This is a genomic window from Hyalangium ruber, assembly GCF_034259325.1.
GTDB lineage: Bacteria > Myxococcota > Myxococcia > Myxococcales > Myxococcaceae > Hyalangium_A > Hyalangium_A rubrum.
The window spans coordinates 115,344-173,014 of record NZ_JAXIVS010000013.1; the positions used below are offsets into that span (position 1 = coordinate 115,344).

The following is a 57,671-nucleotide window of genomic DNA, read 5'->3' on the forward strand; positions in this document are numbered from 1 at the left end:
GTGACGAAGTCCTCCCGGAACATGCCTCGCCGCCGCAGCGACTCGGGCCCGAGCAACTTCTGCATCAGGGGCGCTAGGGGGCCCAGCACCCAGTCCGTGGCGGGGACGCTCATGCCGTACTTGCGCCGCCAGACGATCTCGTCGGGCAGCTTGCCCTGCAGCGCCAGCTTGAGGATGTACTTCTCACAGGCGCCGTGGAGCTTGAGTCGAGGGGGCAGGGCGAAGGACGCCGTGGCCAGGGCGCGATCGAACAGCGGCACGCGCATGTCCAAGGCCCACGCGTTGGCGATGCGTTCGGCGCGCGGGAGGATGTTCTGCGAGCCCTTGAGCGCGATGTCCGCCAGGCGCACGCGGTTGAGGAAGTGGGGGATCTCCGGGCTGCCCAGGTACGGGCGCAGGAGCACGCGGCGCTGGCCGGGTCCGCCCACCTGCGCGCGGAACTCCGGGGTGTAGAGCGCGTCCTCCAGCCCGTAGAAGCGGTGGTAGGAGCGCAGGTAGATCTCCTCTGGCTCCTCCGGAGAGTCCTCGTAGAGGCCACCGTAGACCTCGGCGGCCACCATGGGCTTGGAGGTCCACCCGCCGAAGAGCTGATCTCCGCCCTCGCCATTGAAGACGGCCGAGTAGCCCGCCTGCCGCGCGGCCTGGCCCAACAGGAACTGTGGTCCGGTCACCGCGTCGCCGAAGGGCAGGTCCAGCTTCCAGGCGAGGTCCATGATCGACGCGCCCACGTCCTCGCCGGAGGCCTTCACCCAGGTGAGCGGCATCTCCAGCCGATTCGCCACCTGCTCGGCCTGCTCGCGCTCCACGCTGCGCTCGCCGAAGTCGAGGCTGAAGGCGTGGACCTTGACGCCCGCCTCCCTGAGCCAGACGGCGACGCCCGAGGAGTCGATGCCGCCCGAGAGGTAGAGGGCGACCTCGGGCTCGCCGTTGAGGCGCCGCTCCACCGCCTGCCGGCAGAGGGCGCGCATGCGCCGCACCGCGGTGGGCTGATCCTCGAGCGCCGGATCGATCTGCTCGCGCAGGGTGAAGTAGGGCGCCGAGGAGAACTGGCCCGCCTCGAAGACGCCCATGTGGCCGGGCAGCAGCCGCTTCACCCCGCGCAGGGGCACGCTCTCGCCAGGCACGAAGGAGAAGGTGAGGTACTTGTGGATCGCCGCCGGATCCAGCGTCGGCTCGAAGCCCGGCACGGCGAGCAGTTGCTTCAGCTCGCTGGCGAAGTACAGCACTCCGCCGTGGACCATGTAATAGAGCGAGCGGACGCCGAACGGATCCCGCGCCAGCGTCAGTCGCCGTCGTTCCCCGTCCCACCACGCGCCGGCGAAGGCCCCGTCGAGCTCCTCGAGCGCGGAGCCGCCCGCGGACAGGCGCGAGAGCAGAGCTTCGGTTGGATCGGGCACAGGTGGCGCAAGCGTCCCGGCACAGGCCAGCAGGTGCGGACCCTGGCGGAGGATGGAGGCGGACTTGCCGGGCCGTCCTCCCCACCAGCGGTAACCGAGCCCCACGCCAGGAGCGTGGACGGTGTCGGTGCTGTCGCCGCGATAGTGGATCGCGCCGAGCATGGCGGTGAGGACCTCGGGGGAGGCATCTCCGACGTAGCCGCAGATCCCGCTCATGCATCCACCTGTGTGGCGAGGAGGTCCGCGAAGGTCTCGCGGCGCGTGGTGAGGATGTCCTGGCCCTGCTCCAGCACCACCTCGGCGGGCCGGGGTCGGTTCAGGAAGTGGCTGGACATGGCGTAGCCGTAGGCGCCGACGTCGCGCAGGGCGAGGAGATCTCCGGGCGCGAGCGGCGGCAGGCGGCAGTCGCGGGCGAGGAAGTCCCGGGAGTGGGTGGTGTTGCCGCAGACGTCCGTGGGCAGCTCGAGCGGGGCGCTTCGGGGCGAGAGCGCCTCGACGCGGTGGTGCGGGTAGTAGACGCTCTCCACCACGACGTTGCCCACGGTGGTGTCCACGCCGATGTAGCGCCGCCCGCCGCGCTCCTTCACCGAGATGACCTTGACGAGGAGCGAGCCCGCTTCGGCCACGAGGATCCGCCCTGGCTCGACCACCAGGCGGATGCGCCGGCCCCGGCTCGTGGAGAGCGCTTCCATTCGGCGCGCCACCTCCCGGCCGAGGGTAGGCAGCTCCAGGGGCTCCTGGCCGTCCCGGTAGGGCACGCCGAAGCCGCCGCCCACGTCGAGCTCCTCCAGATCCGGCAGGAGCGCCGAGGCGGCCACCATCCGCTCGAAGCACGCGAGGAAGCGCTCCAGGGAGCGGTTGTTGGTGCCCGCGTACATATGGAGGCCTATGAGCCGGACCCCGGCCGCGCGGGCGATGGCGAGGGCCTCGGGAAGCTCGGCGGGATCGACGCCGATGCGGTTGGGGCGGGAGGGCTCATCCACCAGCAGGCGCAGCCCCACGGCCCCGCCCGGGCTGCGCGCGGCGAAGTCCCGGAGCTGGTCCACCGAGTCGAGGTTGAGCCGGATTCCGCGCGAGAGGATGTAGTCCAGGTCGGCGGCGTCGAGGTTCGTGCCGCTATAAACGATGCGGTGCGCGGGAACGCCCGCGGAGAGGGCGGCGAAGGCATCTCCGGGAGTGTTGGCGTGGATCCCCGCGCCCAGGGAGTGCAGCAGTCGCACCAGGTGGCGGTTCTTGTTGCAGACGATGGCGTAGTGGAAGTCGACCGGTGCGTAGGGAAAGGCCGCGGCGAAGTCCCGATAGGCGGCCCGGACCCGCTCGGCGTCGTAGACGTAGAGCGGGCTGCCGTAACGCTCCACCAGCAGCGCGGCGCGCTCCGCGCTGGGCTCTCGGACGCTCATCACCAGGATCTCCGGATCTCGACGGGGCGGCGGACGCTACCGACGCGGGAGGGGGCCGCGCAAGACACCCGGACTACTTGTGGATCTCGATGCAGTCGAGCTCCGCGTAGTTGACACCCTTGGTGAGCCGGATCGTGTTCGAGCCCGCGTTCAGGTTCACGGCGATGGTCGCCAGGGTCCAGTTGTCCCAGCCCGTCTTGGCGTACGAGAGGGCCGTGCTCGCCCCGCCGTTGACCGACACATAGTGCGAGCTCGTCGCGGTGCTGCCGTTGGCGAAGCGCACCCGCAGCTGGTAGGCGCCGGCCGAGGGCACTGTCACGTTCCGGAACTCGACCCACGAGTCCGAGAAGTCGATGCCACCCACGACGCGCTCGCTCGAGGCACCGCCCACGGCGAAGCGCACCGAGGCCCGATTGAGGGTCGCGTTTTCGGCCTCGTAGCGGTTGAGCTCCACGTAGTCGAGCTCCGCGTAGCTCGTGCCCTTGGAGAACCGGATCGTGTTGTCCCCGGCCTTCAGGGTGACGAAGGTGGTGGCGCTCGTCCACACGTCCCAGCCCGTGTGAGGGTAGGTGATGGCCGTGGCGGCGGCCCCGTTGACCGAGACGTTGTGGGTGCTGGGCGCTCCCATGCCATTGGCGAAGCGCACGGTGAGCGCGTACGCGCCGGCCGACGGCGCCCAGACATTGCGGAACTCCACCCATGAATCCGCGTAGTCGATGTAGCCGACGACCTGGCCATTCGAGGCGCCGCCCACGGCGGTACGGGCGGTGGCGTGGTTGATGACCGCCAGCTCGGCCTCGTAGCGGCTCGCGCCGAGCTTCTCGCCCGAGGGCAGCGCCAGCGCCGTGCTGGTGGTGGCGGGCGTGCCGAAGTTCGGGCTGCCATCGGCGTTCCAGGTGAAGCGCTGCGCGCGGAGGCTGCGTCCGCCCCAACCGCTGCCCGAGGTCTGGTTGGCGTGGTAGACGAGCCAGTCCTGAGTGCCATCCGGCGACGTGACGAAGGTGTTGTGGCCCGGGCCATAGGCGGTGGCGGTCTTCGAGAAGACACAGCCGTTCGACTTCGCCCACGAGGACTGCTGCAGGAGGTTGGCCGTGCTGGAGGCCGCCAACATCCCGAGGCAGTAGTCATCCGTCCAGCTGCCGCTGGCCGAGTAGATGATGAAGATCTTCCCGTTGCGCTGGAGCACCTGCGGCCCCTCGTTGATGTAGGGCGGGCCGCCGAGGCGCTCCCAGGTGCCGAGGGGCGAGGAGATGAGCACCCGCTCCCCGCTGATCGTGTACGGGTTGCTCATGGGCGCGATGTAGAGGTTCTGCTGGATGTTGGTGAAGCCGTCCCAGCCGGACCAGAGGAAGTAGAGCGAGGCGCCCACCTGCAGGACGGTGCCGTCGATGGCCCAGCGATCCGTGGGCGCGGAGATCTTCCCCTTGAGCGTGTAGCTGCCCTGCGGGTCGGTGCCGGTGCTCTCCAGCACGTACATGCGGTGGTTGTCGTTGTTGCCGTCGTCGGCCGCGAAGTAGATGTAGAAGCGGCCATTGAGAAACAGCAACTCCGGCGCCCAGACTCCGCAGCAGAGGGCGCCCGTGTTGGAGGGTCGGGTCCACACGGTGACCCGGTTGCCCGAGGCCAGCCCCGTCAGCGTGCGCGACTTGGTGATCGCGATGGCCGTGTCGGAGTTGATGCTCTGCACCAGGTAGTAATAGCCGTTGTACTGGACGATGGAGGGGTCCTGCCCCGCCGCGACGATGGGGTTGTAGAACGTCTGGGCGGAGGCCACGCTCGCCAGTAGCAGCAAGGCGGTGAGCAGGGGGAACCGCAGGACTGCGAGGATGGGGGAGTGCATCGAGGCCTCCGGGAGGGGGACGGCTGGTATGCACCTGCTGCATGAGCCTTTAAAACGAGAAATTCAAGATAAATCTGTTGAAGGCAGCTCAAGGGCAGAGGATGGCGATTGAGGGGAGCGAGACCCGGGACTAAGTAATCCCACGCCCATGACCGACACTTCCGAAGGCTTCGATCCGGTGCAGTTCCAGCAGCTGGTGGCGCGGGTTCGTCAGGAGCAGAAGAACCCCTCCACGCCCGTGGCTGAGCCTCAGCCGCTCCCGGCCTCAGATCTCCAGCAGATGCCCGCCCCGGGCACGGCGCTCCATGCGGAGTGTCTGCGTTTGGGCGAGGAGGCGCTGCGGAGAGGGGAGGTCGCCTTCATCATCCTGGTAGGGGGCGCGGGCACGCGCTTCGGCGGGGGCGTCAAGGCGCTCGTGCCGATCCTCGAGGAGCGCACCATCATCGACCTGCGGCTGGAGAACATCCGCGAGGTGGGCCAGCGCTACGGGAAGAGCGTGCCGGTGGCGCTGATGACCTCGCCGATGACGCACGAGGCGATCGCGGAGTACGTCACCCAGAACAAGCTGGAGAAGGACGTGCTCCTGTTCGAGCAGCGGATGCTGCCGCGCCTGACTTCGAACTGGGAGCTGTTCCGGGACGCCGAGGGCAAGGTGTCCCTGGCGCCGTCCGGGCACGGAGACTTCTTCCGGGCGCTGAAGGAGAGCGGCACGGGGGCCGAGCTGCACCGGCGCGGCGTGCGCCACGTGTTCTTCTCCAACGTGGACAACATGGGCGCGACGTTGGATCCGCTGATCGTCGGGCTCCACGTCAAGAACGCCAAGGAGATGACGGTGGAGGTCACCCCGCGCGCCAACGCCACGGGCACGCTGGACACGGGCGCGGCGCCGGTTCGTATTGGCGATCACCTCCTGCTCATCGAGCACGTCGACTCGAAGAAGCACGCCTTCATCAACACCAACAACCTGGCCTTCCAGCTGGCGGCCATCCTCGAGAAGGACATCGAGGTGCCCTACCGCGTGGCGCGCAAGAAGGTGGAGGGCCACGAGGTGCTCCAGCTCGAGCAGGTGACGGGCGAGGCCAGCACGCTGGTAGGCAAGGATGGGCGCCCGCTGCTCTCGGTGGCCTTCATCGAGGTGCCGCGCATGGACCCGAAGACCTCGCGCTTCGAGCCGATCAAGGCGCCCGAGGACATGGACTACGTCATCCCCCGGCTCCGGCAGCGGTTCCAGGGGCCCGCGAAGTGACGGCCCCGAGCGCGGAGCTGGAAGCAAAGCTGGCCCGGGTGCGGGAGAGCCTGGAGCGCCACGACCTGGGCGCGGTGCGTCTGCGCGGGGTGGACTGGTTCGCCTGGGCGACGTGCGGTGGCTCGAACGTGGTGCTGCTCACCACGGACGTGGGCGTCGCGGAGGTGCTCATCACCCGCGAGGGTGCGTGGGTGCTCACCGACGCCATCGAGTCGGCGCGGCTGGAGGAAGAAGAGGTCCCCCCCGGCTTGCCCGTGTGGTCCTCCCCATGGGTGGAGCGGACACAGCTGCGCGAGGACTTCGTCGAGGAGCAGCGGGGAGGGCGCCGGGTGGCCTCGGATCGGCCCTCGGGGCAGGAGGTGGCGCTGCCCGCCGAGCTGGTGGAGGCGCGCCACTCGCTGCTGCCCGAGGAGCTGGAGCGCTACCGCGCGCTCGGGCGTGACGCCGCCGAGGCGATGACCGAGGTGATGCTCGCGGCGAAGCCGGAGTGGACGGGCTGGCAGCTCGCGGGCGCCGGGGCCGAGGCACTGTGGGCGCGAGGCATCCATCCCGCGCTGACGCTGGTGGGCGAGGAGCGCCGCTTGCCGCTGCACCGCCACGCCACGGCGAGCCGGGAGCCCCTGGGTGCGCGGGCCATGCTGGTCTTCTGCGCCCGGCGGCACGGGTTGTTCGCCAACCTCACCCGCTTCGTCTACTTCCGACAGCCCAGCCAGGAGGAGCGCCAGTTCGTGGCCGACGTGGCCCGGGTGGAGGCGGCGGCGTTCCGGGCTTCGCGTCCCGGCACGACGCTCGGGGAGGTGTACGCCGCCATGGTCCAGGCCTACGCGGCCTGTGGCCACCCCGGCGCCGAGGTCTACCATCACCAGGGCGGCTCGTGCGGCTACCTCTCGCGGGATGACGTGGCGGTGCCGAGCTCGCAGGTGGTCCTCCAGCCGCGCAACGCCATGGCCTGGAACCCCTCGCTGCCGGGAGCGAAGATCGAGGATACGGTCGTCCTGGGCGACGGCGGTGGACTGGAGAACCTCACGGTGGACCCGCGCTGGCCCACCTTCACGGTGGAGGGCCGCGTCCGGCCGGATCTCCTGGTGCGTTAGGCGCCGAGGGACTCCCAGCCGGAGCGCGTGAGAGAGGCGCCCTTGCACGATGTCGTGACGTACTTCGCTCCACAGCCGGACCCGACCGAGGTGCCAGTCCGGCTCGCCAGCCCGTTCGCCTCCGGGCCGCCGCACCCCCTGGCGCGCCGAGCCGCCGAGGAGCTGCAACTGCGCCTGCGCCGAGGCGAGCTGGCGGGTGGGCTCGACCTCCGCTCCCTCGACGAGCCGGGCCGCGGCAAGATGTTCGGAGTGCTGGTCGTCGCGGCGCCGGATGGCCGCATCGGCTACCTGTGCGGATTCTCGGGCATGCTCGGAGAGAGCTGGTACGCCGATGGGTTCGCGCCGCCGCTCTTCGATCCGGTCGCGCGAGACGCCTTCTGGCCCGCGGGTCAGGCCGAGCTGGACGCGCTCGATGAGCGCCATGCCGAACTGGTCGATGGCGCGGAGCCCGTCGTGCTGCGCGCGAGGCTCGCCGAGCTGACCGCGCGCCAGGCCGAGGCCGCCACCGAGCTGAGCACGCGCCACGAAGCGAACCGTCGCTGCCGGCACGATGCGCGCGGACGCCTGGCCGAAGGGACACGCGGAGAGGACGAGCGCCGAGAGGCCCTGCATGCACTCGGGCAGGAGAGTCGCGCCGACGCCGCGGAACGCCGACGGCTGGAGCTCGCGCACCAGCAGGAACGTGAAGCCCTGGAGTCCGCATTACGAGCGTTCGACACGCGGCGCGCCGAGCTCGAGCACCTGCGCGCCGAACGTTCGAGGCAGCTCTGGCAGCAGATCGCCTACTCCTACGTCATCCCCAACGCGCGGGGCGAGGAGCGGACCCTGGGGGTGATGTTCGCGCCCGAGCCGCCGCCGGGAGGGGCGGGCGACTGCGCCGCGCCGAAACTCCTGGGACAGGCCTATCGCCACCAGCTGAAGCCCCTGGCGCTCGCCGAGTTCTGGTGGGGAGCGCCGCCCCTCACCGGCGGACGCCAGGCGGGCGAGTACTACCCAGCCTGTCGGAGCAAGTGCGGTGCGGTCCTGCCCTACATGCTCGAAGGCCTGTCCGTCGATCTGGCGCCACTCCCCGACACGGCCGCCATCCCGGAGGATGCGCCGCGAGTCCTGTACGAGGACCCGTGGCTGCTCGTCGTGGACAAACCGTGCGGCCTCCTCTCGATCCCCGGCCGCCATGACTCGCTGCGTGACTCGGTGCTCGTCCGTCTCCGGCGGCGGTACCCGGAGGACGCCGAACTGCTCGTCATGCACCCCCTCGAAGTCGACATCTCGGGGCTCCTGCTCGTCGCCAGGGACCCGGAGACCCACGCGGCGCTCCAGCGCCAGTTCGCGCGACAGGAGGCGGACAAGCGCTACGTCGCCTGGCTGGACGGTCTCCTTCCGGGCGACCAAGGCACCGTCGAGCTGCCGCTCCGGGCCGATGTCGAGCACCGTCCCCGGCAGCGGGTCGATCCGCTCCACGGCAAACGCGCCATCACCCAATGGTATGTGGTGCGGCGAACGGACACCCAGACCCGGGTGTCGCTCTTTCCCCGGACCGATCGCCCGCACCAGCTCCGCGTCCATGCCGCTGACCCGCTCGGGCTGGGGGCTCCCATCGTGGGGGACCGACTGTATGGCCATGACGCAGCGCGCTTGATGCTTCACGCCGAGGCTGTGACATTCCTGCATCCGCGTAAGAACGAGCGCCTCGAGTTCCAGAGCCCCGCGCCCTTCTAAGGTCGGCAGGCGCACATAGCGGGCGTTATCTCTGGCATTACCGGCCACGGTCAGGGAAAGTGTGCCACGAGCTCTCCCTCCTACCGTGCAAGCGGGCACTTGTAGGCACTCCTGTGCGTCGCGGGACGCGAGAAGGGGGGGCTGCCGCACATCCGTGCCCGGTCCCCTGTCGTACCGAAGGGGCCTGTCCCATCTTCAGAGGGGACGGGCCTGAAACCCAATTCAGGAGGAAAGTCACATCATTCGCGAACAGAGAAGCAGCCGCGGCGGTAGCCGCGACCAGAGAACCAACCGTCGCATCCGCGCTCGCGAGGTCCGCGTCGTGGGGTCCGACGGCGGGCAGCTCGGCGTCATGCCCCTCGAGGCGGCCCTGGAGCGCGCCCGGACCGAGGGGCTCGACCTGGTCGAGATCAGCCCCATGGCCAGTCCACCGGTCTGCAAGATCATGGACTACGGCAAGTTCAAGTACGAGGAGAAGAAGAAGGCCTCGGAGTCTCGCCGCGCGCAGGTGACGGTCCAGCTCAAGGAAGTCAAGCTCCGCCCGAAGACGGAAGAGCACGACTACGAGTTCAAGGTCCGCAACGTGCGCCGCTTCCTGGAGGACGGAAACAAGGCGAAGGTCGTCATCCAGTTCCGAGGCCGGGAGATCACCTATCGGGCCCAGGGCACCGCGATCCTCGAGGACGTGGTGAAGGACCTGAAGGATGTGGCGGTGGTGGAGCAGCCGCCCCGCATGGAAGGGCGCCTGATGTTCATGATCCTCGCGCCCACGCCGAAGGTGGCCCAGCGGGCACGCGAGCTGGCGAAGCAGGCCGCGGCGAGCGCCAAGAAGTCCCATCGCTCCGAGAAGCAGCAGGAGAACGATGCTCCCGAGGAAGAGAAGCAGGAAGAGCCGAGCTCGGCTCCTACCACTCCTTAGTCGACGCCTGCACGCGGTGGACGCGATCCACCGCGTGTAGCGCACCGAAGGTGCCTCAAGCCCCCGCGGACTGGGGCACCAGGATCGTCGGCCGCTGGCCCGAGCGGGCCGCGTAGCTCTGCGCGATCCGCGTGGCCACGGCCGCTCCGGTGCCCTCCCGGGCCATCATGACCACGGAGCCGCCGAAGCCACCTCCCGTGAGGCGCGCGCCGTAGACGTCCGCATCCGCCCGCGCCAGGTCCACGAGCAGATCGATCTCGGGGACGGAGACGTCGTAGTCGAGCCGCTGCGAGTCATGCGAGGCGTAGAAGAGGGTGCCCAGCCGGCGGAGATCTCCACCGCGGAGCGCCTCCACCGTGGCCAGCACCCGGGCATTCTCCGTCACCACGTGCCGCACGCGCCGGCCCAGGGGATCGGGCAGCGTCTCGGCGCGGGGGAGATCCGCCTCGGTCAGGTCTCTCAGCTGCGCGACGCCGAGCATCGCCGCGGCGCGCTCGCACTCCGCGCGCCGGGTGCGGTAGTCGCCGCCCGCGACGCTGTGGGTGACGCCCGAGTTGATGACGATCGGATCCAGGCCAGGCGGTAGCGGTACCCGCTCGTAGCGCATGTCCCGCGTGTCGAGGAACAGCGCGGACCCCTGACCGGCGATGTGAACGGCCATCGGGTCCATCACGCCCACCGGCGCGCCGACGAAGTCGTTCTCTACCTTCTGGCCCAGCTGCGCGAGCCGGACCTCGTCGATGGGCAGGGAGAACGCCTCGCGCAGGGCCCTCAGGAGGCACACGTCCAGCGAGGCGCTCGAGGACAGCCCGCTGCCCAGGGGGACCTCGGAGGAGATGCGCACCTCGAACCCCGACAGCGCGTGCCCTTCGCGCCGGAGCACCTGGGTGACGCCCTGCACGTAGTCGAGCCAGCCCCGGTCATGGGCCTCCTGGCCCAGCTCGAACTCCAACACCTCGCCGGCGCGGCTCTTGTTGACGCTGAAGGCGCGCACCTTCGAGTCCTGCCGCCGCCGCAGCTCGACGTGCGTCTGCTGTGGGATGGCCATCGGCAGCACGAAGCCGCCGTTGTAGTCGGTGTGCTCGCCGATCAGGTTCACCCGCCCGGGGGTGTGCGCGACGAACTCCGGGGGATGTCCGAACAGCTCCTGGAAGGAAGGGGCCACGTCTGCTCTCGGGGTCATTCAGGGGTGATGCGCAGCGAGTCGAACCGGGCCGAGGCCCCCGCGATGCCGCCCGAGGTGAGCGCCACGCGGATGCCGCGATCCCAGGGGGGCAGGTACTCGCCATTCACCTCGTCGCCCACGTTCGTCCAGTCGGTACCGTTGGAGCTCACCGCGAACCGGAACAGGTAGCCCGACTTGCCCACCATGCGCAGGTGCAGCTTCTTGTCCGGGGCCTCGGGCGCGTCCACGGTGGTGACCACCTGGTGATTGTTTCCCTGGCGGCGCCACACCTCGAGCTTGCCCGCCTTGAGGGCAATGCCCAGCGCGTTCTCGGGATCGCCATAGGCCGACAGCCCCGCCACGGTGCCCGTGGCGATGCCGCTCAGGTCCAGGATCGTCTCCGCCGTGTAGTCGCCGGAGCGGGTGGCGCGGGCCAGTACGCCACCGATGACGTCCTCAGCGCGATCAGCGGGGGGCGCGAGGGTGAGCATGCCGTCGGCCACGCTGAAGGTCGGCTTGCGCCAGTTGGGCCACACCCAGCCGAGCGCCAGCGTCGCGGCGCTGAACTCATCGACGAGGGCCGGAGCCTTCGGCATCAACTGCCCGCCCACGCCCCGGCGCTGGTTGATCGCGGGCCAGCCATCCTCGCCCCACACGACGGGATCCAGCACGCCCTGCCGGCCGACGTAGACCGAGTCCTTGGTGCTGTAGGCGTGGTACAGGAAGTAGTCGCGGCCCTGCGGATCCGTCACCACGCTGCCGTGGCCCGGGCACTTCCACGTCTCGTTGTTCTTCATGATGGGGTTGAGCGGGTGCTTCTCCCAGCCATGGAGCAGGTTCTTCGAGCGGGCCACACCCACGCCGTAGTTGCAGGCCCGGCCGCAGCAGCCCGCACCGGCGTAGAACATGTAGAACCAGCCGTTGCGCTTGATGAAGTGCGGGCCCTCGATGAGCTGCCCCTCCCACGGCACGTCATTGATCAGGATCGACGTCTTCTCGCCCTCCAGCCGGGTGCCATCCTCGGACAGCGGCTGGGCCCAGAACGGGGTGGGCAGGCCGCGGCTGTTGCCGTCCTCCTTCCACACCAGGAAGAGCTTGTCGTTCTCGTCGCGGATCAGCGCGCCGTCGATGGAGCCCAGCTCCTGGCAGACCAGCGGGCCATGGTCCGTATACGGCCCCTGCGGCTGCGAGGCGGTCGCCACGGCGATACACAGCGGGCCGCCGCGCTTCTTCGCCGTGTAGAAGACGAAGTAGCGGCCATTGTCCACGGCGAGCTCCGGCGCCCAGTAGTTGGCCTCGGACCACTCGGGCGGGTTCTGGAAGATGTGGCCCACCAGCTCCCAGTTGAGCAGATCCGTGGACTTGAGCAGCGGGTACTGGGGCGCCCACTCCGACGAGGTCGCCGAGGCCCAGTACTCGTTGCCCACGCGGATCACCGACGGATCCGCGAAGTCGCCGGGGAGGATCGGGTTCACCACCTGGAGCGGGGGAGGGGGCGGGGTGGGCTGCTCCGGAGTCGGCGGCACGGGCCGCGGGGCCAGCTCATCCGAGGAACAGCTCGGCGCGGAGAGCGCCGCCAGCACGGTCAACGAGAACAGGGCTGCGGAAAGAAAGACACCGCGGGAGCGCATGGGGGAGGCACCTTGATGGGGGGGCGGGAGACTACGGCGGTGAAGATTCGGGGGTCAACGCATCATCACCCCGTGCATTGATATGTCTTTTCAGCCGGGTTCGTCTGGAAATCAACACAACCTCCAACGCGCCGCGTCGGGAGGCGCGAGGGGTGGATTGTGTTGTTGGTCTTGACACACTCTGGTGGCGTGTATCAGATGCGCACCCTCTCGCACGGCGCCCGCCTCCGGGCTGCCTGGGAATGACCAGCCGTCAAATAGACCCGGAAGGGGGAAGTGGACATGCGGAGAGGGCCGTCCTCATCGCGAGGTGGTAGCCGGACCGGAGCGCTGCTCACCGTGCTCGCACTGCTGGCTACCGCCTGCGCGGATGACCAGTTGGTGCCTCCGCCTGGTCCTCCGGTACCCGAGCCGGAGCCCGAGCTGACCCTGGTGGCCAAGAGCTACACCAATCCCCTCCAGATCTCGATTCCGAGCGGGGGACAGGTCGAGAACTGCCCCGACCCGACGGTCATCCGAGGCCAGACGGAGGGCGACACCGCCTGGTACATGTTCTGCACAGCCGATCCCCTGAACGATGAAGACAGGGACAACGCGGATGCATACAAGGAACACCTGATCCCGATCCTGAAGTCAGACGATCTGGTGGATTGGACATACGTCGGTGACGCATTGGCGGAGCGTCCGAGCTGGGCAAGGCCTGACTCCGATATCTGGGCGCCCGAGGTCGTCTATTTCTCAAACAAATATTATTTGTATTACACGGTCCCCGATGTGCTGGAAGGCGGCAGCGCCATCGGTGTCGCCACCAGCGACAGCCCCGTCGGCCCTTGGACTCACTCGGCGAAGCCGGCCGTGGAGCCTCATGAGTCGCCTTGCTGCGGTGACTCCCGGCGCTGGGTCTTCGACCCCGAGGTCATCGTCGACGCAAAGGGTGACAAATACATCTATTACGGCAGCTATTTCGGTGGCATCTCGGTGCGCAAGCTCTCCGCGGATGGGTTGACCTCCGATCCGTTCTCGCAGGTGGAGGTCGCGGTCTCCAATCGCTACGAGGCGCCCAGCGTCATCCAGCATGGCGGGTACTACTACCTGCTGGCCTCTGCCACGGACTGCTGCAAAGGGCCGCTCACTGGCTACAGCGTCTTCGCGGGGCGCTCCAAGGACCCTTGGGGCCCGTTCGTGGATCGCGACGGCGTGCGCCTCACCACCAACCGTGTCGGCGGCACGCCCGTGCTCGGCCTCAATGGCAACAAGTGGGTGGGCCCCGGCCACAATACGATCGTGACGGACTTCGGCGGGCAGGACTGGATCCTCTACCACGCCATCGACCGGCAGCGGCCCTACCTGGCGCCGATGCCCAATGGTGATCTGCCCCCCCGTCGCCAGGCGCTGATGGACGCGCTGGACTGGGTGGATGGCTGGCCGGTGGCCCGTGGCGGCTTCGGCGCCTCGGACACCGAGCAGCCCGCGCCGGCGGCCCAGCCGGGCCAGAAGAGCCGCTACCAGTTGGTCGTTGCCCGGCAGGACGAGCCGGGGGCGGCCATCCCCTCGGCCACGGATGAGTTCAGCGGGCTCACGGTGGGCACGCAGTGGGGTTGGGTCCGTGCTCCGGTGGGCCCCTTTGCCGGAGTCTCGGAGGGCCAGCTGCACCTGAACACCCAGAATGCCGACCTCTTCGAGGGCAACAACAGCGCCGCCATCCTGTGGCAGCCGGCTCCCAGCGGGAACTACCTCGTGGAGACGAAGCTCCACATGAACCTGCCGCCGACGAGCTGTTGCTTCAACTTCGTGCAGGCGGGCCTCCTCATCCACAGCGATGACGACAACTACGTGAAGCTGGTCCACTTCTCGAACTGGGAGACGCGGCAGATCGCCTTCGCCAAGGAGCTGGGCCCGGTGGTGCCGGACCGCTATCCGCGCTACGGCGAGACCTTCGGCGGCCCCGCTGGCGAGACGGTCTGGCTGCGCATCGCCCGGCGCACCCAGGGCGACGAAGAGCTGTACACGGCCTACTCCAGCCTGGATGGCACGCTCTGGAGCCGGGCGGGAACCTGGACGCACAAGTTTGGGGAAGACGCGCGGATCGGACTGGTGTCGATGTCGGGCACGGGCTTCACCGCCTCGTTCGACTACGTGCGCGTCTACACGCTGAAAGACTAGTTTCATTGCTCACACCTGGAGAGACCCAATGAGATGGATGATCGCGGTAGCGCTGGTAGCGCTGATGGGCTGTAAGCAGGAGTCCGCGGAGAAGCCTCAGCAGCCCGCGGGAGAGGCCACGCCGCCGGCCGCCGCGAAGAAGCTCGTGGTGGGCTTCTCGCAGGTGGGCGCCGAGAGCGCCTGGCGCACGGCGGAGACGAAGTCCATCCGCGGCGAGGCCGAGAAGCGCGGCGTGGACATGAAGTTCTCTGATGCCCAGGGCAAGCAGGCCAACCAGATCCAGGCGCTCACCTCGTTCATCGCGCAGAAGGTGGACGTCATCGTCCTGGCCCCCGTCGTCGAGACCGGCTGGGAGGTCGTCCTTACGCAGGCCAAGGAGGCCGGCATCCCGGTCATCCTCGTGGACCGTGGCATCAAGGTGAGCGACGAGAGCCTCTACACCACGCTGATCGCCAGCGACTTCGTGGAGGAGGGGCGCATGGCGGCCGAGTGGCTGGCGAAGAAGACCAACGGCAAGGCCAACATCGTGGAGCTGCAGGGCACCACCGGCTCCGCTCCGGCGATCGATCGCCAGAAGGGCTTCATGGAGGTGCTGCAGAAGTTCCCGGACATGAAGGTCATCAAGACCCAGAGCGCCGACTTCACCCGCGCCAAGGGCAAGGAAGTGATGGAGGCCTTCATCAAGTCGGACCGCGCCAACATCCAGGCCGTCTACGCCCACAATGACGACATGGCCCTGGGCGCCATCCAGGCGCTCGAGGAGGCGGGCATGAACCCGGGCAAGGACGTCACCCTCATCTCCATCGACGCGGTGAAGGGCGCCTTCGAGGCCATGGTGGCCGGCAAGCTGAACGCCACCGTGGAGTGCAACCCGCTGATGGGGCCGCTCGTGTTCGACACGATCAACAAGGTCCGCGCGGGCGAGAAGGTGCCGAAGTTCATCCAGAACAAGGATCAGCTCTTCGAGCAGGCGAACGCGGCGCAGGTCATCGGGACTCGTGAGTACTGAGCCGCTCCTCGTCGCGCGCGGTGTCGAGAAGCGCTTCCCCGGGGTCCACGCCCTCGCCGGCGTGGACCTCGATGTGCGTGCGGGTGAAGTGCATGCCCTGATGGGGCAGAACGGCGCCGGCAAGTCGACGCTGATCAAGATCCTCACCGGGGTCTACGCGCGCGACGGGGGGACGATCACCTTCGAGGGGCGCGACTTCCGGCCGCGCTCTCCGGGGGAGGCCCAGCGTCAGGGCATCAGCACCATCTACCAGGAACTCAGCCTGGTTCCGACGTTGACGGTCGCGGAGAACCTGTTCCTGGGGCGCGCGCCCCGGCGCTGGTTCGGCATCGACTGGCGCACCATGCGGCGCAAGGCAGCGGAGATCCTCGCCACCTTCGACTTGCGCGTGGACGTCGATCAGCCGTTGGGGACGATGTCGGCCGCGGTCCAGCAGTTGGTGGCCATCGCTCGGGCGGTGCAGACGGAGGCCCGGGTCATCATCATGGATGAGCCCACCTCCAGCCTCGACAGCCACGAGACGGAGATGCTGCTCGACGTGATTCTTCGGCTGAAGAACCGGGGCCTGGGCATCGTCTTCGTCACCCACTTCCTGGAGCAGGTCTACCGGGTCAGTGACCGCATCACCGTGCTGCGCAACGGCGCGCTCGTGGGGACGTACGAGGCGGCGAAGCTCACGCGCCTGGAGCTCGTCTCCCACATGCTGGGCAAGGTCCCGGAGGAGATGGAGCCAGCCCTGGAGCCGCATCCCGAGAGCCAGGGGACGGCCGTCGTGGCCGCCCAGGGGTTGGGGCGGCGCGGCGTGGAACCCTTTGACCTGACGATCCACCAGGGCGAGGTGGTCGGGTTCGCCGGCCTGCTGGGCTCGGGGCGCACGGAGGCCGCGCGCCTGCTGTTCGGCGCCGACCATGCTCGGAGCGGCACGGTGAATGGCGCCTCGCCCAAGAGCCCTCGCCAGGCCATCGAGCAGGGGATGGCGTTCTGCCCGGAGGACCGGAAGGCCGACGGCATCTTCCCGGAGCTGTCGGTGCGGGAGAACATCGCGCTGGTGCTCCAGCGCAAGCTGGGCTTCCGGGTCTCGCGCGCGCGGCAGGAGAAGCTCGCGCAGGAGTTCGTGACGAAGCTCAGCATCAAGACGCCCTCGGTCGAGCAGCCCATCCGGCTGCTGAGCGGTGGCAACCAGCAGAAGGTCATCCTCGCCCGGTGGCTGGCGTACGAGCCGCGCCTGCTCATCCTCGACGAGCCGACGCGCGGCATCGACATCGGCGCCAAGGGCGAGATCGAACGCCTCATCCGTCAGCTCTCCCAGAAGGGGCTCTCGGTCCTCTTCATCTCGGCGGCGCTGGAGGAGGTGCTGCGGCTGTCCCACCGCATCGCCGTCTTCCGGGATCGAAAGAAGATCGGTGAGCTCTCGCGGACGACGCTTCCCGAGGTCATGAAGATGATTGCCGGCGAGGAGGGGCAGCCGCCCGAGGGCATGAAGCAGGCTGCAGGTGAGGAAGGCCATGCGCCATAGGAACTTCTGGCCGCTGGTGGCGCTGGCGGCGCTGCTGGTCTTCAACCTGTTGTTCACCACGGGCTTCGCGCGGATGGAGTTCCGAGACGGCCGGCTCTTCGGCACGCTCGTGGACATCTTCCAGAACGGCGCGCCCGTCATGCTGCTGGCCGTGGGGATGACGCTGGTCATCGCCCTGGGCGGCATCGATCTCTCCGTGGGCTCGGTGATGGCGCTGTCAGGGGCGGTCGCGGCGCTGCTGATGACGGAGCAGGGGCTGTCGGTCCCCGTGTCGATCGCGGCCGCGCTGGCCTTGGCGCTGGGCGTGGGGGCTGTGAACGGGGCGCTCGTCACCTACGGGGGCGTCCAGCCCATCATCGTCACGCTGGTGACGCTGGTGATGGGGCGGGGGCTGGCGCAGACGCTCACCGGAGACCAGAAGGTCCGCTTCGAGAACCCGGCCTTCGAGTTCATCGGCAATGGCACCGTGCTGGGCCTGCCGTTCGCGCCGCTGCTGGTGGCGGCGGTGGCGCTGGTCGTCTGGCTGCTGCTGCGCAAGACGGCCACGGGGCTCTACCTCGAGGCCATGGGTGGCAACCCCCAGGCGGCCCGGCTCTGCGGGCTTCGGGTCCACGTCATCCGGATGCTGGCCTTCATGGCCTGCGCGCTGTGCGCGGGCTTCGCCGGGCTCATCGCGGCGGCGGACATCAAGGAGGCCGACGTCGCCAACGCCGGGCTCTACCTGGAACTGGATGCCATCCTGGCCGTGGTGCTCGGAGGCACCAGCCTGACGGGCGGGCGCGCCAACCTCGTGGGCTCGCTCATTGGCGCCACGTTCATCCAGACGCTCACCATCATGTTGCAGATGCGCGGCGTCATCACCGAACACACGCTCATCATCAAGGCGATCGTGGCGCTGACGGTGTGCTTCATGCAGACGCCCTCGTTCGAGCGGCTGGTGCGGCGCCTGCGCCCCGCGGAGGGCGCATGAACTTCCTTCGCAAGCACATCACCGTGTTGGCGGGCGTGTTCGCCTACGTGCTGCTCTACGCCATCGCGGCGACCCGGTACGACGGCTTCCTGTCGCTGCCGGTCTTCATCAACTTCCTGTCCAACAACGCGGTGCTCGGCATCGTCGCGGTGGGCATGACGTTCGTCATCCTCTCCGGTGGGATCGATCTCTCCGTCGGCGCCGTCATGTCCTTCTCCAGCGTGCTCATCGGCGTGCTGATCATGAAGTACCAGTGGAACGTGTTCGCCGCGATCGGCGTGGCCCTGGCGTGCGGGACGACGCTCGGCGCGCTGATGGGCGCCGTCATCCACACCACCGGCATCAAGCCGTTCATCGTCACCCTGGCGGGCATGTTCTTCGTGCGGGGTCTGGCGTTCATCATCCACCTGGAGTCGATCGCCATCTCCGAGCCACGTCACACCGCCCTCGCGGTGATGCGCCTCGGCCCGCTACCCCTGACCGCGGTCCTGTTCCTGGCTTTCGTCGCCATCGGTTGGTACGTGGCGGTGCTCACCCCCTTCGGGCGGAGCGTCTACGCGCTCGGAGGAGGGGAGGAGGCCTCGCTGCTGATGGGCCTCCCCGTGCAGCGCACCAAGATGGCCGTCTATGCCGTGAGCGGCTTCTGTGCGTCCTTCGCTGGTGCCGTGCTCACCTTCTACCTGTCGAGCGGCAGCCACCTGGAGGGCGTCGGGATGGAGCTCGATGCCATCGCCACCGTGGTGATTGGCGGGACGCTGCTGGCGGGCGGAGTCGGCTCGGTGTTCGGCACGCTCATTGGCGTGCTGATGCTGGGGCTCATCCTCACGTCCATCACCTACGAGGGAATGCTCAGCTCGGGGATGAGCCGGGTGGCCATCGGCGGGCTGCTGCTCTCGTTCGTGCTGCTGCAGAAGCTCCTGACGCGGCGCGTGGTCGGGGTCGGCCGGGCCACCTGAGGCCTCGGGCCAAAGCAGAGGCCCCGGATGCGCGTGAAGGTGCGCAAGCCGGGGCCCGGGTTACTGCCGCCTAGCGAATCGGAGAGCTCACCACTTGCCGTTCTTGGCGATGCCCTTGATCTTCGTGTCGGCCTTCTTGAGGTTCTCGGTCGCCGTGCCCTTGCCGGAGAGCGTGGAGTAGACGGCGTTGCGGAACTCGGTGCTCACCTGGTTGTACTTCGCGCCGGTGATCGTCGGCCGCGGCACCGCGTTCATGAAGGTGTCGAAGAGGCTGGCGAAGAACGGGTTGGCCTTCAGCAGCTCCTCATCCTTGTAGAGGCTCGCGATGGTGGGGTTGAACGCGCCCACCACCGCCCGGCGCTTCTGCTCCTCGGGGCCCGTCAGGTACTTCACCAGATCCACCGCGATCTCGGGATGCTTGGAGTACTTGGGCACGCCCAGGTTCCAGCCGCCCAGCGTCCCCGTGGACTTGCCGTCCGCGCCGCCCTTGGGCAGCGCCATCACGCCCACCTTGCCCGCGACCGGGCTGTCCTTGGAGTTCGCCAGCGCCCACGCGTACGGCCAGTTGCGCATGAACACCGCATTGCCGGACTGGAAGGTGCCGCGCGCGCCCTCCTCCTCGTAGGCCAGCGCGCCCTTGGGCACCACGTTGCCCACCAGCGAGGAGAAGAACTGGATGGCCTCCACGGCCTTGGGGTTGTTGAGGGTGACCTGGCCCTTGGAGTCCACGATCGTGCCGCCGCCGAAGGAGTCCACCCACTCCAGCGCGTTGCACGTCAGGCCTTCGTACGCCTTGCCCTGGAAGACGAAGCCCACCAGCTTGCTGTTGCCCGCCTTCTTCTCGGCCTCCAGCACCGTTTTGGCCACCTGGGCCAGCTCCTGCCACGTGGTGGGCGGCTTCTGTCCGTGCTTCTCCAGCAGATCCATCCGGTAGTAGAGCAGGCCCGCGTCGGTGAACCAGGGCATGGCCACCAGCTTCCCGTTCACCGTGTTGTTCTTCACGATGGGCTGGAAGTGCTGCTGGAGCACCTCCGCCGGGAAGTAGGGCGTCAGGTCGAGGAAGTGGTTGGCCACGATGCCCGGCCAGATGACGTCGAGGCGCGCTACGTCCACATCCGTCGAGCCCGCCGCCAGCAGCTGCTGGAGTTGCGCCAGCTCCTGCGAGGAGTCCGTCGGCGCGCTCATGATCTGCACGGTGTGCCCGGTCTTCTTCGACCAAGCCTCCACACCCTGCCTGCAGAGGGTCTGCTCCATTCCCACGCTGCCACAGGAGACGGAGATCGTCTCCGCCTGTGCCAGCTGCGGGGAGACAAGCGCTACCGCTGCCACGAGCCCTGACAATGCCTTCTTCATGTGTGTGCCCCTCCTGCTACGAAACGACTTCCAGCCGCTGCCAGCCGCCCTCGACTTCCACCGTGAGGACTCCGTCCGCGAAGCGGTGCTGCCGCGCTCCGTGTACCTGGCGTGGCGCGGACAGGCCGTAGACGCACAGGGTCTCCTGCTTGCGCGCCTGGGGCAACTCCCCCTCCACGCTGCGCTCGAGCACGAGCCGACCTCCAGTCCACTCACCCGCGAGCCGTGTCACCCGTGACGCGCCGTAGCCATCTCCCGCGTCCTCGTACAAGCGGCCCTCCACGCGAGGCCCCGCGTGGATGTGCCAGGTGAGGTGAGACCAGTTGGCCGTGGTGGTGTGCAGCGCGGGCTCGGTGAGGGCCAGGGCTCCTCCCTCCCGGAGCCACAGCGGCACCGTGTCCAGCGGCGCCTCGGCCAGCAGGTGCCGCCGCCCCTCGACGATCTCCCCGGAGGGTGCGAGGTTGAAGAAGGGCAGCCAGCGGCCCTCGGGCAGGTACACGTGCCGCCGCGTCCGGCTCTGGCGCACCACGGGGGCCACGAGCAGGTCTCTGCCAAAGAGGAACGCGTCATCCATGCGCAGCGCCTCCACATCCCCCGGCGCGTACATGACGAGGGGCCGCATCGCGGGCAGGCCCTCCACCGAGGACTGGTGCATCAGCGTGTAGAGGGTGGGCAGCAGCCGGTAGCGCCGCTCCAGGGCTTGGCGGGTGAGGGAGAGGTAGGGCTCACCGAAGCGCCAGGGCTCCTGCGGAGGCGTGCCCTTGCCGGAGTGGTTGCGCAGCATGGGGTAGAAGGCGCCCAGCTGCGTCCAGCGCACGAGCATCTCTCCGCTCGCCCGGCCCAGGAAGCCGGGCACGTCCACGCCAGCGAAGGACACGCCGGACAGGCCCAGCCCCAGCAACATGGTGACGGAGAGCTCCAGGTGGGCCCAGTAGCTGGAGTTGTCCCCCGTCCACACCGCGGAGTAGCGCTGGATGCCCGCCGAGCCCGCGCGCGTCAGCAGGAAGGGCCGGCGCTCCGGGGCGAACTCGCGCATCCCCTCGTACGCCGCGCGCGCCATGCCGAGCGCGTAGACGTTGTGGACCTCCAGGTGGCGCTTGTCGCCGTGCCGGGCGTCGTGCGGCAGCGTGGGCCCCTCCACCTTGCCCAGGTCCGCCGCGGCGGCCGTGACGATGGCGAACGTGTCCTGGCCATTGATCAACTTGAAGCAGGCCGGCTCGTTCATGTCATTCCAGAAGCCGGCGATGCCCGCCTCGATGAACTCCCGGTGCTGCTGGCTCCACCACTTGCGCACCGGCTCGCGGGTGAAGTCCGGGAACGTGGCGGGCTTGGGCCACACCTCGCCGAGCAACACGCCGCCTCGGTCGTTTCGCACGAGGTAGTCGCCGGCGAGCGCCTCGTCATAGATGCGGTAGCCCGGCTCGGCCTTCACCCCGGGATCGATGATGGTGATCAGCCGCACGCCCTGCGCGGCTGCCTCTTTGGCCAGCCCCGCCGGGTCCGGGTAGCGGGTGCGATCCCACGTCCAGACCTTGTAGCCCTCCATGTAGTCGATATCGAGGTACACGGAGTCCAGCGGGAGCCGCCCCGCGCGATAGCCGTGGATGACGGCGCGGATGTCACCCGCGTTCTCGTAGCCCCAGCGGGACTGCTGGGCGCCCAGGCTCCAGAGCGGGGGCAGGGGATGGCGTCCGGTGAGCGCGGTGTAGCGCCGCACCACCTCCTCGGGCATGGGGCCGGCGAAGACATAGGCATCCAGCTCGGGGCCGGAGGACTCCCACTTCACGAGGGCGGGATTCTCGGCCGCGACGTCCGCCTCCAGCCTCCACGACTCGTCGAGGAAGAAGCCCCAGGCGACGCCGTCTCGCAGGCCCATGCTGAAGGGAATGGACTGGTAGAGCGGATCCGTGTCCGGGTGGTGCGGCAGCACGTCCGTGTTCCAGAAGACGAAGTGCATGCCCCGCTTGTCCAGCGCCCCCACCTTCTCGCCGAAGCCCAGCCAGGCCTCCTCGGGTGGGGTGCGCAGCGCGAGCCGTGAGCGGAAGCGCGTCACGGGGTAGTCGGGCATCGCCTCGCCCGAGAAGCCCTCGCACCGGGCAAGCTCTTTCCCCGCGGCGTCTCGCAGGAGCCAACTGCCCTGATCGGGCTGCACCTCCAGCGACAGCTCCTCTGTTCTCACCACCGCGACCTCGCCGCGCGCCTCCTGGCGGAACGAGAGCGGCCGCTCCGGTTGCTCCAGCACAGCCCAGGACTGCTTGGCGGGCAGCTCGCGGAGCGTGAGCGCGGCGTGGCCCAGGCAGGGCAGGTGCCGCAGTCGGAGGACTCCTGGCAGGGGGCTGCGGACCTCCAGCGCGGCGCGTGCGCCCCAGAAGATGATGCGAGTGGGGTCAACCGTGATGTCGTCGAAGCGCATGAGGGCTGGAGCCTACATAGACGGAAACGAGGCTGCCCATCGGAATGGGCAGCCTCGCGTGAAATCAGCGCTGGGCGAGCGCTACCAGTTGTTGCCACCTCCGTTGACGACGCTGAAGCCGGAGCCGGCCTGGTTGGCGAACTTCGCGGTGGGGGCGTTGTTCACCGTCACGTTGGTGAAGGTGGCGCCACCCCGCGCCGTGGGCAGCACCTGGATGCCGTAGTTCGTCGGGTTGCTGATCGAGATGTTCTGGAAGGCCAGGTTGGTGAACACGCCCCCGTTGTTGCTCTGGATGCTGATGCCCTGGTACGTCGGATCGATGATGTCGACGTTCTTGACGGTGATTCCGGTGGTCGGGTTCTGGTCGGCACGCAGCCAGATCGAACCGAACTGCTGCCCGCCCCAGTAGGTGCCGCCACTGCGGACGATGGTCAGTCCGTCGATGGTGGCGGACTGCATGGGGTAGGGGTTGAACTCGGAGCTGATGGTCAAGCCCGGGTAGGTGAGCGTGTCGTAGACGACGCTGTTCTCGATCCGGTTGCCCACGCCGCCGTAGATGGCGAAGCCCGCCGCGCGCCAGACGATCTGGACGGTGCAGTTGCGGATGACGTTGTTGGTGGCCGGCTGGGGGTAGAGATCGGTCGCGGACCAGATGGCGAAGGCGTCATCGCCCGTGTTGCGGGCGTGGGAGTTCTCCACCACGCTGTCCTTGGTGCCGTTGCAGAGGTTGACGGCGTCCGCGCCCGTGTTGCGGAAGCGCACGTTGCTGATGCGGAGGTTCGTCGACTCGGACGGACCGCCGACCCAGTAGCCGCACTGGACGTGCTCGACCCACATGTTCTCGATGACGGTGTTCTTGAAGGCCGAGTTGACCCAGGCCTTGCCGCCCTGCGTGCGCAGGCCGTCCGTGTTGCCGAAGATGGCGAAGTGGCGGAACTGCGCGCCGTCACCGGTGATGATGAAGCCCGTCTGGCCCCAGCCCGCATCCTCCTGGAGGCTGGCGTTGAAGAGCTTGGTGTGCCAGATGCCCGCGCCCTGAATCGGGATGCCCTTGATCTGGTACTTGTTGGTCTGGTTGTAGGTGCCCGGCGGCAGGTAGACGCCCGCGAACCGGCCCGCCTGGGCCGCCCAGATGGCCTGGTTGATCGCGTTGTCGTCGGAGAGGCCGTCGTTGGGGATCGCCGGCTCCCAGCCGTTGCCCGCCTCGGTGACGTCGACGAAGCCCGCCGGCTTGGGAAGGGGCGCCGCCACCAGCTCGAGGTCGATGAAGTCGATCGCGTAGTGCGGAGAGGTGTCGCCCGAGTCCTTCTGCAGGCGGACGGTGGCGCCCGCGGGGATGGTGGTGCTCAGCAGCTTGTGGGCCTCGTCGTAGATGCGCCGGGGGGCGCCGGCCGAGGGGTTGTTGTACTGCGTGGCGTCATCGCCATAGACCCAGGCCTGCTTGGAGGAGAGGTTGAGGACGCCCTGCTTGGCGCCGTTGACGTAGAGGCTCAGCGTCGCCTGGATGCCGCCGCCGCCGGCCGCGTCGGGCATGCTGTTGCGCACGACGATGGCGTTGGCGGGAGCGACGGTGGTCCACTCCACGTACTGGCCGGTCGCGTTGAGCACGACCGCCTTGCGGCCCGAGGCCTCGCCCGCGATGGTGCCGAGCTCGCGGCTGGGGCCGTGGACCGTGCCGTTGGTCCGCCCGTTCTCGGCCTCGTACTCGATCCAGGGCACGTTGGCGCCGCGACCGACGAAGAGGCTCGAGGCCAGGGTGTTGTTGCTCTCCACGGCCTCGGCGATGGCGCCCGAGGGGTCGACCGTCGCGAGGAGGGTGTGGTTGCCGTTGGTGGCCGTCCACGTCCCGCCCAGGGTGACGACGGCGGATGCGCCCGCGGCCAGGGAGGAGGGACCGGTGCCGTTCAGGGTCGTCGCGCCGTCAATGGCCAGCCGCACCGCGACGGCCGTGCCGGACGTTGAATTGAGGCCCTTGTTGGAGATCGTCACCGAGTAGGTGACCGCGTTGCCCGCCGAGGGCGTGGTCGGAGTCCAGGAGATGGACTGGACGATGAGGTCCGGACCGGGGAGCTGCGTCACCGTGATGTTCTTGGTGAAGCCGTTGTTGTTGTCGTTGAACTCGGCGATGGCGTTGTCCGGATCCACGGTGGCGGTGATCGCATGGGTGCCGTTGGCGGTGGACCAGGTGGAGCTCGCCGTCAGCGTCGCGCTCGCGCCGGCCGCGATGGACGTCGTCGGGTTCGCCGCCGCGACCTCCTGGCCGTTCACTCGGAAGGAGACTTTGTGGGCAGCGTTCGGGCTGGCCGCGGTGCCGCTATTGCGCACGACCGCGCGCAGCGTGATGGCCTCGCCCTCCTGGGGAGGATTGTGGGCCGCCGTCCACTGGATGTCGGTCACCGTCAGGTCGGCCCGCTGCGAGGAGGTGGGCGCGACGGTGATGAAGTCCAGGTTGATGTTCGCGCCGTCCCCGGCGTCGAACTGGTAGGTCACCGGGTTGCTGCCCGCGTTCAGGTAGACGGTCTCGACTTTGTTTGCCCACGTCGTCCAGGCGCCGGTGGTGGGCAGGGCGCTCTGGCCCAGCTTCGCGCCGTTCACGTAGAGGGAGATGCTGGAGTCCGCGAAGCCGTTGCCGTAGCGCAGGCTCACGTCGTACCAGCCGGCGCTGGTGACCGAGACGTTGAACCGGGTGCTGGCGCCCTGGGTCCAGTAGCCCTCCACGAAGCCCGTGCCGCTATAGCCGGGGTGGTTGCTGTTGATGCCGGCGCCGCCGCTCAGGGTCGCCGACTCCGCCTCGTACTTGGAGCCGCCCGTGCTCGCCGCGTAGGTCGCGGTGATCGTCGCCGCGGCCGCGGTCATGGTGTACGTGGTCGACGCCGCGCTGGCGTTGCCGAAGCTCGAGGCGACTCCGCCCGTCCAGCCGTTGAAGACCTGCCCGGAGGGAGGGGCGTTGGCGCTGATGCTCACGGCCGTTCCGGCTGCGTACGAGCCGCTCCCCGTGCCGTTGTTGACGGTCAGGGCATAGGTCGTCGTTCCGCCGGACGGCGTGCCGAAGACCTGGAACTCGGCGAGCTGGCCGCCCGTGCCGCCGCTGTTCGCGGTGAACTGAAGGCGGACCTCGCTGACGGTGGCCGTCACGGGGATCGTCACCTGATTGCCGCTCGCGGGGTTGAAGGTGTAGGTCGCCGAACCCACCAGGGTCGAGAAGGTGCTCGTGCTCGCGTTGTGCCCCAGCACGGAGAGCGTCTGGGTGCGCGTGCCCCAGATGCTGTCCGGGTTGAGCTGCAGCACGACCGAGCTGAGGGTGTGGTTGCCGCCGAGGTTCACCGTCAACGTATTGGGATAGGCATTGGGCGCCCCTTCCCAGTAGGTGCCCCGGTTGCCGTCATTCGCGTTCGTCGCGGCGTAGACCTGCGTATAGGAGGAGGCCGTGATGGCTTTGCCCTGCGCTACGTTCTGATCCAGCGCGAGCGCCACGACGCCGGTGTCTCCGGAGGCTTGTCCCGGGGACTCGCAGGCGCTGATGAACAACGGGAGCAGCAGCAGCACGAACAGGTTCCTGATTTTCAATCCCGTCTCCTCGTCTTGAAAGCGGTTAGCACGCATCCACGCCGGGCCAGACTCAGGGTATGTGTCGCGATGCGTCAGAATGCGGAGGGAACTGGGTGAGTTCACTCGCAATTCTCAAAGACACCTCTAGAGCCGTTTTCTCTGTCAGTAAAGAAGTCTTTGAAAGCGCCTTCAGGTTTTGATTCGAAGGATTCAATGCCCAGGCGTCGACTCTCTGCGTCAATGAGAGGCGCTTTCAGAAAAAATCGAATGGCGCAGTGTGCCGAGCCCGGGTACTCCGCAGTGGGACCGCGAAGTGCGGAATACCCAACACTCGGAGAAGACCCATGAACAAGCCCTATAGCCGTCTGGATCGGGACAACGCGGCGGTGCTGCTGGTGGACCATCAGGCCGGTCTGCTGTCGCTGGTCCGCGACTTCAACCCGGATCAGTTCAAGAACAACGTGCTCGCCCTGGCCGACCTCGCGGCCTACTTCAAGCTCCCGACCATCCTGACGACCAGCTTCGAGGACGGCCCCAACGGTCCGCTGGTCCCGGAGCTGAAGGAGAAGTTCCCGAAGGCGCCGTTCATCCCGCGCCCCGGTCAGATCAACGCCTGGGACAACGAGGACTTCGTCAAGGCGGTGAAGGCCACGGGCCGCAAGCAGCTCATCCTCGCGGGCGTCGTGACCGAGGTCTGCGTCGCCTTCCCGGCGCTGTCGGCCATCGCCGAGGGCTTCGAGGTGTTCGTCGTGACCGATGCCTCCGGCACGTTCAACGAGATCACCCGTGACGCCTCTTGGAGCCGCATGACGCAGGCGGGCGCGCAGCTCATGACGTGGTTCGGCGTCGCCTGTGAGCTGCACCGCGACTGGCGCCGGGACGTGGAGGGGCTGGCGGCGCTGTTCTCGAACCACATCCCCGACTACCGCAACCTGATCACCAGCTACAGCCTGATGAAGGGCACCAACCCCCTGCCCAAGGCAGTGCCCTGAGGCACTGCCTGCCAGCCCCTTCCCCCCGAGGGGGCTGGGTCAGCCCCGGGCGAACGCCAGCAGGTCGGCGTTGAGCTGATCCTTGTGGGTGGCGGCGAGGCCGTGATCGCCACCGGGGTAGACCTTCAGCGTCGCGCCCTTGACCAGCTTCGCCGAGAGGCGGGCCGAGGTGTCGATCGGGACGATCTGGTCATCGTCGCCGTGGATGATCAGCGTCGGCACGTCGAACTTCTTGAGGTCCTCGGTGAAGTCGGTCTCCGAGAAGGCCTTGATGCAGTCGAGCTCGGCCTTGAGGCTGCCCATCATGCCCTGCATCCAGAAGCTGTCGCGCATGCCCTGAGAGACCTTCGAGCCCGGGCGGTTGGCGCCGAAGAAGGGCGTGGTCAGGTCCTTGAAGAACTGCGAGCGATCGGCGGCCACGCCCTTGCGGATGCCGTCGAACGCCTCGATCGGTTGTCCGCCGGGATTGGCGGCGGTCTTGAGCATGATGGGCGGCACGGCGCCGACCAGCACCGCCTTGGCGACGCGGCTCGTGCCGTGGCGGCCGATGTAGCGCGCCACCTCGCCGCCGCCCGTGGAGTGGCCCACGAGGATGGCGTTCTTGAGGTCCAGCGTCTCGATCAGCGCGGCGAGGTCATCCGCGTAGGTGTTCATCTCGTGGCCGCCCCAGGGCTGGCTGGAGCGCCCATGGCCGCGCCGGTCGTGGGCGATGGTGCGAAAGCCGTTGGAGGCCAGGAAGACCATCTGGTCCTCCCAGGCGTCGGCGGTGAGCGGCCAGCCATGGCTGAACACCACCGGCTGACCCGAGCCCCAGTCCTTGTAATAGATGCGCGTGCCGTCCTTCGTCGTGATCGTCGTCATGTGTGGTGCCCTTCAGAATGGGTTGCGCGCCCACGATAGGCACTGCGCCTCGACCGTCAATCGTGCGACAAGGAGGGGGCATGCGAATCCTGCACACGATGTTGCGAGTGGGAGACCTCGAGCGCTCCCTGGATTTCTACACGCGGGTCCTCGGGATGAAGTTGCTGCGGCGCAAGGACTATCCCGAGGGGAAGTTCACCCTGGCCTTCGTGGGCTACGGCCCCGAGGACACCCACCCCGCGCTGGAGCTCACCCACAACTGGGACACCTCGAAGTACGAGCTCGGCAATGCCTACGGCCACGTCGCCCTGGGGGTGGAGGACATCCGCGCCACCTGCGAGGCCATCCGCCAGGCCGGAGGGAAGATCGTCCGTGAGCCCGGGCCGATGAAGCACGGCACCACGGTCATCGCCTTCGTCGAGGATCCCGACGGCTACCGGGTGGAGCTCATCGAGCAGCGGCACTGACAGGCAGCGCCGGGCTCTGTTTACGGCTCACGCCGACAGCCATAGCTGCGGGAGTTCCTTTCCGAGCGCCCGCGTGCCGAAGTCCCGCATCGCCGAGTTGACCGCCTCGGCGAAGGCGGGGGAGAGCGCTCCGGGGGAAGCCGAAGGGGCGATGACCGGCACGTCCGTTCGGGGCTGGTCGCGGGTGATGCACTCGGTGAGCGAACCCACCGGGCGTGCGGCCACCACGTCCGAGTAGCGTCGGCTCTGCGCGGTCCGGCCCCAACGCTCGCCGATGAACTTGAGGATGGACGTGTGGTCGAACGCTTCGGCATGGGCAGGGCGGAGCACCTGGCCCGCGTCCACGAGCGGCGACACGACGAAGAGCGGTACGCGCGGGCCGAGCGACTCGTAGGGCGCGTAACGCACGCCCGTTGGTGGCTGGGTCGCGATGCGTGGCGGCGAGACATGGTCGAAGAAGCCGCCGCTCTCGTCGTAGGTGATGACCAGCAGCGTGCGCGACCAGCGCTCCAGGTTCAGCAGCAGCGCCGAGTAGATGCGTGCCAGGAAGCGCTGGGCCCGCGCTACCGTGACGGGCGGGTGATCGTCCGTCGGGTCGGGGTCCATGGCGTCCTCGTAGCCGGGCTCGATGTAGATGATGCTGGGAGCGCTGGTGTTGCTCTCGTGAGCCCAATCGAAGCCGAAGCGGCTGAAGCTCCGGAAGTGCGTGTGCTGCGTGAGGATGGGCAACTGCCAGCTCTTGACGAGGAAGGTGAAGGGGAAGGCTCCGTCGCTGTACACGCGCCAGCGCACTTTGTTGCGGTTGCAGAAGTCGTAGACGAGCTCGTGGTCCGGCAGTACCAGGCCGTTGTCCTCGACCCGACTGAAGCCCGAGAGCGCCATCATCCGGTTGGCCTGTGTCCCCGCGGGGACCGGCTGGAACCAGCGATCGGAGATGGCGAAGTTGTCCGCGAAGAAATGCGCCGTGTGTACCTCGTCCGGCGTGAAGTACCCCATCACCATCCGCGTGTGCTCCGGCCGGCCCCAGTGGGAGTCGTTCTGGTGCGCCCGCGCGTACTCCGGGACGAAGCCGTCCATCGGGTAGCGATTCAGCGCCGGGTCGAAAGTGCCCAGTTGCCGGCGGAAGCTCGCCCGGTTGTGCGGTGGGTCCTTCGGCGGGAAGTTCGGATTGCTCAGCGGGTAGGGCCGGCAGTCGATGTTCTTGAATTGGAAGGCCGGCAGCGTCCGGCCATCGGCGCCCACCTGGATGCCATCCACCACGGGCCTGCCGGGCTGGCGATAGGCCGGCAGGCTCCGGTAGCCCAGCATGTGGTCGAACGACCGGTTCTCCAGCATGACGATGATGAGCGTGCTGACGCTCTGCGGATTCGCGGGCATGGTCCCTCTACCTCCCCGGTAAAGGTGTGGCGGGGAGTGGCCCGCCGTGGGGAGGCGCCGCGCTCAGCCCTCGTCCGAGAGCCCGTACTCCTTGAGCTTGCGCGCCAGCGTGTTGCGGCCGATCTCCAGCGCCTTCGCCGCCGCCGTGCGGTTGCCCTTCACCGCCTCCAGGACATGGAGGATGTGGCGCCGCTCGACCTCCGCCAGCGGGAGCAAGCCTGGAGGCGGCGCCGCCGAGGCCGTGGCCTCACTGGTCACGGGCACGACCCGGTCCACCGTGGGCAGGGGAAGGTGCTCTTCGAGGATCTCTCCCTCGCACAGCACCACCGCGCTCTCGACGCAGTTCTCCAGCTCGCGCACGTTGCCTGGCCAGCGGTAGCTCTTGAGCCGACCCAGCGCCGCCGCGCTCAGCTTCGGTTGCTCCAGCCGGTGCCGCTTCGCCGCCGCCGCCACGAAGTGCCGCGCCAGCCGCTCGATGTCGTCTCCTCCGCGCTCGCGCAGGGGAGGGAGGACGATCTCCACCACCTTGATGCGGTAGTAGAGATCCTCGCGGAACTTGCCCTCGGCCACCATGCGCGCCAGATCGCGGTTCGTCGCCGCGACGATGCGCACGTTCACCTTGACCGTGTGCGTGCCGCCCACGCGCTCGAACTCGCGATCCTGCAGCACGCGCAGCAGCTTGCCCTGCACCGGCAGCGGCAGCTCACCGATCTCGTCGATGAACACCGTGCCGCTGTCGGCCGCCTCGAACTTGCCCGGCACCCGGTGGTCGGCTCCGGTGAAGGCGCCTTTCTCGTGGCCGAACAGCTCGTTTTCGATCAGCGTGGCCGGCAGCGCCGCGCAGTCCACCTTCACGAAGGGCTTGTCCCTCCGAGGCCCGTTGACGTGGACGGCCCGCGCGAACAGCTCCTTGCCGCAGCCGCTCTCGCCGCGCAGCAGCACCGTGGCGTCCGTGGGCGCCGCCTTCTGTACCAGTCGGTAGATGGACTTGAGCTGCGCCGACTCACCGATGATGCGGTTGAAGAAGTAGCCCACTGGCGCGTGCGGCTGTTCCTTCGCTCGCTTGAGCTCCTGGTAGAGGCTGGTGCTCTGCAGCGCCGTGCTCACCTGCGAGGCGATCGCCGTCAAGCGATCGGTGTCCTCCTCCGTGAACCGTCCGCCACCCAGCCGGTTGAGCACCTGGAGCACGCCGTAGATGGTGCCCTCCGCGTCTCGCAGAGGCACCGCCAGCAGGCTCGTGGTGCGGTAGCCCGTCAGCCGGTCGATGTCGGCGAAGAACAGGGGCTCGCCCTTCAGGTCCGTCAGGCTCACCGGCGTGCCGACCTGCGCCACGTGGCCCGCCACACCCTGGCCGAGCTTCACCCGGATCTGCGACACCTCGGGCAGGTGCGCCGCGCGGGAGAACAGCTCGCCGCGCGCCGGGTCCAACAGCCACAGCGTGCCGCGATCGGCCTGCATCGTCACGGCGATGCGGTCGACGAGCGTGTGCAGGAACGCATCGAGATCGACTTCGCGCCCGACGAGGCCGCCGACCGAGAGCAGGACCTGACTGACATCCGAGGGCTGAGGCATGGTGGGCAGCGGCGGCAGAACGAACGCCGTGGCGGCACCATAGCATTCGAAGCGCATCGCACCGCCCCCTATGCACTCACCGTGTGACCCAGGAGGATGCGCTTGCCCTCTCGCGCCGGCTCGGTGGCGAAGAAGTGGTTGCGGGCCTCCTCGGCCATGTTCTCCACCACGTCGTCGTTGTGCGCCGGGTCGTGGTGGAACAGCAGCAGCCGGCGGGCGTCCACCGCCTGGGCCACCTGCGCCGCGTCCACCATGGTGGAGTGGCCCCAGCCCTTCTTGGGCATTCCCACCTTGCCCTCGTACTCCGCGGGCGTGTACTGCGCGTCCAGGCAGAGCGCGTCGGCACCCTCGAGCAGACGGCCCACGTCGCCGCTCAGGCTGTCGCGCGCCAGCTCCACGTCCGTGGCGTAGACGAAGGTGTGGCCGTCCGCCTCGATGCGGTAGGCCAGACAGCCCTGCGGGTGGGGCACGTCGATGGGCGTGACGCGGAAGGGGCCCACCTCGACGGTGCGGCCGTGCAGGGCCGAGGCGAACGCCATCTTCGAGCGCATGATGGAGAGCGGGACGGGGAAGTTGGGCGGCTCCATCTGCCGGGCGAGCACGCTCTGCAGGGCCTGATCGCCGTTGGCGCCCGGGCCGTACATTGTCAGCTCGGTGGTGCCCAGGTACGCGGGGGTGAAGAAGGGAAAGCCCTGAACGTGGTCCCAGTGCAGGTGCGAGAAGAACATCGTCGTCTTCTGGGGAGGGCCCTCGCGCATCATGATCTCGCCGAGGGAGCGGATGCCCGTGCCCGCGTCCAGGATGAGGCGCTGGCCCTGGCTGGTGACCTCCACGCAGGCTGTGTTGCCGCCGATGCGCGAGCCCGAGACCGCGATGCTGCCCCGAACGCCGAAGAACCGGATTTCCATGGTGCGTCTCCCTCGAAGTGCTGTCGGCCCGGTGCGGCCGCGCTGTCGTTCCTGGGCTAAAGCAGGGACGATGCCAGAGCCTAAATGCCCGGAATGACATGGGGAGGGGGAGGGGTGTACCGTCCTGGTGCCCCAATTTGGATCGCCCTGGATCAGGACGCTCGCGCCATTCCGGAACATCCGGGCTGGCGAGGAAGTCTTGTTTCAGACGGGCGTCCGTTGGCCTTCAGGGCTGGCCAGGGTCCCAGACGTACTCCTCGGTGGGGGTCAGTTTCGTGTTCGTGAAGGCGTGGCGCGTGACGAACCTGGCGAAGCGCTCGGAGACGATGATGGTCCCCTGGAGGCCACGGGGGCGGAACACGTCCTCGCCCTGCCAGGTGCCGGGCTCCAAAGAGAACCCATGGATGGAGTCCAGTCCACGATAGCGGCACTCAGCGCATGTCATGGGCTTGGTGTGGCGGAGGTGGCTCCTTGCCTCATCCACGGCTCCACGGCCGAAGCATGGGCTGACGACGAAGTAGCGGGGCACAGAGCCGGACTTGGGGCGCTTGCGCTTTGCCCGCACACGGCTCACCTCGACGGGATGAAAGCCGAGCAGTCCGGTGAGCCCTTCCTCTCGAAATGTCTCCGCCATGCGTTCGGAGAAGAGCGCCTCATCGCCTGGCCCTTCGACGAAGTCCCCGAAGGTCGCACCATGCACTTCCAGCTCGACGCGGTACGGGGGCAGCCACACCTTCATGCCGATGGGCTCGCCACAGTGGGTGCAACGCGTGGCACCTCCGCGATTGGTAGGCTCCGATTTGTAGAACTTGGTGTCGTGAGGCCCCCAGACATCGTCCTCAAGCACGAAGAAGCGCGCGTCAGATGGCGGGCCCGAAGCCATTGGGAAACCTCTTGAGCATGTCCTTGCGGCTGTAGATCTCGCGCAGCTTCGCCATGAACTCCTCCGGCGTTGCTCTGCGCTCCTGCCTCAGCCACCTCATAACCTCCAGGTCTACCTCGCGGTGCCATTTCTGGTAGCCGCAGTGCGACTCCTTGTCCTTTGCCTTGGCCACGTAGCGCTCATCTCTCGGCTCGTAGAGTCCGCTGAGGGTTTCATGGTCCTCCAGTACCTTGGCGATGGGCCGGGAGATGACGTGATGGTTCTGTCCTTGGCAATCGGGGGGCTCGGGCGCGGCTTCTCCGGCGGCTTCGGCGGCTTCGGCGAATGCCGCGTCCTCTTTCGTTTGGGCCTCTTCTTCGAGCCGCGCCACCCCAGATTGCGTCGTCCCATAGAGCGTCTTCACGCCATTGAGAACTTCAGCAATCCTCAAGGGGCTGACCATACAGCGGTTGGCCGCGGTCAGCGGATCCCTCAAGATGCAGCAACTCTCTGTGTCCCAGCAGGAGGCTTGGGCCAGATAGATGGGCTGTCTTGCGTCGGTCGGCTGGCTCGCGGTGGAGTGAGCCATTGAGGCGCACCCCGCCGTGAGGCCCACAAGTATGACCCACAGAGAGAAGAGGAGAGCGCGACCCGTGTCTTTCATGCGCTCCACCAATGAGCCCAAGGTTACCTGAAGGGGCTCAAGCTCCGACCACCTGGTCGATGGCCCCGAAGATCGTGCCGGCTTCATCCCGCATCTCGATGCGCACCCGGTTGCCCCGCTTCAGGAACGGCGTCTTGGGCGCGCCGCTCTGGAGCGTCTCGACCGTGCGCAGCTCCGCGATGCACGAGTAGCCCGCGCCACCCTCGCTCACGGCCTTGCCTGGCCCCCCGTCAGGGCCACGGTTGGACACCGTGCCCGAGCCGATGATCGTCCCCGCGCACAGCGTGCGCGTCTTGGCCGCGTGCGCCACCAGCGTGCCGAAGTCGAACGTCATGTCCACGCCGGCGTTCGCACGCCCGAATGGCTGGCCATCGAGGAAGACCTCGAGGGGGCGGTGCAGCTTTCCATCACGCCACGCCGTGCCAAGCTCGTCAGGCGTGACGAACACCGGCGAGAGCGCCGACGCCGGCTTGGACTGGAAGAACCCAAAGCCCTTCGCCAGCTCATCCGGAATCAGGTTCCGCAACGACACGTCGTTGACGAGCCCGACCAGCACGACTGCTCCCAGTGCCTGCTCACGCGTCGCCCCCAGGAGGACATCGCGCGTCACGACCACGACCTCTCCCTCCATGTCGCAGCCCCACGACTCGTCCGCGAGAGGGATGGGCTGGCATGGGCCCAGGAAGCCGTCCGAGCCACCCTGGTACATCAACGGGTCGGTCCAGAACGTCGCGGGCATCTCCGCCTTGCGCGCCTTGCGCACCAACTCGACGTGATTCACGTACGCCGAGCCGTCCGCCCACTGATAGGCGCGAGGCAGGGGCGCCGCACACCGCGTGGGGTCGAACGGCTCACCCGCGAGGTCTCCCTTTTCCAGTCGCTCCGCGAGCGAACGCAGCAGGGGCGCGCAACGGTCCCACTCATCGAGCGCGGCCTGCAACGTCAGCGCGATGGCCGATGCATCCGCCTGCCGCTTGAGATCCTTCGACACGACCACCAGGCGGCCATCCCGCCCCACGTTCAGGGATGCGAGCTTCACTTTGGAGCCTCTTCCTTGGAAGGCACCTGGGCCTTGCGCAGATCGGCCCAGCAGGCGTCGTAGTCCGACTGCAGCGCCGGGCTCTCCATCGCCGCGCGTGTCGGCGCGATGACCCAGCGGGTCTCGAACATGAACGCGAGCGTGTTGTCGATCTTCCGCGGCGCGAGGTCCGCGGCGACCGCCGCCTCGTAGGTCTTCCGGTCGGGACCATGTGCGCTCATGCAGTTGTGGAGCGACGCTCCTCCCGGCACGAATTGGTCCGCCTTGGCGTCGTAGACCCCGTGGACCAGCCCCATCAGCTCGCTCATCACGTTGCGATGGAACCACGGCGGCCGGAACGTGTTCTCCGCGACCATCCACCGGGGCGGGAAGATCACGAAGTCGCAGTTCGCGGTCCCCGGTGTATCGCTCGGGGACGTCAGCACCGTGAAGATCGACGGGTCCGGGTGATCGTAGCTCACCGTGTTGATCGTGTTGAACCGCGCGAGATCGTACGTGTACGGGACGTGCGTGCCGTGCCATGCGACGACATCGAACGGCGAGTGGTCGATCGTCGTCTCCCACAGGTTGCCCTGGAACTTCTGCACGACGCGCGTCGGCCGCTCGATGTCCTCGTAGCTCGCCACCGGCGCGATGAAGTCTCGCGGGTTCGCCAACCCATTGGAGCCAATGGGCCCCAGCTCCGGGAGCCGGAACGGCGCGCCGTAGTTCTCGCAGATGTAGCCGCGCGCCGGCCCCTCCGGCAGCTCCACGCGCATGCGCATCCCGCGCGGGATGAGCGCGACATGACCGGGAGGAACCTCCAGCACGCCCAGCTCGGTCACGATCCGGAGCGCCCCGGACTGGGGGACGATGAGCAGCTCGCCGTCGGCGTTGAAGAACGCGGTGTCGATCATCGACGCGTTCGCGGCGTAGAGATGCACCGCCGCGCCCGCGCCCATGGCGGGGGAGCCATTGCCTCCCAGCGTGAGCAGTCCCTCGAGGAACGTGGTCGGCGCCGTCGGTAGCGGCAGCGGATTCCAGCGCAGCCGGTTGGGGGAGGGGGGAACCTCGGTGAACGGCCCACTGCGCAGCTTGCCTGCGTCCGTCTGCCGGTACGGCGGGTGGGCCGCGCTCGGTCGCAGTCGATAGAGCCACGTCCGCCGGTTCTCATGGCGCGGCGCCGTGAACGCCGTGCCCGAGAGCTGCTCGGCGTAGAGGCCGAACGCGACGCGCTGCGGCGTGTTCTGGCCGACGGGGAGCGCACCGGCGATCGCCTCCGATACGTGCTCGTTCCCGAACCCTGATTGGTGGCGGAGCTTTTCCATGGCACCTCAGATAGTAACAAATGAAACCAAATTGACAAGCTTCACGGGCCTTGCTTCAGGGCGCGGCTCGCGGCGCGTTCGATCCGCTCGAGCAGCGAGCGCAACAGAGCGCGCTCATCGGGCCCGAGCTCGGCGAGCACCTCGGCCTCGGCCTCGAGCGCCGCGGGCGCCACGCGCTCGTAGATGCGCCGGCCCGCGGCGGTGAGTGACAGGCGGCGCGAGCGGGCGTCGCTCTCGCTCGTGGCGCTCCGAACCAGTCCGCGCTCCTCGAGGGAGCGCGCGGCGCGGCTCACCGGGACCTTCTCCATCCGCGTGCGCTTGATGAGCTCGAGCTGCGTGCGCTCGCCGTCCTCTCCGAGCACCGCGATGAGTCGCCACTCCTGGGTGCTCAGGCCGTATTGCTCCGCGTATACGCGGGCGACCCGTTGGCTGACGACGTTCGCGGCGACCGAGAGGCGGTAGGGGAGGAACTCGTCGAGGGTCAGGCTCGCGGTGCGCGCTCGGCTCATCGCGCCGAATATAGCCGCCGCGGAAGCAGCTTGGCTCAGCGAGACCAGCGGGCCACGTTGCCCTGTGAACCCGCCAACCAGAGCTCGTGCGGGCTCACGCCGTCGATCGCGATGGGCGTCCAGCTGACCGTGTGGAAGTCGTCCCAGGTCGTGCCATCGAACACGTAGACCGTCTTGTCGTTGGCGACGAGGTAGATGACGGTGTCGCTGTAGGAGACGGCGTCCCGGATATTCGTGGGGGTGTCGTTCGGCTCCAGTCGGGGCAGCTCGCTCCAAACCCCTTTGACGCCCTTGAGCACCACGCCCTTGTCTCCCACCGCATGCGCGAGTTGGCCATGCACCATATGCACGCTGCGCAGGAAGAAATCAGTGGGCAGTGAACCCGGCAGCGTCTCACGGGTCCATGCGTTGCCCGTGGGAGAAGAGCGGAAGATCCGCGGCTCGTTGACCGAGGACACCGACTCCGCGCCCACCGCCAGCAGGTTCGTGGGGCTCGTCCCATGAATGGCCCGGAGGTTGGCACCCACCCGCGCTGTCTCCGTGACCGTGCCTGCGCCCGTGCCCATGTGCTCCCACCGGTAGATGCGCCCGTCGCTCGCCACCGCGAAGAGCGTGGTGCTCGCGCCGTTCTCGAAGCCCACCAGCCCGTTGATGCTGACGCTTTGCCCTGAGTTCACGGTCGCGCAGCCGTTCTCCGCCAACGCCCGCGTGGCGAGCACGCCGTCGGACGAGGCCATGAAGACGCGTCCGTCCGCACGCGCCCAGGCGCTTCGCCAGCTCCCCGTGCAGTCGGTGTAGAGCGTCGCGGTGGACTGCTCCACGTGCGCCAACTGGTTGGTGCCCACCGCCCACGCCTTGTTCTCCGCGTAGGAAGCCACGGCGTCCCACTGGGTGGAGCCCGTGTTGGAGACGGTCCTCCAGCTCACCGAGGCACACGTCGGCGGATCGTCCACCACGCCATTGCAGTCATTGTCCAGCCGATCGCAACGTTCCGTTCCCCCGTTGAAGGCGAACGGGGAGCTGTCGTTGCAGTCGCTCGGGCTGGTCACGGCCCCGGGCGCAGGCGCCACGCAGCTCATCGCGGCGAAGGTGCCCGCGCGCCCGTCCCCGTCCTCATCCACGTACCAGTTGCTGGGCGAAGTGGGACTCACGCACGCGGCGCTGGTGGTGCTCTGGCACGTGACGGTTCCGCCGCAGCCCTGGCTCGTGGTGCATGTCGTGCCCGCACCGAAGGTGTCATCCACCACGTCGTCGCAGTTCTCGTCCTGCCCGTCGCACAGGGACTCCGCCTGATCCGGGCGGAAGTTGGCCTTGGAATCGTCGCAGTCCCGGTTGTTGGCCGCGTAGCCCGCGGGTCGGGTGCAGCTCACCAGGGGCTGGCGCAGAGGGTCCCTGTCTCCATAGCCGTCTCCGTCCGCGTCGCGAAAATAGGTGATCGCTCCCGTCGCGTCCGACTCGTCGCCCGAGCAGTTGTCGTCCTTGCCATTGCAGATGTCGGGAGCGTTCGGGTTCACCTGGCGGTCATCGTCATCGCAGTCCGAGCCTCCCTGCGCCGTGCTCACGAAGCCGTCATCGTCCAGGTCCTCGGCCCGGAGCTCCATCTTCACCGGCAGCACGCCCTCCTCGGGGACCTCGGCTTCCAGCGTCTGCGTGTCCACCTGCCGCCGGTTCGTATCGGCACAGCTGCGCTCGTACGCCGTGGCCGTCAGCACCAGGTTCCGACTCCAGCCCTCCTGGCGGAAGACGGCCACGAGCAGCTCCTTGCTGGGAGCAGGAGGGGTGCCCAGCACCAGCTCCTCGAGCTTCTCGCGAGAGGGGTCCTCCTTGTCCGAGGCCTTCAGCGTGAGGCACCCGGGGCGGAACGTCGCGTAGGAGAGCTCCACCCGCAGCGCACCCGCCTGCGGCTCCGCACGCTTGCACCCGCTGGCCAACAGCACGACCCACAGCCCCATCAGGAATAAACGCATCGCTGGTGGATTCCCGGGCGCACGCCCGTCTGGTGGGGCCCCCTCCGCAGAGGACGCCCAGAGGAACTGGAATCCCCCTTAGTCCGCCGAGCGGGCGAACGTCCAGACAGGCGAGAAGTCGATGGCCCTACATCCCGCGCTTCGTTATATGGCGCTCCAACGAGTCCCCCGCACCTCGTCCGACGCCCGGCCTTTCATGTTTACCGCTCGACTCTTCCTCGGCGCCCCGTTGTGTGCCTGCCTCGTCCTCACGTCGCTGGATGCCAGAGCGCAGACCTCGGAGCCAGCCCCCCCAGTGGCGCCCGCCGCGCCCACGGCTTCGCCTTCGGAGACTCCGGCCGCGGAGCCGCTGACCCTGGAGCGCGCCGTGGAGCTTGCCTCGGAGCACAATGAGCGGGCGCTGGCGGCCCAGCAGCGCGCCGAGGCCGCGGACGCTCGGGTGGCCCGTGCCCGTGCCTTCTTCTTCCCCGAGCTGACGGTTACTGGCACCTACACCCGCCGCCTGCGCGAGTCGGTGCGAAATGTGGCGGGCCAACCGACGGTGCTGCAACGACGCAACGCGTTGGGCGCCACGGCCGTGGCCCGCATGTCCCTGTTCGACGCGCGGGGCTTTCCGCTGTACCGGGCGGCGCGGTTGGAGGGCGAGGCGGCGGAGCTGGAATCGCGCGAGGAGCGCCGGCTGGTGGCCTTCGAGGCGGCGGATGCCTTCCTCACCACGCTGGGTACACAGCAGGTGTATGAGGCCGCCGTGCGGCGGCTCGACTTCGCACAGCAGACGCTGCTGGACGCCAAGGCCCGGGCGGAAGCAGGGCTGGCCAGCACCAACGACGTGACTCGCGCGGAGCTGGAGGTGTCCAGCGCCGAGGTGGAGCTGGCCCAGGCCCGTGGCGAGGCCCAGGCGAGCCGGCTCGAGCTGGGCTACCTGCTGGTCGCTCCCGTGGAGGGCGCGCTGGCCCTGCCGGAGCCGTTGCTGGCCGAGGCGTCGCGATCGACCGAGGGCCTGAGCGCGCTGGCGCAAGGCGCCGAGGCGCGACGCCTGGATCTTCTCTCCACGAGGCTCCGGGTGCAGGCGCAGGAGGCCTCCGCCCGTGAACCCCTGGCCCGCCTCTTCCCCACGCTGGGCGTGTCGGGGCAGTACCGCATCACCAACGAGTCGGGGCTCATCGGCAACCAGGGCGATGGGTTCGTCGCCCTCGATCTGACGTGGAACCTCTTCGATGGTGGTGAGCGGTACGCGGAGCGCCGCGAGCGGGTGGCGCTGACGCACGCTCTGGAGCTGGAGGCTACGGCGCGCACGCGCCGTGTGGGCGTGGACATTCAACGCGCGCAGGTGGCGCTGGACAACGCGCGGGCCGCGCTGCGGCAGAGCGAGCTGGCGGCGACGCAGGCGCGCAGGAACGCGGAGGAGACAGGGATTCTCTACCGGCAGGGGCTGTCCACCGCGCTGGCGGTGGCGGATGCCTCGCTTCGCCTCTTCGAGGCGGAGGTGGAGCTGGCCCGCACGCGCTACAGCCTGGGCGTGGCGCTGTTGGATCTTCGAGCCGCCGTGGGACTCGATCCTCTCGGGAAGGAGCCGTAATGCGAGGCATGGGACTGGTGGCCCTGGCGGCCGTGGCGCTCGCCATGGGGACGGGGTGTGGCGGCAAGGGGGGAGGAGACGCCGCGGGCGGGGAAGCGCCAGCCGGCAAGGCGGGAGCGGGTGGCGCGGGAGGGAAGGGCGGTGGACGCGGGGCGATGCAATTTCCCGTGGAGGTGGCGCCCGTGGAGTCGCGCGACGTGGAGTACGTCGTCAGCGCGGTGGGCTCCGTGGAGGCCTTCGAGCAGGTGCAGATCACCGCGCGGGTGGCCGGCGTGGTGGAGCGCGTCCTGTTCACCGAAGGGCAGACGGTGAAGAAGGGCGACGCGCTGGCGGAGATCGAGCCCACCCGCTACAGCCTGGCCGTGGCCTCGGCGAAGGCGGCGCTGGAGAAGGCGCAGGCCTCGGCCTCGGAGGCCCAGGCGGGCGCGCAGCGGCGGGCGACGGTGAACGAGCAGCGCCCCGGCCTGTTGCCCGCCGAGGAGCTGGAGACCTTCCAGACGCGCGCACGCACCGCGGCGGCCGAGGTGAGCGCGGCCAAGGCGGCGCTGGATCAGGCGGAGCTGAACCTGCGGGACGCGTACGTGCGCGCTCCCATGGACGGAGTGCTGCAGACGCGCACCGTGCAGACGGGCCAGTACGTGAACCCCGGCTATGTGATGGCCACGCTGCTGCGGCGCGATCCGCTGCTCCTGCGCTTCCGCGTGCCGGAGGCGGACGTGGCGCGGCTCCAGCCGGGCATGGAGGCGCGCTTCACGGTGCGCACGGATGGGCGCACGTACACCGGGAAAATCACCCACGTGGCGGCGGCGGCGGACGATCAGAGCCGCATGGTGCCGGTGACGGCGGAGGTGAAGGGCGAGGAGGCCACGGCGCTGCGGCCGGGCGCGTTCGCCTCGGTGTCGGTGCCGGTGGAGACCTCGAAGGGCTCGCCGGTCATCCCGCAGACGGCGGTGCGCCCCAGCGAGCGTGGCTTCCTGGCGTTCGTGGTGGAGGGGGACAAGGCGCGCGAGCGCGTGCTGGAGCTGGGCATGCGCACCGCGGACGGGCGGGTGGAGGTGAAGGAGGGGCTGAAGCCGGGCGAGACGCTGGTGGTGCGCGGCGCCGAGGCGCTCAAGGAGGGCGCGCCGGTGCGCGTGGTGGAAGGGCAGAAGCCGCCCTTGACGGGTGAGCCGCGCCAGCAACCGGTCGAGAAGAGCAGCACGGGAGGTGCCGGGCAATGAGCATCACCGAGGCCTGCATCAAGAAACCTGTCTTCGCGTGGATGCTCATGGCGGCCACCATCGTCTTCGGACTGGTGGCGGCCCAGCGCATCGGCATCAGCCAGTTCCCGGACGTGGACTTCCCCACCATCAACATCTCCGTCACCTGGGAGGGCGCCTCTCCCGAGGCGGTGGAGAGCGATCTGGTGGAGCCCATCGAGGAGGCGGTGATGCAGGTGGAGGGCGTCAAGTCCCTCACCTCCACCGCGCGCCAGGGCAGCGCCTCCATCACCGTGGAGCTGGACCTGTCGCGCAACGTGGATCTGGCGCTCCAGGACGTGCAGACGAAGGTGAGCCAGGCGCAGCGGCGGTTGCCGCAGGACGTGGATCCGCCGGTCATCTCCAAGACGAACCCGGAGGACCAGCCGATCATGTGGATCGGCCTGTCGGGGCCCTTTGCCCCGCAGGTGCTGAGCGACTACGCGCGCTACCGCATCAAGGAGAAGCTCCAGACGGTGGAGGGCGTGGGTGAGGTGACGCTGGGCGGCGCGCTGGAGCGCAACGTGCGCATCTGGGCGGACGCGGGGAAGCTGGACGCACGGGGGCTCACCGTCGCGGACGTGATCGCCGCGCTGCAGCGCGAGCACGTGGAGTTGCCCGCCGGCCGCATCGAGACGGAGGGGCGCGAGGTCAACGTCCGCATCATGGGCGAGGCGCTGGACCTGGAGACGCTGCGCAACATCGTCGTGCGGGAGCAGCAGGGCGCCCCTGTGTACCTCTCCGACGTGGCGCTGGTGGAGGACGGCTTCGAGGACGAGCGGCGCCTGGCGCGCGTGGACGGCAATCCCGCGCAGGGCATGGGCATCCGCAAGCAGCGCGGCGCCAACGCGGTGGCCGTGGCCGAGGGCGTGCATGCCGTGCTGGATCAGCTGCGCAAGGAGCTGCCCGAGGGCATGCTGCTGGGCGTCAACTTCGACTCCACGCGCTTCATCGAGGAGAGCGTCCACGAGATCGAGATCGAGCTCTTGCTGGCGTGTCTGCTGACGGCGCTGGTGTGCTGGATGTTCCTGGGCTCGCTGTCCAGCACGCTCAACGTGGTGCTGGCCATCCCCATGTCGCTGCTGGGCACGGTGGCCGTCATCTACTTCCTGGGCTTCACGCTCAACACGTTCACGTTGCTAGGGCTGGCGCTGGCGGTGGGCATCGTCGTGGACGACGCCATCATGGTCCTGGAGAACATCTACCGGCACGCGGAGACGGGCAAGGATCGGGTGAGCGCCGCGCGCGAGGGCACGCAGGAGATCACCTTCGCGGCGCTGGCGGCCACGCTGGCGGTGGTGGCCATCTTCATCCCCGTGGTCTTCATGAAGGGGATCATCGGCAAGTTCTTCCTCCAGTTCGGCGTCACCCTGTGCGTGGCGGTGCTGCTGTCCTACGTGGAGGCCATCACCCTGGCGCCGGCGCGCTGCGCGCAGCTGCTCAAGACTTCGCGCGAGCACCGCGGCAAGGTGGGCCTGCTGGTGGACCGGGGCTTCGAGAAGCTCGAGGGCCTGTACGCGCGGGTGCTGGCCCAGGCGCTCAAGCGGCCGTGGTGGGTGCTGGGCGGCGCGGCGGTGATGCTGGGCGCCTCGGTGTTCGCCTTCCAGGCGCTGCCAAGCGAGTTCGTGCCCTCGCAGGACCAGAGCCGGCTCAACGTGCGCCTGCAGACGGCGGTGGGCAGCAACCTGGAGGAGACGAACCGGCTCTTCAAGCGCGCGGAGGCCTTCGCCATCAGCCGGCCCGAGGTGCAGCGCGTGTTCGCCGTGGTGGGAGGCTTCGGCGGCGGTGGTGGCTCGGTGAACTCGGGCAACCTGATGGTGACCCTGAAGCCCCCCAGCGAGCGCATGAGCCAGGCGGAGTTCCAGCAGGTGCTGCGCAAGGAGCTCAACTCGTACCCGGGCCTGCGCGCGGTGGTGCAGGATCTATCGCAGAGCGGCTTCACGGCTCAGCGCGGCTTCCCGGTGGAGTTCAGCGTGCGCGGCTCGGACTGGGAACGGCTGGTGGAGTCCAGCGCGCAGATCCGCGAGAAGCTGCAGGCCAGCGGCAAGGTGGTGGACGTGGACACGGACTACCAGCTCGGCATGCCGGAGCTGCGTATTACTCCGGATCGGGCGCGCGTGGCCGACCTGGGCATCTCCGTCGAGACGGTGGCCTCCACCCTCAACGCGCTGGTGGGCGGGGTGCGGGTGGGCAAGTACAGCGCGGGCGGGCGGCGCATCGACGTGCGGCTGCGCCTGCTGGCCGATCAGCGCTCGCGGCCCGAGGATCTGTCGCGGCTCAAGGTGCGCACCGCCAGTGGCGAGTTGGTGCCGCTCTCCTCTCTGGTGAAGCAGGAGGAGCGCCCCGCGCTGCAGGCCATCACCCGCCGGGACCGTGAGCGCGCCATCAGCGTCTTCGCCAACGTGGCGCCGGGCGCGAACCAGGAGGAGGCGCTGGCCTTCGTGGAGCAGGCCGCCAAGGAGCTGCCGGGCGGCACCCGCGTGGTGCTGGGCGGGGCCAGCGTGGCCTTCCGTGAGTCGATGAGCAGCCTGCTGTTCGCGCTCTTCCTCGGGATTGGCGTGGCGTACATGGTGCTCGCCTCGCAGTTCAACTCGTTCCTGCACCCGGTGACGGTGCTCACCATCCTACCGCTGTCGGTGGCGGGCGCCGCCTTCGCGCTGCTCGCCGCGGGCACCACGCTGAACATCTTCAGCATGATTGGCCTGCTGCTCCTCATGGGCATCGTGAAGAAGAACTCCATCATCCTCATGGACTACGCCCTGCAGCAGCGCGAGCAGGGGCTGGACGCGGTGGAGGCCATGCAGCGCGCGGGTCCGGTGCGTCTGCGGCCCATCCTCATGACGTCCATCGCCACGATGATGGCGGCCGTCCCCGCCGCGCTCGCGCTGGGCGCCGGCAGCGAGACGCGCCAGCCCATGTCCATCGCGGTGCTCGGCGGCCTCTCGGTGTCCACCGTGCTGAGTCTCCTCGTGGTGCCCGCCTTCTACGTGGTGGCCGATCGCTTCTTCAGCCGTCGCCGCCGCGCGGAAACTCCCGACAAGTCCGAGCCTCGGCCCGCCGAAGGCTGAGCCCCGCCACCCGCTGGGTGGTGGGCTGTAGCTCCACGTGGGTGTGGCCGATTAACGGGCTCGCCAGTCTTCTGGGCGACGTTGGCCGGACTCACGTGGAGACCTACATGTACCGCATGCAAATCCTGGCGACCTTTCTCTTCACCCTCACCCTGGGCCTGATCGGCTGTGGGGGCGAGAGCAAGGTGACCATCAAGCTCACCGACGCCCCGGGCGATTTCAAGCGCGCCGTCGTCACCATCTCCGAGGTCGAACTGCTGGGCGAGGGCGAGAACAACCGCGTCGTCCTCCTGAACGAGGCGAAGACCACCGATCTCATCACCCTGGCCAATGACACGGCGGACCTGGTGAAGGACGCCACTGTTCCGGCCGGCACTTATAAAGAGCTGCGCTTCGTCATCACCGGCGCCTTCATCGAGGTGGAGCAGGAGGACGGCTCCACGAAGATCTACGCCTCGTCTCCGGACTACGCGGGCCTGCCCGAGGGCGCCCAGGTCGCCGGCGAGCTGCAGATGCCCAGCTACGGCACCTCCGGCCTCAAGGTGAAGATCGCCGATCCGGTCGCCGTGGAGGGTGAGCAGAAGGTCATCCTCGTGGACTTCGACGTGGCGCAGAGCTTCGGCCGTCAGGCGGGCGGCTCCGGCCGCTGGGTGATGAGCCCCGTCATCAAGGCCGCGGAGATCACCTTCAGCGGCACGGTGACGGTGACGCTGACCGCCGGCGCGGGCGTGACCCTGCCCAGCCAGGACGGCCAGCAGATCACGCTGGGCCAGTTCAAGGCCACGCTCACCAACACCGGCAACAGCACCGAGACGGTGGCCTTCACCGACGCCAACGGCGACGGCACGTTCGAGGCCCAGTTCAAGTTCCTCATCCCCGGGGACTTCTCCGCGGACATCCTCGCTCCGGAAGGGGTGAGCTTCGCCACCAGCCCGGCTCATCCGGCCGCGGTGTCCGTGGGCAGCGGCAAGCAGGTCAGCGTGGCGTTCACGCTGACCTCGGCCGAGATTCGCTAGAGCATGTAGAGTCAGGGAGGTAGCCCGCGTGAAGCCGTGCTCAAGGGAGAGATCATGCTCCGCCCCCTCAGCTCTGCTGCCTCACGCGTGCTCAGGCTCCTGCTCTGGCTGACCTGTTTCGGACTGGGGCTTGTCGTCGCTGTCAGCAGCGACGACACCCTGGATTACAAGCACCCCCTGGCCGAAGGGACTCCCATCTGCGGGCGGCCCGACTTCAACCAGATGTTCCCGTACTCCCTCCGCTCCACGAAGTACCCGGTGATGGTGCATTACTACCGCGAGGTGGAGAAGGAGACGGCCCAGAAGGTCCTCGGGTACATCGAGAAGGGCTGGGACTATCACGCCAACCAGCTCGGCATGCGCCCGGCCATCACGGACGCGAGCGAGTGCGGCCCCGATGACGCCTTCGACGTCTTCGTGTGGAAGGGTCACCGCGGCTGCCTGGTCAACGCGCTCTCCGGCGAGGACTCCACCGCGTGGGATGACCGGCGCGGCTACATGATCGTCGATGCCTGGGGCCCCTACGGTGGCTCCGAGCTCGAGGAGACCGTCGTCCACGAGATGGCGCACGCCTCCCAGGCCGCGGATGACTGGTACGAGTCGCCCATCACCTTCGAGATGTCGGCGGTCTTCACGGATCAGGTCTACGCCAACCGCTACATCAAGACGTATCTGAACGACTTCCAGGCCCACCCCGATTGGGCGCTCGACTACTACGACAAATACGAGACCTGGTACATGTACGGCTCGTCGCTGTACCTGCTCTACCTGAAGGATCGCTTCTTCGACGGCCAGCCGCGCTTCATCTCGGACATCTGGCTCGCCTCTCGCAACCCCCCAGGCGCGCAGGACGATCAGACGCTCAATGATCCGGACTTCGCGGATGCGATCGACGGGTTGCTGAGCTCGCAGGGCTCGAGCTACGTCCAGACCGTTCCGGAGTTTTCGCGGTGGCGCTGGTACACGGGCGATCACGTCGATGACCGCCACTTCCGGCACTTCAAGGACGGCCTGGACAACCTCAAGGCGGCGAAGCTCACGCTGGCGGCCCAGCAGGAGGCCGCGCCCGGGACGATTAGCATCACCGAGAACGCGCCGATGATGCTGGGCACGAGCTACATCGAGCTGTCGGCGGGCGCGAGCACTCCCGAGGCGGTCTACGTGTCCCTACAGGCCCCGAACGACGTGCGGCGCCGCTTCGTGGTCCAGGCCGTGCCCGGGCTGACGCCGGACTCCGATGGAGAGATCCTCGATCTCGCGTCCGGTCCGAAGCCGCTCGAGTTCGCAGCCGATCAGCGCCGGACCCTCATCGTGACCGTCGTTCCGACGGGGACGTATGATCCGGACCTCAGGAGCAACGACCGGCACCCGTTCTCGGTCGCCCTCTCGGACCGCCCGTAATCTCGGGCCTGGGCGCCCCCATGGGGGATTAAATCTGACAAGTAGGGAGCAATCCGCCCCGGATCGGCTATAATGGCAGTGAAATCCGGTATAAGGAGCCTTCCATGAGCCTCCCCATGCCCAAGCGCCAGCGTCGTTCCTCGGGCCAGAGCCTGACGGAAGTCATCATCATCATCTTCCTCGTCGGCATCGGCGCCATCGGGATCGTCACGTTGTTCGGCGACAACATCAAAGGGCTGTTCGGGGCCAGCTCGGAGAGCCTGATCGGGGCGCCGAACGTGGAGAACCCCGGCACCGCGGCCAACAACGTGAACTGGAACATGAAGGGCGGCACGGTGTCGCCCTACGCGGAAGGTGGCTGCGGCGCGACCGGCAGCTGCTCGGTCGGCTACAACCCCTGAGGCGGCGGGGCGTCCGCCTCAGCTCTTCACGCGCGCCGCCTCGCGCAGCATCTGGTGGGCGCGCCGCAGCATGTCCACGGTGGTGTCCCAGCCCACGCAGGCGTCCGTCACCGAGCAGCCGTAGCGCAGCTGCGACAGGTCGGCGGGGATCGGCTGGTTGCCCGCCTCGAGGAAGCTCTCGACCATCAGGCCCACCACCGAGCGGTTGCCCTCGCGGAGCTGGTGCATCACGTCCCGCATCACCAGCGGCTGCAGCTCCGGCTTCTTCCAGGAGTTGGAGTGCGAGCAGTCGACCACGATGTTGCCTGGCAGCTTCGCCTTGGCGAGCGCCTGCTCGGCGAGCGCGATCGACACCGTGTCGTAGTTGGGCCGCCCGCCTCCCCCTCGAAGCACCAGGTGGCCGTAGGCGTTGCCGCCCGTGCGGATGATCGAGGACACGCCGTTCTCGTTGAGCCCCAGGAAGCTGTGCTTGCGGGACGCGGAGAGGATGCCGTTGACCGCCGCCTCCAGCGAGCCGTCGGTGCTGTTCTTGAATCCCACCGGCGTCGAGAGCCCCGAGGCCATCTCGCGGTGCGTCTGGGACTCCGCCGTGCGCGCGCCGATCGCGGTCCAGGAGATCAGATCGCCGTAGTACTGCGGCGCGATGGGGTCGAGCGCCTCGGTGGCCGCCGGCAGGCCAAGCTCGGCCACGTCCAGCAGGAAGCGGCGGCCGCGCTCCATGCCCTCCTCGATGTGGAAGGAGTCGTCCATCCGCGGGTCGTTGATGAAGCCCTTCCAGCCCGTGGAGGTGCGCGGCTTCTCGAAATACACCCGCATCACCACGTGGATCGTCTCCTTCACCTCGTCGGCGAGGGCGCGCAGCCGGCGCGCGTAGTCGAGGCCCGCCACGGGATCGTGGATGGAGCATGGGCCGACGATGACGAAGAGGCGCGGATCCTTGCGGTCCAGGATGTCCATCAGCGCGCGGCGGCCGGAGAGGACCGCCTGGGACGCGCGTTCGGTGAGCGGTACGCGCGCCTTGATCTCGGCGGGCGAGGGCATGTGGTCGAAGCCAACGACATTCAGGTTTTCGGTGCGAGCGGTCATGGTGCGAATGCCGAGAGCGACAGGGAACATGCCTTGAAAGAGCCTCATCCTATTAAAAGTGAGGCGCCAAGGCTGCTCAGAAGCGGTGCGCCCAGTGGAGCGTCGCCACGGCCCCTCCCTCGCTCTCGTAGTACTCCATGACCACGGTGTGCTCGCCCGGGGAGGGCCAGCGGGTGGCGCGGTAGGGGGTGGGGCCCTCGTGCGGACCCCTGTCGGCTGACGCGCGGATGCTGCTACCCGCGGGCATGGGGACTGCTGTATCGATGTGGTTTCCATGCCCGCTCCCGTTCACGCGAAAGTCGCCTTTTTCGCCACCGCCTGCTTGCTGATCGGATGCACCGGCGTCACTTCGAGTACCCGGGGGAGCTCCACCGTGGATCCGCTCTTCGCCGCCTATGACAACCCGGATCATCCGGGTGCCAGTGTCGTCGTGATTCACGAGGGCAGGGTGGTGCTCAGTCGCGCCTATGGACTGGCGGACCTCTCGGCACGCACCCCCGCCACGCCGGAGACTCAGTATCGGCTCGCCTCGCTCACCAAGCAGTTCACGGCCACCGCCATCATGCTCCTGATCCAGCAGGGTCGGCTCCAGTACGACGATCGCGTGGTCGATGTGCTCCCGGGCTTCCCGGCGTATCTGGGCGAGGTCCGCATCCGGCACCTGCTCCAGCACACCTCCGGCATCTGGGACTACGAGGCCTTCGTCCCGGCCACCCAGCCCGAGCAGGTGAAGGATCGCGACGTCCTGGCGCTGCTCACGCGCGCGGACCGCACGTATTTCCCTCCAGGGACTTCGGTGCGCTACAGCAACTCCGGGTACGCGGTGCTGGCGCTCATCGTGGAGCAGGTGGGCGGGATGCCCTTCTCCCGTTTTCTGAGCGAGCAGGTCTTCACGCCGCTCGGCATGCGCTCGACGGTGGCGCACGAGGAGGGCGTGTCCACGGTGGCGCGGCGCGCCTATGGCTATGTGGCCGATGGGGATGGCTTCCGGCCCCGAGACCAGAGCCCCACCAGCGCCGTGCTGGGAGATGGGGGCATTTACTCCTCCGTGGCGGAGTTGGTCGCGTGGGATGCCGCGCTGGACGCGCACACGCTCGTCTCCGAGGCCACCCAGAAGCTCGCGTGGACGCCAGCGATGCTGCCGGGGGACACGTCCGCGCGTTACGGCTTCGGGTGGTTCATCGATGAGGACGAGGGGAGGGTGCGCCTCTCGCACCACGGTGAGACCAGTGGCTTCACCAACGCGATTGTGAAGTACCCGGCGCAGCGGCTCACGGTCATCGTCCTGACGAACCGCGCCGGTGGAGAGCCGTGGCGGATCGCGCAGCAGCTCGCGGATCTGTGGCTGGCTCCCCCGGCTGGACAAGGGCAACACGCGCCCGTCGCGACACGCCCCTGGCCCTTCGAGTCCATGCCCAACGCGCGGTGAGCGGGGCGGCTACCGGACCTCGGGAACCGGCGACGCCTGGAGGTAGGGCTTGAGCCGCTCCTCCAACGACTGCTTGTCGGTGAACACGACAGAGGCCCCCGCGCGGCCGGAGCCCTGGGGCAGGGTGATGTAGACCACCGTGGCCTCGTGCTCCAGCGTCTCGCCCGCGAAGTCCAGGCAGAGGCTGATCTGCACCTTGTCCTGGATGCGCAGCACCTTGTCCGTCGCCACGAACGTGCCCCCCGTTCGCAGCTCCCGCTCATAGGTATCTCGAAGTTGCTGGGCCGAGGCGAAGTGCAGCTCGAAGGAGGGCTTGCCCGTGTCCACCATGTCGGCGATCACCTCGCCCGGGTACAGGAAGCGCACCCCGAAGCCGCCGTCCTCCACCTGCCTCAGCTCGGGCGGCACCATCCGGTGCCGCTGAACGATGCCCTCGAACAGCGCGAAGTTGCCGTCATCCCCCTGCACCTGGAGGTGGAGGCGCGTGTCGAGCGGAACCAGGTGGTTCGAGACGATGAAGGCGCCGCCCTTGGAGATGTCACCGGTGAAGCCGGACTGCGACAGGTCCTCCGTGCCAAACCGGACCGTGTACCGCTTCTTGAATCTTCGGTGCCTCCGCTTCTCCGACATCGGGCGCCTCCCAGCTGGACCCCCCTATAGCGTAGGTTACCTCAGGAAGGCCTGCAGCTTGTCGGCGCCCTCCTCCCCGTCCGGGCCGATGATGACGCTCTTGTCCTTGGCCACCCGCACCACCACCCGCTCTCCCAGGGCCAGCGCTGCCTTCAGCTCGGGCCGCTCCCGGAGTAGTGCAAAGTAGGCCTTGGAGAGGAATTTCACCTTGAACTGCTTGCCTGGGCTGGTAAGGGCCTCGGAGTCGATCCAGCCGCCGTCCCGGAAGATGAACGTCCGGCCCGAGGCCACCCGCACCGGCTCGCTCGCCGACGGCCCGCGCTCCTGCTCCTTCATCTTCTTCATGGCGCGCGAGACGGCCACGCCGCTCTTGCCCTCGGCCTTCGACAAGGACTCGGCTGGGGCCGGGGCCGCCGCGGGAGCGCTCGCACTCCCGCCTCCCCGGGTCATTCCGCTGAGGACGCCGTTGAAGTCCTCGTCCGCCGCCGACTCCTGCATCGGCGCACCCTTCGGCTCGGGGCGGGGCGTTCCCGGCCGGTCATCCCACGGCCGCATGACCGGCGGCGGCGGCGGGGCGTTGGTCACCACCGGCGTGTCCTCGATGACCAGGTAGCTGGTGTACGGGGTGACGATGCCGAACTTCTTGCCCAGGGTGATGACCTCGTCGCGCAGCTCGGGCTTCTCGCCGCGCAGGCGGATCTCCTCCAGCAGGAAGCCCACCTTGCGGATGGCCCACAGCCGGGGGATGAAGTCGTCGCTCGTGTCCACCTTGGGCGCGGTGGTGCCGTAGTCGAAGGTGCGCTTCTCGCCGTTCACGTAGCCGGTGAGCACCACCTTGGCGTCGCCGGACTTGCGGTAGCGGCCCATCACCACCAGCTGCGTGCCCTTGAACAGGTCCGGCAGCTTGCGCGGGTACAAGTCATACGCGTCGATGGAGGCCATCTCCAGCGCCAGGTCCGAGAGCACCGGGTGGCTCACCTTGTCGTAGAAGCTGGAGATCTTCGTCTCGAACTCCTTGCCGTCGCGCACGAAGTCCGAGGTGCCGGTGCCCTCGGCCGAGAGGCGATCCAGCAGCCGCGCGTTCAGGTCCTCGCCGACGCCGAAGGTGAACAGGCGCGTCTTCACCTTGCGCGCCTCGCGGGCGTGCTGGGCGATGGTGTTCTCGTCCGTGTCGCCAATCGTCGGCAGGCCATCGGTGATGAACAGCAGCAGGTGCGGGGTGGGGGACTTGCCGTCGTTGTCCTGGAGCCCGCGCACCAGCGCCTCGTCGATGGCCGTGCCGCCGATGGCCTCCAGCTGGTTCACGAAGGAGACGGCCTTCTCGATGTTCTCCTTGTTCGCCGTACGCAGCGCCGGGAAGAGCGGCTCCACGTCCGTGGAGAAGCGCACCACGTTGAAGGTGTCCTGGGGGTTGAGGCGCGTGACGCAGTACTTGAGCGCGTCCTTGGCGATCTGCATGCGGTTGCCCTGCATGGAGCCGGAGGTGTCGATGACGAAGGTGACGCGCTTGGCGGCCACCTCGCTGGGGTTCACCTCCGTCTTCGGGGCGATGAGGGCCACGAAGTAGCCGGGCTCATCCGCCTGCTTGTACGTGAGCAGCGACAGGCCCACCGCCTTGTCCGAGACGGAGAAGTACAGGTCCAGATCCTTGGTCAGGTCCGCGCCGCCCACCTGCTCCAGGCCCACCAGGGCGGTGTTCTCGTCGCGGCGCGACACGTCCATCTGGTGCGTGGGCGAGTAGATGCTGCGCAGCGGCACCTTGGAGCGCACCCGGGCGCTGAAGGTGAAGTCGTTCTTCGCCGTGCCCCCCACCAGCTTCCAGTCCTCGGGCTGCGCCTTGGCCGTGGCCCCGAGCGGGTAGTGGTAGTGGTACAGGCCGCTGGAGAAGTTGAGCACCTGGCTGAAGGCCAGCTCGATCTTCTGCTCGCCCCGCGCGGGCACCGGGAAGACGCGCACCCGGAACACATCCGAGTCCACGTACTCGAGCAGGCCCGGGTCCGCCAGGCGCCGGACGATGCCCTCGTAGATGGTGGTGGCCTTCTCCTTCTCCAGCACCTCGCCCTTGGTCTTCTGCCCGTTGACCCACAGGTAGAACTCAGAGAGCGCCGCGCCCTTGGGCAGCGGGAAGATGTAGTGCGCCTCCAGCTGGGAGGGCCCGTCGTTCTGGAACACCTGCTCGACGCGGGTGACGGCCGTGCCGTCGTGGATCTCCACGCTCACGCGCTGGCTCTTGATGGCCAGGGGCCGCGCGTTGGGCGAGGTGGGCAGAAGCAAACCCTGGGCCGAGGCGAGCACCGGCAGCAGGAAGGCGGCGAGCAACAGCAGACGTTGAGGGGCGTACACGGCGGGGTCTCTCCTCCGGAATCCGAGGCCTTCCCGGCCATCAACGCACCAGTCGCGAAAAGAATCTATCGGGCTATGGTGGGCCGATGATCCCGCCGGTGAGTGCCCGCATCCTCGCGCAACTCCTGCTCTTTCTCCTGGCTTCCCAGGCGCTCGCGCAGTCCGCTCCGTCCGCCCAGTCCCATGTCGTGGACCCCCAGACCGGGCTCTCGCTGGGCTTCCAGGTGAAGGCGGGCATCACCTGCGTCGTGGTGCCCGAGAACCTGTACGATCCCGAGGCCTGTGAGGGGATTCCCTCCCGGGGCTCCTCCACGGCTCCGAGTGTGGAGAAGAGCCTCCAGGCCCTGGCGGTGCTGCGGCAGGGCGAGGCGATGGTCATGCTGACCGCGTCGAGCATCTCCCGGCCGGGAATCGGCCAGATGCGCGAGCAGCAGCTTCGCGGCTTCATCGAGGCGACGATGGCGCGGCTGGCCGAGGACTTCGGCACCGCTCCTCGGCTCGCCGGGGGCGAGGACGCGCCGTACACGCTCCAGCGCATCGGAGAGATTCCCGTGGCCCGGTGGGAATATTCCACGGAGCTCAAGGCTGGGGATCCCCAGGAGAACGTGGCCAGCGGCGTGGCCTACCTGGTGCCCTCGCGGGACTCGCTCACCATCATCTCCTTCAATACCCACAAGCAGTACCTGGCCGTCGCGCGCGACTTCGGGGAGCAGGTGATGTCCACGCTGAAGCTGCCGCTCACGGTCGACGCGGCGGGCTTCGGGGCCAGTTCGGTGCTCGACGCGAGCCCCGTGGCCATCACCGCCCTGGTAGCGAGCAGCCTGATCTTCGTGCTGCTGGGCGGAGTATGGCTGTGGTGGCGGCGAGGAAGAGGTTAGGGTGGTGTTTCATGAACGGACATAAAGATCACCGCATCGCTCTGTTCCTCGACTTCGAGAACCTGGTCACCAACACCGGCATCAGCTCCAAGGGCTTCGATCTGCAGCCCTCGATCGACCGATTGCTGGAGAAGGGCAAGGTGGTGTTCCGCCGCGCCTACTGCGACTGGTCCCGCTTCGGGGATGCCAAGGCGCGCCTGCACGAGCACGGTGTGGAGCTGATCGACGTGCCGCCCTCCACGCGGGCGGGCAAGAACGGCGCGGACATGCGCCTGGTCATCGACGCGCTGGAGCTGTGCTACGCGCGCGAGCACATCGACACCTTCGTCATCGGCTCGGGCGACAGCGACTTCTGCCCGCTGGCCTACAAGCTGCGCGAGAACGGCCGCACCGTGATCGGGCTGGCCGTGAAGGGCTCCACCTCGCCCCTCTTCGTGAAGGCGTGCGACGAGTTCCTCTACCTGCGCTCCCGGGAGTCTCGCGGGGAGAGGCCCGAGAAGGACTCCGTCAGCGCCGAGGAGCCCTCGCAGGGCGGGCGCGGCCACCGCGCCAAGGGGCATGACAAGGACAAGGGCGGTGAGCGCGAGGCCCCCACGGGCAAGCAGAAGAGCCAGCCGAAGGTGCCGGACATCGCCCGCTCGGTGGTGAAGCGCCTGCTGGGCGGAGCGACGGGCCCCCTCAACCCCTCGCTCATCAAGGAGACCATCGTCCGCAAGGAGCCGGACTTCGACGAGCGAGACCACGGCTTCCCCACCTTCGCGCGACTGCTCGCGGCGATGGAGCAGGAGGGGCTGCTCAAGCGCCAGCAGCAGGGCCGCCAGTGGTACGTGGTCTCTCCCGAGACGGAGACGGCCCCGGGGAAGAAGGGCGGCGGGCAGAACAAGCGCCACGCCGAGCCCGTGGAGGAGGAGGCCGACGAGGATCTGGAGGAGTACCCGGATCCCGAGGACGCGGAGGGCTGAGACGCCCCCCGCGCCGGCGGTTCGCTACTTGCGGACCGCCGTCAGCAGCGCCTCGATGGACTTGCGCGCATCGCCGAAGAGCATGCGCGTGTTGTCCAGGAGGAACAGCGGGTTGTCCACGCCCGCGTAGCCGGCGGCCATGCCGCGCTTGAGCACCACCACGAGCTTGCTCTTCCACACCTCCAGCACCGGCATCCCGTAGATGGGGCTGGAGGCATCATCCAGCGCGCCTGGGTTGACGATGTCGTTGGCGCCGATGACGAGCACCGCGTCGGTGCTCGTGAAGTCGTGGTTGATGTGCTCCATCTCCAGCACGACGTCGTAGGGGACGCCCGCCTCGGCCAGCAGCACGTTCATGTGCCCCGGGAGCCGGCCGGCCACCGGGTGGATGGCGAAGCGCACGGTGACGCCCTGCTCGCGCAGCGCGCGGGTGAGTTCCTGCACGGCGTTCTGCGCGCGCGCCACCGCCATGCCGTAGCCCGGCACGATGATGACGCTCTTGGCCGTGCGCAGCCGGGCCGCCGTCTCGTCGACGGACAGCTCACGCACCTCGCCGGAGCGGGGACCCTCGGAGGGCTTCACGTCGCCGGTGCCGAAGCCGCCGAACACCACGTTGAGGATGGAGCGGTTCATCGCCCGGCACATGATGATGGAGAGGATGGCGCCGCTGGCGCCCACCAGGGCTCCGGTGACGATGAGCAGGTCGTTGGCGAGCACGAAGCCCGCCGCCGCCGCCGCCCACCCCGAGTAGCTGTTGAGCAGCGACACCACCACGGGCATGTCCGCGCCGCCGATGGCCATCACCAGGTGGATGCCTAGCGCGCCCGCCAGCACCGTCATGAGCAGCAGCCAGATGAGGCCCTGGCCGGGGCCCGAAGCGTTCACGAAGGGCACCGCCAGCCCGATGATGCCCGCCGCGATGCCGGCGTTGAGCAGGTGCCGGCCCGGCAACAGCAGCGGCTTGCCGGAGAGGGTGCCGCGCAGCTTGGCCCAGGCGATGATGGAGCCCGTGAAGGTGAGCGCGCCCACGGCCACGCCCACCCAGATCTCCACCATGGCGACGACGTGGGCCGCGCCCCCGCCGGCCACCGCCGCGTGCTCCGAGCGGGGGGCCAGATAGGAGGAGATGCCCACCAGCACGGCGGCCAGGCCGACGAAGCTGTGGAGGATGGCGACCAGCTCCGGCATGCCGGTCATCTCGACGCGGCGCGCGAGCACGACGCCCACGGCCCCGCCGACGACCACCGAGCCGATGAGCAGGGCCATGCCGGGGCCCACGGCGCCGGCGCCCGTCATGAACCAGGTAACGCCGGCCACGGCCACGGCGAGCGCCATGCCGAGCATGCCGTAGAGGTTGCCGCGCGCCGCGGTCTCCTGCTTGGACAGGCCGCCGAGGCTGCGGATGAAGAGGACGCCCGACATCAGATAGGCGACGGTGGTGACGCCGTTCATGCGCCACCTCCGGGGTTGCGGCGGAACATCTTGAGCATGCGTTGAGTCACGAAGAAGCCGCCGCAGATGTTGATGGCGGCCACGAGCACGGCGAGCGCGCCCAGGATGGAGGCGAGATCAATCTCGCCGCCTCCGATCTGGAGCATGCCGCCGATGATGATGATGCCGCTGATGGCGTTGGTGACGCTCATCAGGGGCGTGTGCAGCGCGGGGGTGACGCTCCAGACGACCTGCCAGCCGACGAAGCACGCCAGGATGAAGACGGTGAAGTGCTTGAGGAAATCGGCGGGGGCGAAGCGGCCCAGGACGAAGAGCAGGGCGATGACTCCCAGGCCGCCAACCGTGGTGCCCCAGGCGCGGTTGGTGGGGGCCATGATGGCGTGCTGCTGGGGCTTGGCGTCCACGGGCGGCGGCTTGGGGGCCGGCTTCGGCGCGGGAGCGGGGGAGGGCTCCTTGCGCGGCGGCGGCGGCAGCAGCTCGCCTCCGTAGGTGAGCAGCGCCGGGCGCACCACGTCGCTCTCCAGGTCCACGCGGAACTTCTCACCGGCTCCCATCTCGGTGATGAGGTGGACGATGTTGTTGGCGAAGAAGCGGCTGGCGGTGCCGGCCATGCGGCTGGCCAGATCCGTGAAGCCGATGATCTTCACCCCGTTGAAGTCGACGATCTCCCCGGGCTTGCACAGCTCGCAGTTGCCGCCCTGCTCGGCGGCCATGTCCACCACGATGGAGCCGGGCTTGAGCTTCTCCACCACGTCCCGGGGCAGCAGGATCGGCGCGCGGGTGCCGGGCACCAGGGCGGTGGTGATGATGACGTCCACCTCGGCGGCCTGCTTGCGGAACAGGGCCATCTCCGCCTCGATGAACTCCTTGCTCATCGTCTTGGCGTAGCCGCCTCCGCCCTCGCCGCTCTCCTGGATGTCGACCTGGAGGAAGGTGGCGCCCAGGCTCTCGATCTGCTCGCGCGCGGCGGCGCGGACGTCGAAGGCGCGGACCTCGGCGCCCAGGGCCTTGGCGGCGGCGATGGCGGCCAGGCCCGCGACTCCCGCGCCGATGATGAGCACGCGGGCCGGAGGCGTGGCGCCGGCGGCGGTGATCTGCGGACCGAAGAAGCCCTGGTAGTGCTGGGCCGCTTCGATGACGGCCCGGTACCCGGCGAGGTTCGCCATGGAGCTGAGCACGTCCATCTTCTGGGCGCGGCTGATGCGCGGGATGCGCTCCAGGGCAACGGCGGAGAGCTTGAGCGACTGGAGGACGGGAGGCAGCTCCGGGTTGCGCTCTGGCTGGAGCAGCGAGATGAGCGTGGTGCCGGGGCGGGCCCGCTGA

The 57,671-nt window shown here is 68.4% G+C and carries 44 protein-coding genes (2 of these 44 cut by a window edge); 20 read left to right on the forward strand and 24 right to left on the reverse strand.

The features are described from left to right. From SYV04_RS31775 to SYV04_RS31785, 3 genes are all read right to left on the reverse strand, one after another. On the reverse strand, window positions 1-1,613 hold the 5' portion of the coding sequence (locus SYV04_RS31775) for an asparagine synthetase B family protein (RefSeq protein WP_321549720.1). 142 nt of this gene lie to the left of the window's left edge; 1,613 of the gene's 1,755 nt are visible here — the first part of the coding sequence; it begins with the start codon at window positions 1,611-1,613; its stop codon lies off the left edge, out of view. Further along, complete coding sequence (locus SYV04_RS31780; RefSeq protein WP_321549721.1) at window positions 1,610-2,797, reverse strand: diaminopimelate decarboxylase family protein; 1,188 nt, start codon at window positions 2,795-2,797, stop codon at window positions 1,610-1,612. The genes SYV04_RS31775 and SYV04_RS31780 overlap by 4 nt, the downstream gene beginning before the upstream one ends. 73 nt (window positions 2,798-2,870) lie before the next feature. Further along, on the reverse strand, window positions 2,871-4,637 hold the full coding sequence (locus SYV04_RS31785; protein ID WP_321549722.1) for a family 43 glycosylhydrolase: 1,767 nt from the start codon (window positions 4,635-4,637) through the stop codon (window positions 2,871-2,873). 148 nt (window positions 4,638-4,785) lie between these two features. Here SYV04_RS31785 and SYV04_RS31790 point away from each other — a divergent pair, with 148 nt between their 5' ends. The 4 genes from SYV04_RS31790 (at window position 4,786) to infC (ending at window position 9,615) form a co-directional block, all read left to right on the forward strand. After that, window positions 4,786-5,883 carry a UTP--glucose-1-phosphate uridylyltransferase gene (locus tag SYV04_RS31790; RefSeq protein WP_321549723.1) on the forward strand — a complete coding sequence of 366 codons (1,098 nt, stop codon included), beginning with the start codon at window positions 4,786-4,788 and terminating at the stop codon, window positions 5,881-5,883. After that, the gene (locus tag SYV04_RS31795) at window positions 5,880-6,977 is read left to right on the forward strand and encodes a M24 family metallopeptidase (RefSeq protein WP_321549724.1); all 1,098 of its coding nucleotides are present in this window, start codon (window positions 5,880-5,882) and stop codon (window positions 6,975-6,977) included. Before SYV04_RS31790 ends, SYV04_RS31795 begins: the two co-directional genes overlap by 4 nt. Before the next feature lie 240 nt (window positions 6,978-7,217). Then, on the forward strand, window positions 7,218-8,696 hold the full coding sequence (locus tag SYV04_RS31800; RefSeq protein ID WP_422723996.1) for an RluA family pseudouridine synthase: 1,479 nt from the start codon (window positions 7,218-7,220) through the stop codon (window positions 8,694-8,696). A 238-nt stretch (window positions 8,697-8,934) separates the two neighbouring features. Further along, window positions 8,935-9,615, forward strand: a complete 681-nt coding sequence (gene infC / locus SYV04_RS31805; RefSeq protein WP_321549901.1) for a translation initiation factor IF-3 — start codon at window positions 8,935-8,937, stop codon at window positions 9,613-9,615. 55 nt (window positions 9,616-9,670) lie between these two features. Here the strand turns inward: infC and galK are convergent, their stop codons facing one another. Continuing rightward, window positions 9,671-10,780 (reverse strand): galactokinase, encoded by a 1,110-nt coding sequence (gene galK / locus SYV04_RS31810; protein WP_321549726.1) that lies wholly within the window; start codon window positions 10,778-10,780, stop codon window positions 9,671-9,673. A gap of 14 nt (window positions 10,781-10,794) precedes the next feature. Continuing rightward, window positions 10,795-12,411: a family 43 glycosylhydrolase gene (locus tag SYV04_RS31815; protein WP_321549727.1), complete on the reverse strand. Its 1,617-nt coding sequence runs from the start codon at window positions 12,409-12,411 to the stop codon at window positions 10,795-10,797. 339 nt (window positions 12,412-12,750) lie between these two features. Between SYV04_RS31815 and SYV04_RS31820 the strand changes: the two genes are divergently transcribed. The 5 genes from SYV04_RS31820 to SYV04_RS31840 are packed head-to-tail and all read left to right on the forward strand — an operon-like array spanning window position 12,751 to window position 19,025. Beyond that, window positions 12,751-14,574, forward strand: a complete 1,824-nt coding sequence (locus SYV04_RS31820) for a glycoside hydrolase family 43 protein (RefSeq protein WP_321549728.1) — start codon at window positions 12,751-12,753, stop codon at window positions 14,572-14,574. A gap of 28 nt (window positions 14,575-14,602) precedes the next feature. Next, window positions 14,603-15,583: an ABC transporter substrate-binding protein gene (locus tag SYV04_RS31825; RefSeq protein WP_321549729.1), complete on the forward strand. Its 981-nt coding sequence runs from the start codon at window positions 14,603-14,605 to the stop codon at window positions 15,581-15,583. Continuing rightward, the gene (locus SYV04_RS31830) at window positions 15,573-17,099 is read left to right on the forward strand and encodes a sugar ABC transporter ATP-binding protein (protein WP_321549730.1); all 1,527 of its coding nucleotides are present in this window, start codon (window positions 15,573-15,575) and stop codon (window positions 17,097-17,099) included. The genes SYV04_RS31825 and SYV04_RS31830 overlap by 11 nt, the downstream gene beginning before the upstream one ends. Next, window positions 17,089-18,069: an ABC transporter permease gene (locus SYV04_RS31835; RefSeq protein WP_321549731.1), complete on the forward strand. Its 981-nt coding sequence runs from the start codon at window positions 17,089-17,091 to the stop codon at window positions 18,067-18,069. Before SYV04_RS31830 ends, SYV04_RS31835 begins: the two co-directional genes overlap by 11 nt. Continuing rightward, window positions 18,066-19,025: an ABC transporter permease subunit gene (locus SYV04_RS31840; protein WP_321549732.1), complete on the forward strand. Its 960-nt coding sequence runs from the start codon at window positions 18,066-18,068 to the stop codon at window positions 19,023-19,025. Before SYV04_RS31835 ends, SYV04_RS31840 begins: the two co-directional genes overlap by 4 nt. Before the next feature lie 87 nt (window positions 19,026-19,112). On the opposite strand, the gene SYV04_RS31845 is transcribed toward SYV04_RS31840, so the two are convergent. The 3 genes from SYV04_RS31845 to SYV04_RS31855 all read right to left on the reverse strand — a co-directional run bounded on the left by SYV04_RS31845 (window position 19,113) and on the right by SYV04_RS31855 (window position 26,358). Then, entirely contained in the window at window positions 19,113-20,378 is a 1,266-nt protein-coding gene (locus tag SYV04_RS31845) for an ABC transporter substrate-binding protein (RefSeq protein WP_321549733.1), read from the reverse strand. A 16-nt stretch (window positions 20,379-20,394) separates the two neighbouring features. Further along, window positions 20,395-22,791 (reverse strand): glycoside hydrolase family 31 protein, encoded by a 2,397-nt coding sequence (locus SYV04_RS31850; protein ID WP_321549734.1) that lies wholly within the window; start codon window positions 22,789-22,791, stop codon window positions 20,395-20,397. 81 nt (window positions 22,792-22,872) lie between these two features. Beyond that, window positions 22,873-26,358: a CARDB domain-containing protein gene (locus SYV04_RS31855; protein WP_321549735.1), complete on the reverse strand. Its 3,486-nt coding sequence runs from the start codon at window positions 26,356-26,358 to the stop codon at window positions 22,873-22,875. Between the two features lie 326 nt (window positions 26,359-26,684). Here SYV04_RS31855 and ycaC point away from each other — a divergent pair, with 326 nt between their 5' ends. Then, the gene (gene ycaC / locus SYV04_RS31860) at window positions 26,685-27,332 is read left to right on the forward strand and encodes an isochorismate family cysteine hydrolase YcaC (protein WP_321549736.1); all 648 of its coding nucleotides are present in this window, start codon (window positions 26,685-26,687) and stop codon (window positions 27,330-27,332) included. A 39-nt stretch (window positions 27,333-27,371) separates the two neighbouring features. On the opposite strand, the gene SYV04_RS31865 is transcribed toward ycaC, so the two are convergent. Beyond that, the gene (locus SYV04_RS31865; protein ID WP_321549737.1) at window positions 27,372-28,193 is read right to left on the reverse strand and encodes an alpha/beta fold hydrolase; all 822 of its coding nucleotides are present in this window, start codon (window positions 28,191-28,193) and stop codon (window positions 27,372-27,374) included. A gap of 80 nt (window positions 28,194-28,273) precedes the next feature. On the opposite strand from SYV04_RS31865, the gene gloA reads away from it, so the two are divergent. Continuing rightward, window positions 28,274-28,660: a lactoylglutathione lyase gene (gloA, locus tag SYV04_RS31870; protein ID WP_321549738.1), complete on the forward strand. Its 387-nt coding sequence runs from the start codon at window positions 28,274-28,276 to the stop codon at window positions 28,658-28,660. 27 nt (window positions 28,661-28,687) lie between these two features. Here gloA and SYV04_RS31875 read toward each other — a convergent pair whose 3' ends face one another. The 9 genes from SYV04_RS31875 to SYV04_RS31915 form a co-directional block, all read right to left on the reverse strand. Further along, on the reverse strand, window positions 28,688-30,037 hold the full coding sequence (locus SYV04_RS31875) for an alkaline phosphatase family protein (protein WP_321549739.1): 1,350 nt from the start codon (window positions 30,035-30,037) through the stop codon (window positions 28,688-28,690). Between the two features lie 63 nt (window positions 30,038-30,100). Beyond that, window positions 30,101-31,666, reverse strand: coding sequence for a sigma-54-dependent Fis family transcriptional regulator (locus tag SYV04_RS31880; RefSeq protein WP_321549740.1), 1,566 nt, complete (start codon window positions 31,664-31,666; stop codon window positions 30,101-30,103). 11 nt (window positions 31,667-31,677) lie between these two features. Further along, entirely contained in the window at window positions 31,678-32,517 is an 840-nt protein-coding gene (locus SYV04_RS31885) for an MBL fold metallo-hydrolase (protein ID WP_321549741.1), read from the reverse strand. Window positions 32,518-32,743: 226 nt separating this feature from the next. Next, window positions 32,744-33,256, reverse strand: a complete 513-nt coding sequence (locus SYV04_RS31890; protein ID WP_321549742.1) for a hypothetical protein — start codon at window positions 33,254-33,256, stop codon at window positions 32,744-32,746. Between the two features lie 121 nt (window positions 33,257-33,377). After that, window positions 33,378-34,043, reverse strand: coding sequence for a Wall-associated protein precursor (locus SYV04_RS31895; protein WP_321549743.1), 666 nt, complete (start codon window positions 34,041-34,043; stop codon window positions 33,378-33,380). A 37-nt stretch (window positions 34,044-34,080) separates the two neighbouring features. Then, complete coding sequence (locus SYV04_RS31900) at window positions 34,081-35,082, reverse strand: fumarylacetoacetate hydrolase family protein (RefSeq protein WP_321549744.1); 1,002 nt, start codon at window positions 35,080-35,082, stop codon at window positions 34,081-34,083. Further along, complete coding sequence (gene hmgA, locus SYV04_RS31905; RefSeq protein WP_321549745.1) at window positions 35,079-36,389, reverse strand: homogentisate 1,2-dioxygenase; 1,311 nt, start codon at window positions 36,387-36,389, stop codon at window positions 35,079-35,081. The genes SYV04_RS31900 and hmgA overlap by 4 nt, the downstream gene beginning before the upstream one ends. 41 nt (window positions 36,390-36,430) lie before the next feature. Beyond that, window positions 36,431-36,898, reverse strand: coding sequence for a MarR family winged helix-turn-helix transcriptional regulator (locus SYV04_RS31910; RefSeq protein WP_321549746.1), 468 nt, complete (start codon window positions 36,896-36,898; stop codon window positions 36,431-36,433). Between the two features lie 35 nt (window positions 36,899-36,933). Further along, entirely contained in the window at window positions 36,934-38,865 is a 1,932-nt protein-coding gene (locus SYV04_RS31915; protein WP_321549747.1) for a putative metal-binding motif-containing protein, read from the reverse strand. A 196-nt stretch (window positions 38,866-39,061) separates the two neighbouring features. Here SYV04_RS31915 and SYV04_RS31920 point away from each other — a divergent pair, with 196 nt between their 5' ends. The 6 genes from SYV04_RS31920 (at window position 39,062) to SYV04_RS31945 (ending at window position 47,568) form a co-directional block, all read left to right on the forward strand. After that, complete coding sequence (locus SYV04_RS31920; protein ID WP_321549748.1) at window positions 39,062-40,444, forward strand: TolC family protein; 1,383 nt, start codon at window positions 39,062-39,064, stop codon at window positions 40,442-40,444. Beyond that, window positions 40,444-41,664, forward strand: a complete 1,221-nt coding sequence (locus SYV04_RS31925; RefSeq protein ID WP_321549749.1) for an efflux RND transporter periplasmic adaptor subunit — start codon at window positions 40,444-40,446, stop codon at window positions 41,662-41,664. Before SYV04_RS31920 ends, SYV04_RS31925 begins: the two co-directional genes overlap by 1 nt. After that, window positions 41,661-44,750, forward strand: coding sequence for an efflux RND transporter permease subunit (locus SYV04_RS31930; protein WP_321549750.1), 3,090 nt, complete (start codon window positions 41,661-41,663; stop codon window positions 44,748-44,750). Before SYV04_RS31925 ends, SYV04_RS31930 begins: the two co-directional genes overlap by 4 nt. 107 nt (window positions 44,751-44,857) lie before the next feature. Continuing rightward, the gene (locus SYV04_RS31935; RefSeq protein ID WP_321549751.1) at window positions 44,858-45,766 is read left to right on the forward strand and encodes a DUF4382 domain-containing protein; all 909 of its coding nucleotides are present in this window, start codon (window positions 44,858-44,860) and stop codon (window positions 45,764-45,766) included. Between the two features lie 54 nt (window positions 45,767-45,820). Beyond that, window positions 45,821-47,167, forward strand: coding sequence for a hypothetical protein (locus SYV04_RS31940; RefSeq protein ID WP_321549752.1), 1,347 nt, complete (start codon window positions 45,821-45,823; stop codon window positions 47,165-47,167). A gap of 104 nt (window positions 47,168-47,271) precedes the next feature. After that, entirely contained in the window at window positions 47,272-47,568 is a 297-nt protein-coding gene (locus SYV04_RS31945) for a hypothetical protein (protein WP_321549753.1), read from the forward strand. An 18-nt stretch (window positions 47,569-47,586) separates the two neighbouring features. On the opposite strand, the gene SYV04_RS31950 is transcribed toward SYV04_RS31945, so the two are convergent. Then, window positions 47,587-48,654 carry a 3-deoxy-7-phosphoheptulonate synthase gene (locus SYV04_RS31950; RefSeq protein WP_321549902.1) on the reverse strand — a complete coding sequence of 356 codons (1,068 nt, stop codon included), beginning with the start codon at window positions 48,652-48,654 and terminating at the stop codon, window positions 47,587-47,589. A 76-nt stretch (window positions 48,655-48,730) separates the two neighbouring features. Next, complete coding sequence (locus SYV04_RS31955) at window positions 48,731-48,901, reverse strand: hypothetical protein (protein WP_321549754.1); 171 nt, start codon at window positions 48,899-48,901, stop codon at window positions 48,731-48,733. A gap of 126 nt (window positions 48,902-49,027) precedes the next feature. On the opposite strand from SYV04_RS31955, the gene SYV04_RS31960 reads away from it, so the two are divergent. Then, window positions 49,028-50,083, forward strand: a complete 1,056-nt coding sequence (locus SYV04_RS31960; protein ID WP_321549755.1) for a serine hydrolase domain-containing protein — start codon at window positions 49,028-49,030, stop codon at window positions 50,081-50,083. Between the two features lie 9 nt (window positions 50,084-50,092). Here the strand turns inward: SYV04_RS31960 and SYV04_RS31965 are convergent, their stop codons facing one another. Both SYV04_RS31965 and SYV04_RS31970 read right to left on the reverse strand, forming a co-directional pair. Then, a complete protein-coding gene (locus SYV04_RS31965; protein ID WP_321549756.1) occupies window positions 50,093-50,713 on the reverse strand; it encodes a PilZ domain-containing protein in 621 nt (206 codons plus the stop codon). 36 nt (window positions 50,714-50,749) lie between these two features. Beyond that, window positions 50,750-53,056: a VIT and vWA domain-containing protein gene (locus SYV04_RS31970; RefSeq protein ID WP_321549757.1), complete on the reverse strand. Its 2,307-nt coding sequence runs from the start codon at window positions 53,054-53,056 to the stop codon at window positions 50,750-50,752. 86 nt (window positions 53,057-53,142) lie between these two features. Between SYV04_RS31970 and SYV04_RS31975 the strand changes: the two genes are divergently transcribed. Both SYV04_RS31975 and SYV04_RS31980 read left to right on the forward strand, forming a co-directional pair. Next, window positions 53,143-53,934 carry a hypothetical protein gene (locus SYV04_RS31975; protein WP_321549758.1) on the forward strand — a complete coding sequence of 264 codons (792 nt, stop codon included), beginning with the start codon at window positions 53,143-53,145 and terminating at the stop codon, window positions 53,932-53,934. 11 nt (window positions 53,935-53,945) lie between these two features. Continuing rightward, window positions 53,946-54,896 carry an NYN domain-containing protein gene (locus SYV04_RS31980; protein WP_321549759.1) on the forward strand — a complete coding sequence of 317 codons (951 nt, stop codon included), beginning with the start codon at window positions 53,946-53,948 and terminating at the stop codon, window positions 54,894-54,896. Window positions 54,897-54,920: 24 nt separating this feature from the next. Here the strand turns inward: SYV04_RS31980 and SYV04_RS31985 are convergent, their stop codons facing one another. Further along, a complete protein-coding gene (locus SYV04_RS31985) occupies window positions 54,921-56,348 on the reverse strand; it encodes an NAD(P)(+) transhydrogenase (Re/Si-specific) subunit beta (RefSeq protein WP_321549760.1) in 1,428 nt (475 codons plus the stop codon). Beyond that, window positions 56,345-57,671, reverse strand: partial view of a Re/Si-specific NAD(P)(+) transhydrogenase subunit alpha gene (locus SYV04_RS31990; RefSeq protein WP_321549761.1) — the 3' portion only. The gene runs 296 nt beyond the window's last position; 1,327 of the gene's 1,623 nt are visible here — the last part of the coding sequence; its start codon lies beyond the right edge, outside the window — the gene reads right to left on this strand; its stop codon occupies window positions 56,345-56,347. Before SYV04_RS31990 ends, SYV04_RS31985 begins: the two co-directional genes overlap by 4 nt.

What these genes read in the sequence shown, in the direction of transcription:
- hmgA (WP_321549745.1), bottom strand. Translation starts at nt 36,389, where the DNA reads ATGGAAAAGCTCCGCCACCAATCAGGGTTCGGGAACGAGCACGTATCG.
- SYV04_RS31895 (WP_321549743.1), bottom strand. Translation starts at nt 34,043, where the DNA reads ATGAAAGACACGGGTCGCGCTCTCCTCTTCTCTCTGTGGGTCATACTT.
- SYV04_RS31845 (WP_321549733.1), bottom strand. Translation starts at nt 20,378, where the DNA reads ATGAAGAAGGCATTGTCAGGGCTCGTGGCAGCGGTAGCGCTTGTCTCC.
- SYV04_RS31910 (WP_321549746.1), bottom strand. Translation starts at nt 36,898, where the DNA reads ATGAGCCGAGCGCGCACCGCGAGCCTGACCCTCGACGAGTTCCTCCCC.
- SYV04_RS31965 (WP_321549756.1), bottom strand. Translation starts at nt 50,713, where the DNA reads ATGTCGGAGAAGCGGAGGCACCGAAGATTCAAGAAGCGGTACACGGTC.
- SYV04_RS31980 (WP_321549759.1), top strand. Translation starts at nt 53,946, where the DNA reads ATGAACGGACATAAAGATCACCGCATCGCTCTGTTCCTCGACTTCGAG.
- SYV04_RS31955 (WP_321549754.1), bottom strand. Translation starts at nt 48,901, where the DNA reads ATGCCCGCGGGTAGCAGCATCCGCGCGTCAGCCGACAGGGGTCCGCAC.
- SYV04_RS31825 (WP_321549729.1), top strand. Translation starts at nt 14,603, where the DNA reads ATGAGATGGATGATCGCGGTAGCGCTGGTAGCGCTGATGGGCTGTAAG.
- SYV04_RS31885 (WP_321549741.1), bottom strand. Translation starts at nt 32,517, where the DNA reads ATGGAAATCCGGTTCTTCGGCGTTCGGGGCAGCATCGCGGTCTCGGGC.
- SYV04_RS31835 (WP_321549731.1), top strand. Translation starts at nt 17,089, where the DNA reads ATGCGCCATAGGAACTTCTGGCCGCTGGTGGCGCTGGCGGCGCTGCTG.
- SYV04_RS31975 (WP_321549758.1), top strand. Translation starts at nt 53,143, where the DNA reads ATGATCCCGCCGGTGAGTGCCCGCATCCTCGCGCAACTCCTGCTCTTT.
- SYV04_RS31890 (WP_321549742.1), bottom strand. Translation starts at nt 33,256, where the DNA reads ATGAAGGTGTGGCTGCCCCCGTACCGCGTCGAGCTGGAAGTGCATGGT.
- SYV04_RS31925 (WP_321549749.1), top strand. Translation starts at nt 40,444, where the DNA reads ATGCGAGGCATGGGACTGGTGGCCCTGGCGGCCGTGGCGCTCGCCATG.
- SYV04_RS31790 (WP_321549723.1), top strand. Translation starts at nt 4,786, where the DNA reads ATGACCGACACTTCCGAAGGCTTCGATCCGGTGCAGTTCCAGCAGCTG.
- SYV04_RS31930 (WP_321549750.1), top strand. Translation starts at nt 41,661, where the DNA reads ATGAGCATCACCGAGGCCTGCATCAAGAAACCTGTCTTCGCGTGGATG.
- SYV04_RS31920 (WP_321549748.1), top strand. Translation starts at nt 39,062, where the DNA reads ATGTTTACCGCTCGACTCTTCCTCGGCGCCCCGTTGTGTGCCTGCCTC.
- SYV04_RS31945 (WP_321549753.1), top strand. Translation starts at nt 47,272, where the DNA reads ATGAGCCTCCCCATGCCCAAGCGCCAGCGTCGTTCCTCGGGCCAGAGC.
- SYV04_RS31985 (WP_321549760.1), bottom strand. Translation starts at nt 56,348, where the DNA reads ATGAACGGCGTCACCACCGTCGCCTATCTGATGTCGGGCGTCCTCTTC.
- SYV04_RS31875 (WP_321549739.1), bottom strand. Translation starts at nt 30,037, where the DNA reads ATGCCCGCGAATCCGCAGAGCGTCAGCACGCTCATCATCGTCATGCTG.
- SYV04_RS31840 (WP_321549732.1), top strand. Translation starts at nt 18,066, where the DNA reads ATGAACTTCCTTCGCAAGCACATCACCGTGTTGGCGGGCGTGTTCGCC.
- SYV04_RS31785 (WP_321549722.1), bottom strand. Translation starts at nt 4,637, where the DNA reads ATGCACTCCCCCATCCTCGCAGTCCTGCGGTTCCCCCTGCTCACCGCC.
- gloA (WP_321549738.1), top strand. Translation starts at nt 28,274, where the DNA reads ATGCGAATCCTGCACACGATGTTGCGAGTGGGAGACCTCGAGCGCTCC.
- SYV04_RS31915 (WP_321549747.1), bottom strand. Translation starts at nt 38,865, where the DNA reads ATGCGTTTATTCCTGATGGGGCTGTGGGTCGTGCTGTTGGCCAGCGGG.
- SYV04_RS31800 (WP_422723996.1), top strand. Translation starts at nt 7,218, where the DNA reads ATGTTCGGAGTGCTGGTCGTCGCGGCGCCGGATGGCCGCATCGGCTAC.
- SYV04_RS31935 (WP_321549751.1), top strand. Translation starts at nt 44,858, where the DNA reads ATGTACCGCATGCAAATCCTGGCGACCTTTCTCTTCACCCTCACCCTG.
- SYV04_RS31815 (WP_321549727.1), bottom strand. Translation starts at nt 12,411, where the DNA reads ATGCGCTCCCGCGGTGTCTTTCTTTCCGCAGCCCTGTTCTCGTTGACC.
- SYV04_RS31880 (WP_321549740.1), bottom strand. Translation starts at nt 31,666, where the DNA reads ATGCGCTTCGAATGCTATGGTGCCGCCACGGCGTTCGTTCTGCCGCCG.
- ycaC (WP_321549736.1), top strand. Translation starts at nt 26,685, where the DNA reads ATGAACAAGCCCTATAGCCGTCTGGATCGGGACAACGCGGCGGTGCTG.
- SYV04_RS31780 (WP_321549721.1), bottom strand. Translation starts at nt 2,797, where the DNA reads ATGAGCGTCCGAGAGCCCAGCGCGGAGCGCGCCGCGCTGCTGGTGGAG.
- SYV04_RS31850 (WP_321549734.1), bottom strand. Translation starts at nt 22,791, where the DNA reads ATGCGCTTCGACGACATCACGGTTGACCCCACTCGCATCATCTTCTGG.
- SYV04_RS31865 (WP_321549737.1), bottom strand. Translation starts at nt 28,193, where the DNA reads ATGACGACGATCACGACGAAGGACGGCACGCGCATCTATTACAAGGAC.
- SYV04_RS31950 (WP_321549902.1), bottom strand. Translation starts at nt 48,654, where the DNA reads ATGACCGCTCGCACCGAAAACCTGAATGTCGTTGGCTTCGACCACATG.
- SYV04_RS31940 (WP_321549752.1), top strand. Translation starts at nt 45,821, where the DNA reads ATGCTCCGCCCCCTCAGCTCTGCTGCCTCACGCGTGCTCAGGCTCCTG.